The 57,671-nt window shown below is 59.4% G+C and carries 48 protein-coding genes and 1 other RNA gene (2 of these 49 only partly in view); 19 read left to right on the top strand and 30 right to left on the bottom strand.

Features of this window, described 5'->3' with window-relative positions:
* From hypF to hypA, 5 genes are all read left to right on the top strand, one after another.
* Window positions 1-1,037: the 3' end of a carbamoyltransferase HypF gene (gene hypF / locus I6L46_RS05640; RefSeq protein WP_216977597.1), read on the top strand. Its footprint begins 1,402 nt before the window's first position; 1,037 of the gene's 2,439 nt are visible here — the last part of the coding sequence; its start codon lies beyond the left edge, outside the window; the stop codon is at window positions 1,035-1,037.
* 5 nt (window positions 1,038-1,042) lie between these two features.
* Window positions 1,043-1,294: a HypC/HybG/HupF family hydrogenase formation chaperone gene (locus I6L46_RS05635; RefSeq protein ID WP_019839252.1), complete on the top strand. Its 252-nt coding sequence runs from the start codon at window positions 1,043-1,045 to the stop codon at window positions 1,292-1,294.
* Window positions 1,288-2,400 carry a hydrogenase formation protein HypD gene (hypD, locus tag I6L46_RS05630; RefSeq protein ID WP_216977596.1) on the top strand — a complete coding sequence of 371 codons (1,113 nt, stop codon included), beginning with the start codon at window positions 1,288-1,290 and terminating at the stop codon, window positions 2,398-2,400. Before I6L46_RS05635 ends, hypD begins: the two co-directional genes overlap by 7 nt.
* Window positions 2,397-3,401 carry a hydrogenase expression/formation protein HypE gene (gene hypE / locus I6L46_RS05625; protein WP_216977595.1) on the top strand — a complete coding sequence of 335 codons (1,005 nt, stop codon included), beginning with the start codon at window positions 2,397-2,399 and terminating at the stop codon, window positions 3,399-3,401. The genes hypD and hypE overlap by 4 nt, the downstream gene beginning before the upstream one ends.
* Window positions 3,402-3,470: 69 nt before the next feature.
* The gene (gene hypA, locus I6L46_RS05620) at window positions 3,471-3,812 is read left to right on the top strand and encodes a hydrogenase maturation nickel metallochaperone HypA (protein ID WP_024944968.1); all 342 of its coding nucleotides are present in this window, start codon (window positions 3,471-3,473) and stop codon (window positions 3,810-3,812) included.
* On the opposite strand, the gene I6L46_RS20705 is transcribed toward hypA, so the two are convergent.
* The gene (locus tag I6L46_RS20705; RefSeq protein ID WP_254203131.1) at window positions 3,790-4,146 is read right to left on the bottom strand and encodes a hypothetical protein; all 357 of its coding nucleotides are present in this window, start codon (window positions 4,144-4,146) and stop codon (window positions 3,790-3,792) included. The genes hypA and I6L46_RS20705 overlap by 23 nt on opposite strands.
* On the opposite strand from I6L46_RS20705, the gene hypB reads away from it, so the two are divergent.
* The gene (gene hypB / locus I6L46_RS05615) at window positions 4,033-4,911 is read left to right on the top strand and encodes a hydrogenase nickel incorporation protein HypB (protein ID WP_216978015.1); all 879 of its coding nucleotides are present in this window, start codon (window positions 4,033-4,035) and stop codon (window positions 4,909-4,911) included. The two genes, I6L46_RS20705 and hypB, sit on opposite strands and share 114 nt — an antisense overlap.
* Before the next feature lie 332 nt (window positions 4,912-5,243).
* Here the strand turns inward: hypB and I6L46_RS05610 are convergent, their stop codons facing one another.
* The 12 genes from I6L46_RS05610 to I6L46_RS05555 form a co-directional block, all read right to left on the bottom strand.
* Entirely contained in the window at window positions 5,244-5,885 is a 642-nt protein-coding gene (locus tag I6L46_RS05610; protein WP_216977594.1) for an ATP-binding cassette domain-containing protein, read from the bottom strand.
* Window positions 5,885-6,673: an ATP-binding cassette domain-containing protein gene (locus I6L46_RS05605; protein WP_216977593.1), complete on the bottom strand. Its 789-nt coding sequence runs from the start codon at window positions 6,671-6,673 to the stop codon at window positions 5,885-5,887. The genes I6L46_RS05610 and I6L46_RS05605 overlap by 1 nt, the downstream gene beginning before the upstream one ends.
* Window positions 6,667-7,482, bottom strand: coding sequence for an ABC transporter permease (locus I6L46_RS05600; RefSeq protein WP_216977592.1), 816 nt, complete (start codon window positions 7,480-7,482; stop codon window positions 6,667-6,669). The genes I6L46_RS05605 and I6L46_RS05600 overlap by 7 nt, the downstream gene beginning before the upstream one ends.
* The gene (locus tag I6L46_RS05595) at window positions 7,472-8,449 is read right to left on the bottom strand and encodes an ABC transporter permease (protein WP_216977591.1); all 978 of its coding nucleotides are present in this window, start codon (window positions 8,447-8,449) and stop codon (window positions 7,472-7,474) included. Before I6L46_RS05595 ends, I6L46_RS05600 begins: the two co-directional genes overlap by 11 nt.
* An 11-nt stretch (window positions 8,450-8,460) precedes the next feature.
* On the bottom strand, window positions 8,461-10,071 hold the full coding sequence (locus tag I6L46_RS05590) for an ABC transporter substrate-binding protein (RefSeq protein ID WP_216977590.1): 1,611 nt from the start codon (window positions 10,069-10,071) through the stop codon (window positions 8,461-8,463).
* 140 nt (window positions 10,072-10,211) lie between these two features.
* Window positions 10,212-10,754, bottom strand: coding sequence for a hydrogenase-2 assembly chaperone (gene hybE / locus I6L46_RS05585; protein ID WP_216977589.1), 543 nt, complete (start codon window positions 10,752-10,754; stop codon window positions 10,212-10,214).
* Window positions 10,736-11,266 carry a HyaD/HybD family hydrogenase maturation endopeptidase gene (locus I6L46_RS05580; RefSeq protein ID WP_216977588.1) on the bottom strand — a complete coding sequence of 177 codons (531 nt, stop codon included), beginning with the start codon at window positions 11,264-11,266 and terminating at the stop codon, window positions 10,736-10,738. Before I6L46_RS05580 ends, hybE begins: the two co-directional genes overlap by 19 nt.
* The gene (gene hybC, locus I6L46_RS05575) at window positions 11,266-12,969 is read right to left on the bottom strand and encodes a hydrogenase 2 large subunit (protein ID WP_216977587.1); all 1,704 of its coding nucleotides are present in this window, start codon (window positions 12,967-12,969) and stop codon (window positions 11,266-11,268) included. The genes I6L46_RS05580 and hybC overlap by 1 nt, the downstream gene beginning before the upstream one ends.
* Window positions 12,966-14,153 carry a Ni/Fe-hydrogenase cytochrome b subunit gene (gene hybB / locus I6L46_RS05570; protein WP_005351459.1) on the bottom strand — a complete coding sequence of 396 codons (1,188 nt, stop codon included), beginning with the start codon at window positions 14,151-14,153 and terminating at the stop codon, window positions 12,966-12,968. Before hybB ends, hybC begins: the two co-directional genes overlap by 4 nt.
* Entirely contained in the window at window positions 14,146-15,192 is a 1,047-nt protein-coding gene (gene hybA, locus I6L46_RS05565) for a hydrogenase 2 operon protein HybA (RefSeq protein WP_216977586.1), read from the bottom strand. The genes hybB and hybA overlap by 8 nt, the downstream gene beginning before the upstream one ends.
* A gap of 2 nt (window positions 15,193-15,194) precedes the next feature.
* The gene (gene hybO / locus I6L46_RS05560) at window positions 15,195-16,328 is read right to left on the bottom strand and encodes a hydrogenase 2 small subunit (RefSeq protein ID WP_047435203.1); all 1,134 of its coding nucleotides are present in this window, start codon (window positions 16,326-16,328) and stop codon (window positions 15,195-15,197) included.
* Between the two features lie 953 nt (window positions 16,329-17,281).
* Window positions 17,282-21,316, bottom strand: coding sequence for an ATP-binding protein (locus I6L46_RS05555; RefSeq protein WP_216977585.1), 4,035 nt, complete (start codon window positions 21,314-21,316; stop codon window positions 17,282-17,284).
* A gap of 547 nt (window positions 21,317-21,863) precedes the next feature.
* On the opposite strand from I6L46_RS05555, the gene I6L46_RS05550 reads away from it, so the two are divergent.
* From I6L46_RS05550 to I6L46_RS05540, 3 genes are all read left to right on the top strand, one after another.
* Complete coding sequence (locus I6L46_RS05550; protein WP_216977584.1) at window positions 21,864-23,480, top strand: response regulator; 1,617 nt, start codon at window positions 21,864-21,866, stop codon at window positions 23,478-23,480.
* Window positions 23,481-23,719: 239 nt separating this feature from the next.
* On the top strand, window positions 23,720-26,632 hold the full coding sequence (locus I6L46_RS05545) for an HD domain-containing phosphohydrolase (RefSeq protein WP_216977583.1): 2,913 nt from the start codon (window positions 23,720-23,722) through the stop codon (window positions 26,630-26,632).
* A gap of 302 nt (window positions 26,633-26,934) precedes the next feature.
* The gene (locus I6L46_RS05540; protein ID WP_216977582.1) at window positions 26,935-27,981 is read left to right on the top strand and encodes a diguanylate cyclase; all 1,047 of its coding nucleotides are present in this window, start codon (window positions 26,935-26,937) and stop codon (window positions 27,979-27,981) included.
* A gap of 44 nt (window positions 27,982-28,025) precedes the next feature.
* Here the strand turns inward: I6L46_RS05540 and I6L46_RS05535 are convergent, their stop codons facing one another.
* The 4 genes from I6L46_RS05535 to I6L46_RS05520 are packed head-to-tail and all read right to left on the bottom strand — an operon-like array spanning window position 28,026 to window position 33,156.
* On the bottom strand, window positions 28,026-29,162 hold the full coding sequence (locus I6L46_RS05535; protein WP_216977581.1) for a glycosyltransferase family 4 protein: 1,137 nt from the start codon (window positions 29,160-29,162) through the stop codon (window positions 28,026-28,028).
* Window positions 29,163-29,174: 12 nt separating this feature from the next.
* Window positions 29,175-30,446 (bottom strand): glycosyltransferase family 4 protein, encoded by a 1,272-nt coding sequence (locus I6L46_RS05530; protein ID WP_216977580.1) that lies wholly within the window; start codon window positions 30,444-30,446, stop codon window positions 29,175-29,177.
* The gene (locus tag I6L46_RS05525; RefSeq protein ID WP_216977579.1) at window positions 30,443-31,849 is read right to left on the bottom strand and encodes an O-antigen ligase family protein; all 1,407 of its coding nucleotides are present in this window, start codon (window positions 31,847-31,849) and stop codon (window positions 30,443-30,445) included. The genes I6L46_RS05530 and I6L46_RS05525 overlap by 4 nt, the downstream gene beginning before the upstream one ends.
* Window positions 31,837-33,156 carry a lipopolysaccharide biosynthesis protein gene (locus tag I6L46_RS05520; RefSeq protein WP_043819779.1) on the bottom strand — a complete coding sequence of 440 codons (1,320 nt, stop codon included), beginning with the start codon at window positions 33,154-33,156 and terminating at the stop codon, window positions 31,837-31,839. The genes I6L46_RS05525 and I6L46_RS05520 overlap by 13 nt, the downstream gene beginning before the upstream one ends.
* A gap of 299 nt (window positions 33,157-33,455) precedes the next feature.
* Here I6L46_RS05520 and I6L46_RS05515 point away from each other — a divergent pair, with 299 nt between their 5' ends.
* The 4 genes from I6L46_RS05515 to I6L46_RS05500 are packed head-to-tail and all read left to right on the top strand — an operon-like array spanning window position 33,456 to window position 38,426.
* On the top strand, window positions 33,456-34,211 hold the full coding sequence (locus I6L46_RS05515) for an acyltransferase (protein WP_201941985.1): 756 nt from the start codon (window positions 33,456-33,458) through the stop codon (window positions 34,209-34,211).
* A complete protein-coding gene (locus tag I6L46_RS05510) occupies window positions 34,208-35,407 on the top strand; it encodes a glycosyltransferase (RefSeq protein ID WP_216977578.1) in 1,200 nt (399 codons plus the stop codon). Before I6L46_RS05515 ends, I6L46_RS05510 begins: the two co-directional genes overlap by 4 nt.
* Window positions 35,404-37,938, top strand: coding sequence for a hypothetical protein (locus tag I6L46_RS05505; RefSeq protein WP_216977577.1), 2,535 nt, complete (start codon window positions 35,404-35,406; stop codon window positions 37,936-37,938). Before I6L46_RS05510 ends, I6L46_RS05505 begins: the two co-directional genes overlap by 4 nt.
* A gap of 11 nt (window positions 37,939-37,949) precedes the next feature.
* Complete coding sequence (locus I6L46_RS05500; protein ID WP_216977576.1) at window positions 37,950-38,426, top strand: hypothetical protein; 477 nt, start codon at window positions 37,950-37,952, stop codon at window positions 38,424-38,426.
* Here I6L46_RS05500 and I6L46_RS05495 read toward each other — a convergent pair.
* A complete protein-coding gene (locus I6L46_RS05495) occupies window positions 38,404-38,850 on the bottom strand; it encodes a hypothetical protein (RefSeq protein ID WP_111900041.1) in 447 nt (148 codons plus the stop codon). The genes I6L46_RS05500 and I6L46_RS05495 overlap by 23 nt on opposite strands.
* Window positions 38,837-39,604 (bottom strand): hypothetical protein, encoded by a 768-nt coding sequence (locus I6L46_RS05490; RefSeq protein WP_005351432.1) that lies wholly within the window; start codon window positions 39,602-39,604, stop codon window positions 38,837-38,839. Before I6L46_RS05490 ends, I6L46_RS05495 begins: the two co-directional genes overlap by 14 nt.
* A 158-nt stretch (window positions 39,605-39,762) precedes the next feature.
* Here I6L46_RS05490 and I6L46_RS05485 point away from each other — a divergent pair, with 158 nt between their 5' ends.
* Window positions 39,763-40,608, top strand: a complete 846-nt coding sequence (locus I6L46_RS05485) for a DUF1194 domain-containing protein (RefSeq protein WP_111900042.1) — start codon at window positions 39,763-39,765, stop codon at window positions 40,606-40,608.
* Between the two features lie 169 nt (window positions 40,609-40,777).
* Here I6L46_RS05485 and I6L46_RS05480 read toward each other — a convergent pair whose 3' ends face one another.
* The 3 genes from I6L46_RS05480 to I6L46_RS05470 all read right to left on the bottom strand — a co-directional run bounded on the left by I6L46_RS05480 (window position 40,778) and on the right by I6L46_RS05470 (window position 44,436).
* Window positions 40,778-41,401, bottom strand: coding sequence for a hypothetical protein (locus I6L46_RS05480; RefSeq protein WP_162632510.1), 624 nt, complete (start codon window positions 41,399-41,401; stop codon window positions 40,778-40,780).
* Between the two features lie 413 nt (window positions 41,402-41,814).
* Window positions 41,815-42,672 (bottom strand): DUF6236 family protein, encoded by an 858-nt coding sequence (locus I6L46_RS05475; protein WP_216977575.1) that lies wholly within the window; start codon window positions 42,670-42,672, stop codon window positions 41,815-41,817.
* A gap of 348 nt (window positions 42,673-43,020) precedes the next feature.
* Entirely contained in the window at window positions 43,021-44,436 is a 1,416-nt protein-coding gene (locus I6L46_RS05470) for a GNVR domain-containing protein (RefSeq protein WP_139435338.1), read from the bottom strand.
* Between the two features lie 157 nt (window positions 44,437-44,593).
* On the opposite strand from I6L46_RS05470, the gene I6L46_RS05465 reads away from it, so the two are divergent.
* Genes I6L46_RS05465 through I6L46_RS05455 form a run of 3 tightly spaced genes read left to right on the top strand, consistent with a single transcriptional unit; the run spans window position 44,594 to window position 47,566 of the window.
* Window positions 44,594-45,709, top strand: coding sequence for a glycosyltransferase (locus tag I6L46_RS05465; protein WP_216977574.1), 1,116 nt, complete (start codon window positions 44,594-44,596; stop codon window positions 45,707-45,709).
* A gap of 31 nt (window positions 45,710-45,740) precedes the next feature.
* Complete coding sequence (locus I6L46_RS05460) at window positions 45,741-46,934, top strand: glycosyltransferase family 2 protein (RefSeq protein WP_216977573.1); 1,194 nt, start codon at window positions 45,741-45,743, stop codon at window positions 46,932-46,934.
* A complete protein-coding gene (locus I6L46_RS05455; protein ID WP_088869117.1) occupies window positions 46,931-47,566 on the top strand; it encodes a sugar transferase in 636 nt (211 codons plus the stop codon). The genes I6L46_RS05460 and I6L46_RS05455 overlap by 4 nt, the downstream gene beginning before the upstream one ends.
* 292 nt (window positions 47,567-47,858) lie before the next feature.
* On the opposite strand, the gene I6L46_RS05450 is transcribed toward I6L46_RS05455, so the two are convergent.
* From I6L46_RS05450 to I6L46_RS05425, 6 genes are all read right to left on the bottom strand, one after another.
* Window positions 47,859-48,860: a glycosyltransferase family 4 protein gene (locus tag I6L46_RS05450; RefSeq protein WP_088869118.1), complete on the bottom strand. Its 1,002-nt coding sequence runs from the start codon at window positions 48,858-48,860 to the stop codon at window positions 47,859-47,861.
* Window positions 48,861-48,940: 80 nt separating this feature from the next.
* Entirely contained in the window at window positions 48,941-50,431 is a 1,491-nt protein-coding gene (locus I6L46_RS05445; RefSeq protein WP_216977572.1) for a SpoIIE family protein phosphatase, read from the bottom strand.
* A gap of 23 nt (window positions 50,432-50,454) precedes the next feature.
* The gene (locus tag I6L46_RS05440) at window positions 50,455-51,123 is read right to left on the bottom strand and encodes a tyrosine-protein kinase family protein (RefSeq protein WP_042083492.1); all 669 of its coding nucleotides are present in this window, start codon (window positions 51,121-51,123) and stop codon (window positions 50,455-50,457) included.
* Window position 51,124: 1 nt separating this feature from the next.
* Window positions 51,125-53,230 carry an SLBB domain-containing protein gene (locus I6L46_RS05435; protein WP_005360128.1) on the bottom strand — a complete coding sequence of 702 codons (2,106 nt, stop codon included), beginning with the start codon at window positions 53,228-53,230 and terminating at the stop codon, window positions 51,125-51,127.
* A gap of 18 nt (window positions 53,231-53,248) precedes the next feature.
* Window positions 53,249-53,665 carry a hypothetical protein gene (locus I6L46_RS05430; RefSeq protein ID WP_005351415.1) on the bottom strand — a complete coding sequence of 139 codons (417 nt, stop codon included), beginning with the start codon at window positions 53,663-53,665 and terminating at the stop codon, window positions 53,249-53,251.
* Window positions 53,662-54,012 carry an STAS domain-containing protein gene (locus I6L46_RS05425; protein ID WP_005333409.1) on the bottom strand — a complete coding sequence of 117 codons (351 nt, stop codon included), beginning with the start codon at window positions 54,010-54,012 and terminating at the stop codon, window positions 53,662-53,664. Before I6L46_RS05425 ends, I6L46_RS05430 begins: the two co-directional genes overlap by 4 nt.
* 339 nt (window positions 54,013-54,351) lie before the next feature.
* Between I6L46_RS05425 and I6L46_RS05420 the strand changes: the two genes are divergently transcribed.
* Window positions 54,352-54,843, top strand: coding sequence for a molybdopterin-dependent oxidoreductase (locus tag I6L46_RS05420; RefSeq protein WP_216977571.1), 492 nt, complete (start codon window positions 54,352-54,354; stop codon window positions 54,841-54,843).
* 8 nt (window positions 54,844-54,851) lie between these two features.
* Window positions 54,852-56,678, top strand: coding sequence for an ATP-binding protein (locus tag I6L46_RS05415; RefSeq protein WP_216977570.1), 1,827 nt, complete (start codon window positions 54,852-54,854; stop codon window positions 56,676-56,678).
* A gap of 330 nt (window positions 56,679-57,008) precedes the next feature.
* Here I6L46_RS05415 and ffs read toward each other — a convergent pair.
* Window positions 57,009-57,105: signal recognition particle sRNA small type (gene ffs / locus I6L46_RS05410), an RNA gene on the bottom strand.
* A 102-nt stretch (window positions 57,106-57,207) separates the two neighbouring features.
* Window positions 57,208-57,671 carry the 3' portion of a sulfite exporter TauE/SafE family protein gene (locus I6L46_RS05405; protein ID WP_064336211.1) on the bottom strand. It continues 325 nt past the right edge of the window, so the window shows 464 of its 789 coding nt (coding positions 326-789); its start codon lies beyond the right edge, outside the window; it ends in the stop codon at window positions 57,208-57,210.

Below are 57,671 nucleotides of genomic sequence, written 5' to 3'. Positions count from 1 at the left end.
CGATGCAGGAGCACTTCGAGCAGACCCTGGCCACCTTTCGCGATCTCTACGATCTCAAACCCGAAGTGCTGGTCTCGGATCGCCACCCGGGCTACCTCAGCCACCAGTGGGCCAAACGCTATTGCCAGGATCAGGGTGCAACCCATCTCGAGGTGCAGCACCATCACGCCCACCTGCTGGGGGTGATGGCCGAGCACAACATCACAGGCCCGGAGCTGGGTGTTGCCTTCGATGGCACCGGCCTTGGCGATGACGGCACCCTCTGGGGCGGCGAGCTGCTGATCGCAGACGTTCAGGGATTTGAGCGGGTTGCCCACCTTGCCCCCTTCAAGCTGATCGGCGGCGAAGCGGCCATCCGCGAGCCGGTACGCCAGCTGCTGGGGCTGCTGTTTGAATCGTACAGCCCTGAGCAGATCAGCGCCCTCGATATTCCGTTGATCAAGCAACTGCCCGCTGAACGGATCAGCAACCTGCACCAGCTCTGGCGCCTTGGCCGCAACGCCCCTTACACCAGCTCCATCGGTCGGCTGTTCGATGCGGTGGCGGCGCTCTTGGGAGTGATCGACACCCCCGATTACGAGGGCGAAGCGGGGCTATTGCTGGAGGCGGCTGCCTCGCGGCTAGCCCCCGATGAACAGCCCTTCCCCCTCGCCTTTGATCTCAGCCAATCAGCGGAAGGGCCGCTGCAGATCGAGTGGGCCGAGCTCATCAATACCCTTGTCAGCGAGCGGCGCAAAGACACCGCCACCGCCAGCCTGGCCGCCGGTTTTATCCGCGCCATCAGCAATCTGGTCATCGCCCTGGCCGAACGCTTCCCCGGCTATCCGGTAGCGCTGGGGGGCGGCGTCTTTCAAAACCGGGTGCTGATGGACCAGCTTGTTCCCGCTCTCGAAGCCGCTGGCCGGCAGGTATTGACCAGCGAAACCCTGCCACTCAATGACGGTGGCATCGCCGCCGGTCAGCTCTGGTTTGCCATCCACCATCTTGCCACGCACCAGCCTGTCACCACCGGCTGTGCCACCTTGTCGGAGTCCTGAAATCCATGTGTCTATCCATCCCCTCTCAGGTGGTGCAGCTGCACCCCGAAGATAACTGCGTCACCGTCGATACCTTGGGGGTGCAGCGGCGCGTCAGCTGCATGCTGCTCGAAGAGCCTCTCAACATTGGCGACTATGTGCTGCTCCACATCGGCTTTGTGATGAGCAAGATTGACGAAGCGGAGGCGCAGGCCAGCCTCGAGAGCTTCCGCCAGATGGTGGCCCTGATGCCCAAACAGGATATCTTGCCATGCTGACCTTGAATGACCTGTTTCAGGGCTTTCGCCAGCCCGAGGTGATCCGTGCCCTCGCCGCCCAAATTACAGAACTGGCCAAATTACTCCCCGAACCGCTGCGGGTGATGGAGGTGTGTGGCGGCCATACCCACACCATCATGAAGTACGGCCTGCACCAGCTGCTGCCCGCCTGCATCGAGTTTGTCCACGGCCCCGGCTGCCCGGTCTGCATCATGCCAAAAGAGCGCATCGATCAGGCCATCGAGCTGGCCCGCCAGCCCAATGTCATTCTGGTCACCCTGGGGGACATGATCCGGGTGCCGGGCTCCAAAGGCACGCTGGCCCAGCAGCGCGCCAAGGGGAGCGATATCCGCCCGGTCTATGACCCCCTCGATGCCCTGCGTATCGCCAAAGAAAACCCGGAAAAAACCGTGGTCTTCTTCGCCATCGGCTTCGAGACCTCTACCCCCATGACCGCCGCCTTGCTGGCTGCCGCTGAAGAGCAAGGGGTCGAGAACCTGCTGTTTCATATCAACCATGTGCTGGTGCCCCCCGCCATTCATGCGGTGATGGCCGACGGCGTTGCCAAGGTGAACGCCTTTATCGGCCCCTCCCACGTCAGCGTCATCACCGGCGCCGATATCTACCTGCCCATCGTCGATCGCTATCAGGTGCCGGTGGTGGTGAGCGGCTTCGAGCCGGTAGATGTGATGGAGGCGCTCTTGATGATGGTGCGCCAGAAGGTGGAGGGTCGCTACGCGCTGGAGGTGCAGTACAGCCGCGCCGTCACTGCCAGCGGCAATAAAGCCGCCCAGCGGCTGGTCGAGCGCTTTTTCGAGACCCGCGAGCATTTTCGCTGGCGAGGTCTGGGGGATATCAACGCCTCCGCCCTGCGCCTGCGGGATGCCTTTGCCAAGCGTGATGCAGAGCGTCACTTCGCGCTCAATCAGACTCCCATCGATGACCACAAGGCGTGCCAGTGCGCCGATATCCTGCGCGGCCTGGCCAAGCCGAACCAATGCAAAGTCTTTGGCCGGGGCTGCACCCCGACCCAGCCCATGGGCAGCTGCATGGTCAGCTCCGAAGGGGCCTGCAATGCCTACTACCGATATATGGGGATCCAATGAGAGAAATTCAGTTAAGCCACGGCGGCGGCGGCGTGGAGATGAACCAGCTGATCAATCAGCTCTTCTTTCGCCATTTTGACAACGAGATCCTGCTGCGCGGTGAAGATGCCGCCCTGCTGCCGGTAAACGGCCCCGTCGCCTTCACCACCGACAGCTTTACCGTCTCGCCGCTCTTCTTCGAGGGGGGGGATATCGGCAAGCTGGCCATCGCCGGTACGGTCAACGATCTGGCCATGATGGGGGCCAAACCCGAGTATCTGAGCTGCAGCTTTATCATCGAGGAGGGCTTCCCCTACGCCGATCTTGCCCGCATCGTCAAGTCGATGGCCGCGGAGCTTGCCAAGAGCGGCGCCCGTATCGTCTGCGGCGACACCAAGGTGGTGCCCAAGGGGGCGGCCGACAAGATCTTTATCAACACCAGCGGGGTCGGCACCTTTCCGCGGCCTGAGCAGAGCCGGGGCATCTCGGTACGCAACCTCAAAGCCGGTGACGCCATTCTTGTGTCGCGGGATATCGGCAGCCACGGCGCCTGCATCCTGATGGCCCGTGACGCCCTGCAACTGGGCTCCGATCTCAAGAGCGACTGCACCACCCTCTGGCCGCAGGTAGAAGCGCTGCTAAAAGCGGGGATTACCCCTCACGCCCTGCGCGATGCCACCCGCGGTGGCCTTGCCGCCGTGCTCAACGAGTGGAGCAGCGCCTCCGGCGTTGCCATCGAGCTGGAGGAGTCCGCCATTCCGGTGTGCGATCCGGTGCGCGGCCTGTGCGAGCTCTACGGTTTCGAGCCCCATGATCTCGCCAACGAGGGAACCATGGTGCTGGCCCTGCCTGCCGAACAGGCGCAGGACGCGCTGGGCATCTTGCGGCAATTCAACCTCGCGGCAAGCCAGATCGGCGTGGTGCAGGCGAGCGATCGCCACAAGGTGATCCTCAACAACCCCTGGGGCAGCCGCCGCTATCTGGAGCTGCCGCAAGGGGAGCTGCTGCCGCGGATCTGTTGAGCAGCCATGCCGTTCCGTCAATTACAGGGAGGAGTCACTGCTCCTCCCCATATCGGTTAAGGAGCCACCATGCACGAAATGTCTCTGGCCATGGCTGCCATAGATCTGGCGGCCGAGCAGGCCACCCAGCGGGGGTTTACCAAGGTGACCGCCCTCTGGCTCGAGGTTGGCAGCTTCTCCTGCGTCGACCCGGACACGATTGCCTTCTGTTTCGAGGCGGCCGCCAAGGGCACTGCCGTCGAAGGGGCCCAGCTTCACTTTCAGCACCAGGCGGCAGAGGCCTGGTGTTACGACTGCAACCAGACGGTCACCCTCACCGAGCGCGGGCAGGCCTGTCCCGAGTGTGGCGGATACAAATTACGAGTCGCGCAGGGTGATAGCCTGCGCATCACCGACATCGAGGTAAGTTGATATGTGTAGCGTATGCGGATGCGGCCAGGCGCGGATCGCCGGCCATGAGCACGATCATGAACATCACCATGAACATGGTCATGAGCACGACCATCATCATGCTCATGATGCCCATCACCATCATGACCACGAGCAGGGTGCGCCGCGCACCCTGATCATTCACCACCACTATCACCATCAGGGGGATGTCCATCACCACTACCACGGGGTGCGGGCTCCCATAAGCTATGAGGGGCATGATCACCCCCATGAGCACCTCCATGATCACCCCCACGACCATCATCATGATCATGTCCACTCTCATGACCACGGCCATTCCCACGCGCATCCCCATGATCACAGCCATGACCATGACCATGACCATGACCATGACCATGACCATGACCATGACCATCAGCAGGGTGATCTGCACTACGGCAAAGGGGAAGCGGGATTGTCGGTTCCGGGCATGGGGCAGCGTCAGCTGATCGCCATCGAGATGGACGTGCTGGCCAAGAACAATGCGCTGGCGGCCCACAACCGCGAGCACTTCACTGCCGCAGACCAGCTGGTGCTCAATCTGGTATCTAGCCCGGGTTCAGGCAAAACCACCTTGCTGTGCGAAACCCTGCGCCTGCTGGCCGACAAACGTCCCTGCGCCGTGATCGAAGGGGATCAACAGACCAGTGCCGATGCGGATCGCATCCGTGCTACTGGCGTCCCTGCCGTGCAGATCAACACCGGCAAGGGCTGCCATCTGGATGCCAAAATGGTTCACGACGCCTGCCACCAGCTGCCCGCCCATCAAGGGGGCATCCTCTTTATCGAGAACGTGGGCAATCTGGTCTGCCCCGCCAGCTTCGATCTCGGCGAGAAGTACAAGGTGGCGATCCTCTCCGTCACCGAGGGGGAAGAGAAGCCCCTCAAGTACCCGGACATGTTTGCCGCCGCCCAGCTAATGGTGATCAACAAGATCGATCTGCTGCCCTACGTCAGCTTTGACGTGGCCCGCTGCATCGAGAACGCCAAACGGGTGAATCCCTATATTCAGGTGATCCAGGTCAGCGCCACCACGGGTGAAGGGATGGATGCCTGGCTTAACTGGCTGGCCAGTGCCTGAACCAGAACCGGTTAAATGCTGTTACCAACGCCGTATAGCAAGAGAGGGAGGCTGATGCCTCCCTCTCTTTATCTGCGCGCTTTGCCAACGGTTCTCTCTGTACAGAATGGCCAGCGTTTCATACTCGCGCCCCCTCACCCTGGCCCTCTGCCCAGGGAGAGGGAACCGGTTTGTGGATGCTCGCGAGATGCTCGAAGTACGCACAGCCCCCCAGAAAGTCTGTGGGCATAACAACCCGTCCTGTTTCCTAAACCCTGAGCGTGGTGAGATGGCACCTTCAACTCCCTTCTCCCCTTGCGGGAGAAGGGTTGGGGATGAGGGGAAACCAATCCTCAGGCCGCATTTTCAGCCAATACACCAGTCACGGGCTGCATCTCACCAAAGCGCAGCACCCGATGGCAGATCTGGCGCAATAATGCCTGCTGGTGACTGAATATCACCATACCAAGCCCGCGCTGCTCACACTCAACCATCAGCTCCCGCCAAAGATGACGCTGAATTTGCGGATCCAGCTGGGCGGTAACCTCGTCGGCAATCAGCAGACGAGTGCGGGGATCGAGGGCGCGCAGCAGCGCAATGCGGGCCAACTCGCCACCGGAGAGCTGGCCGGGTTTACGACCGAGCCATTCAGGCTTGACCATAAAGCGGGCCAGCATGGCCTCATCGGGGCGCCATACATCCCAGAGCGCCTGCCCGGTGGTGCGATAGGGATTGAAAGTGAGTTCCGGGTACTGGGGCACCAGCTGGATGGGGTTATAGCCTTTTACCCGTTCAGGCACCGGCTGCCCATCCAGCAGGAGCTGCCCGCCGGCCCCAACCGGTTGCCAACCCGCCAATACCCGCCCCAACGTGGTCTTGCCATAACCGCTGGGGGCGGAGATACCGAGCCGCTCTCCCGCTTTCACCGTCAGCGACAATCCCAGCCAGAGGGGGCGTTCCGCCTGGGCGATGGTGAGATTTCGTACTTCCAACATCAGGAGACCTCCGGCACAGAGAAGAGCGCGTTGAACTCTGGCAGCGCCTGCCAGTGGGCGCGGAGCATCTCGCTCCCCTGCCCCTGGCGCAGATGGTGGCTGCTCAAGGTATCGCTCACTTGGCCCTGATGGAGCGCCACGATACGATCGGCAAACCGGGCCGCCAGCGCCAGATCGTGGGTTACCCAGAGGATGCCGCTGCCCTGATTGGCCAATTCACGCAATTGGCTGAGCAGCAGACAGGCCAGCCCTTCGTCGAGCCAGGCGGTGATCTCGTCCGCCAGAATGTAGCGGGCGCCGCCGAGTGCCGCGGTGCAGGCCAGAATGCGCTTGGCCATGCCGCCGGAGAGCTGGCGCGGGAATCTGTCCAAGGTGGTCGCGGGCAGCTGGTAGCGCAACAGTTGCTCGCCGAGCCGCTCGCGAGAACCGCTCTGGCCGCAGAGGCGTGCCGCACGTCCCAGCTGACGCTCCACCGTCAGCAACGGATTGAGGGCGCTTACCCCCTGTGGCACATAGCAGAGGGTGTGGCCGCGCAAACGGGCCCGGCTGGCATCACACAGGGGCACGCCATCGAGGGAGATGCTGCCGCGCATCCGCAGATTGTCCGGCAGCAATGTCAGAGCGCTTTGCAACAGCAGGCTCTTGCCCTCGCCGCTCCCCCCCACCAGCGCCACTATCTCCCCCGGCGCCACTTGCAGGCTGATATCGGTCAGCAAAGGCTGCCAGCTGCGCCGCCCCAGCCAGGAGTAGTGGGCCGCCTCTATGGTCACCTGATCAAAACTCAGCATGGTTCACTCCTGTGCCACAACAGCTGTTGCAGAGCGCGGGTTGCCTGATCAAACAGCAATACCAGCAGCAGCAACACCAGCCCCGGGAAGAGGGCCAGCCACCAGCCGCCACCGGCCAGATAACGCAGCGCATCGGCCAGCAGCAGACCCAGCGAGGCCTCGTGGGCCGCCAGGCCAAAGCCGAGAAAGCTCAAAGCCGCACTGTGCAGCACCGCATGGGGAAACATCAGCAGGGTGCCGATAAACCACTGGGGCAACAGCCCCGGCAGCAGGTGGGTACGCCAGCGACGCAGCGCCCCCATCCCCTGACAGCGGGCCAGCACCACATAGTCGCTGCAGGCGATCCGCCGCGCCTCGGCGCAGAGAATGAGCGCCAGCTTGGGCCAGTGGGTGAACGCCACCGCCAGGATCACCCCGCGCATGCCCCCCCCCACGGTAAAGCAGATGAGGATCAGCAGCAGCATATGGGGCAACGCCAGCATGGCGTCGATCACCATTCGCACCGCCGCATCACATCTGGGGTGAATGAGCGACACGCTTGCCGCAACCATGGCCAGCAGGCCACTGCAGAGCGCCGTGCTGATACCCAGCTCCAGACTGGTGAAGGTGCCCTGAAAGGCCCGCAACCAGAGATCCCGTCCCATCTGATCGGTGCCGAACCAGTGGGTCAGCGAGGGGGGCTGCTGGCGCGCCAGCAGATCCATCGGCACATCCTGATGAGAGAGGCTCCAGCCGTAAGTGGCCAGCAGCGCCAATCCGAGCAGGGCAAAAACCAGCCGCAGTATGGAGGGAAGCGGATTAAACAGCATGCTCGCCCTCCCAACCCCGATTGATACGGGCCAGCAGCAAACTGGCCACCGTGTTGCCAATAAAGACCAGCAGGGTGCAGAAGAGCACGATTCCCATCAGCAGGGGAATATCCCCCCTGAGCCCCGCATCAACGGTGGCCTGGCCGAGCCCCGGGTAAGAGAAGACCTTCTCGGCCAAGAGCGATCCGCCAATCAGTTCACCAAGGGAAGCAAACTGCAGGCAGAGCGCCGGGGTCAGGGCATGGCGCAGCACATGAAAACGCAGCATGGGCCAGCCGCCATCCCCCTGAGCACGGGCGTAGCGGATAAAGTCGCTCTCCAGCACCTCGGCCACCCGCCCCCGGGTATGCAGGGCGATATTGCCCACCCCGAGCAGGGCAAGCGTGGTCACCGGCAGCAACAGATGGCGTGCTCGCATAGCCCAATCAGCCTCATCGGCCGCAAGCCCCGGCGTCCAGGCGCAGCAGACTGGCAACAGCGGCCAGTGCACCGCAAACAGGGCGAGCAGCAAGAGGCCGACCCAGAAGGTGGGCAAGGAGGCGAGCAGGTAGGCAAAACGGCAAATAAGGCGATCGGGCCAGCGGTTGAGATAGCGACCGGCGCAGAGGCCCAGCAAAATCCCGAAAAAGCCGGAGAGCAGCCAGGCACCCGCCAGCAGCAGGAAGGAGGCAGCAAAGCGCTGGCCTATGACCTCACCTACAGGCGCGTTGTAGAGCATGGAGTAGCCAAGATCTCCTTGCAGCACCTGACTAAACCAGTGCCAGTAGCGCAGCCAGAGCGGCTGATCCAGCCCCCAGCGGGCGGCGATGCGGGCGTACTGCTCCGGCGGCACATGGAGCAGATCGTTGCCGATATAAGCCTTGATGGGGTCGATGGGGGAGTAACTCAGCAGCACAAAGGTGGCGACCGAGACCAGACATAACAGCCCTGCCAGACGCAGCAGGGCTTTGAGTGTGGCAGTCATCATGGTGGACGAACTTAGCGGCACGTCCACCGCCAATCCTGCAGGTTGTTGAGGAGAGACCAGCTACCGTGGATTTCCGGCGCCCCCTTGCCAAGGTCGATGCAGTGGTTGGCTAGATAGGTATGCTGCACATTGAGCAGCCAGGCCCAGGCGGCATCTCCCTGCACTCCAGCGCCCGTTTTGCCATCCCACTCCACCTGTTGCCAGAACGGCACCGCCGCCTGCCAGTTCGGGGCATCCAGCGCCTGCTTGAGGTGGCCATCCACCACAGGGTTGCTGTAGTAGCCCGGGTTGTAGAACTCCACGCCACCGGAGCCGCTCTGGTAGTGGTGATAGAGCTCCATGGGATCCAGACTCCCCCACCCCATCAGCACCGGGTTGGCGTGCATCTCCCGCTCCACCTGCTCCCAGCTGCCGGACTTGAGGCTCACCTCGAGACCGATGGGTTTGAGCATGGCCCGCACCGCTTCCGCCAGATCCCGGCGGGTGCTGTCACCGCTGGTGTACCAGAGGGTAAAGGCGGCGCGCAGGTTGCTCTTGCGGCGAATGCCGTCACTGCCCATCTTCCAGCCCGCCTCATCGAGCAGGGCGTTGGCGTGAGCCGCATCCCCATCCTTGAAGGCAGTGGCTTTGTTTAGCCAGGGCAAGCCTTCCACCGCGCTGTAGGCGGGGATGGCATGTCCTTCCAGCAACTGATCGGCCAGCAGCTTGCGGTCGATGGCGTAGTTGATGGCGCGGCGCACCGCCACATCCGAGGTCACGTCGTTGCCGATGGGATAACCCTTGGCATCCTTGCCGCCCGCTGGCGGAATGGGGAAGACGATGCCGCGGTTCTCCACGCTCGGCCGCACCCACAGCTTGAGGGAAGCAGGCACGGTTGGCGCAAGCGACGGGGCGATGCGCACCACATCAAGCTGGCTACTCTGGGCGGCAGCATAGGCGCTCTCTTCATCGATAAAGACAAACACCAGCCGTTTGAAGTCATTGTTGCCGCCGGCGTAATAGGGGTTCGCCTCCACCACCAGTTGCTGACCGGGCAGGAAGCTCACCAGCCGGTAAGGGCCGGCACCGACCGGCTTTTGGGCATACGCTTTTGCGTCGTAATCCTTCTTCGACACTATCCCCAAGGATCCCAGCACGTTGACGAAGGTGCTCTGAGGGGCACTAAGAGTGATGGCAACCTCGGTGGGCGAGCGCACCTTGGCCGAGACAAAGTTGCCCATGTCGATCTTGCCGCCGCCCTTGGCCGCGCTGTTGTAGGTAAAGGCCACATCTTCAGCGGTGAGCGGCGCGCCGTTGGAGAATTTCAGGTCAGGCTTGAGGGTAATGATCCACCCCTTGCCATCCTTGCTCGGGGTCACCGCTTGGGTGAGCACATTCTGCCAGCTGAGATCTGCGTTCTGCTTGAGCAGCGGGCTGTGCAGCAGCATGTAGCTGCCGTGGCTCCAGCCAAGCAGAGGGTCAAACCCTTCGGTGGGTTCAGCTCCGATGGCGAGCTTGAGCTCGGCAGGCACAGGTTGGGCAGCGGCCAGCGCCGCGTGAGAGGCAGAGCCCAGCAGCAGGGCCAACAGGGCGGTAGCGCTGGATCTGGCGTAATGGCGAAGGGAATTGCGTGGAACAGTCATGGGGATCCTTCTTGTTTTGTACCACTCACGGATCATCACTCAAAAAAGAGGTGGAATGCGTGATTTAACATGGGAGTGAGGGGCCAAAATGGCCCCCTATTCTAAACTTGATTTCGCGTGAAACCTAGCGACTATGCCGGTTAACCGCGCCGGGCACCGAATAGCCGTCTGCGCCCCAGATCCACGCCGCCAGCCCCTTGCTGCACCGGCAAGGAGAGCAGCATCTTGAGGGTGCTGCTCACCAGCGCTCGCCCCTCCCCGGCCCCGAGATGGGGATCGAGCGGCGACATCAGAGAGCAGGCTAGCAACTGTCCCGTCTCGGGCAGTTCACCCACCATAAAGGTCATGTTGCCGCAAGGGAGCTGCAGGGCGAGCCGATCGCTGTTGCTGCGTACCGGCCAAAGCTGATCCGGCCCCGGCAGCACCACCACGCTCAACATCCAAGGGGTGAGCACGCAGCCGAGCCACTGTCCTTCAAACAGCACGCACTCCGCCACAATGGGCATGGTGGCGTGATAGAAGGGCAACGCCTGCATCTCTTCGCGAGCGATCCGCTCGTACTGGGCTACCAGCAGAGGCGAGGGATTGCTGGCAAAACCGGCAAACTCCTGCGCTGTCTCCGGTACTATCTCCAGCACTCTCTCCAGCACTCTATCAACCTCGCTTAAATGGGACTGCGCCATAGGCCCTCCCGTGCTTGTTCAGCTTTCTCCTGCTCAGAGAGCGGGATTGCAGGGGCACCGACACTGGCCAGCAGGGTCAAAATCCGATCCGTCGCCTCCCCCATAGCGGCCGCAACCACGGGGGTGAGGCCGATGCGCGGTTCGAGGGATTCGGGTTCGACCCCGATCAGGGTGAGCCGCTTGGGCGACTCCCCCGTCATATGCAACGCCGAGAGCACATCCGCCAGCCCCAGCTGATGGGGGGAGATCTTGCGGCCAAACAGGGTCGGGATCTCCTCATCTTTCAGGGTCACCACTGTGCCCGGCGGATTACCGCTGCGCACCGCATCCACCAGAATGATGTGATCGCGACTGGCCATCGCCTCCAGCAGCTCCATACCGGCGGTACCGCCATCGAGCAGCTCGATGCCGGGGGCGAAACGGTAGTTGCGCCCCAGCCCCTCAACGATGCGCACGCCGACGGCCTCATCACTCAAGAGCAGGTTGCCCACGCCCAGGATCAGGGTGTTCATCACAGCACCTTCACTTGGGTCGTTTCGCCATTTTGGGTATCCACCACATGCACAGCGCAGGACATGCAGGGGTCGAACGAGTGGATGGTGCGCACCACTTCCAGCGGCTTGGCCGGATCGGCTACCGGGGTGCCCACCAGCGATTGCTCGTAGGGGCCGGGTTCATCGTTGAAGTTGCGCGGGCCAGAGTTCCAGGTCGACGGCACCACCGCCTGATAGTTCTCGATCTTGCCGCCCTTGATGACGATCCAGTGGGAAAGCATGCCGCGCGGCGCCTCTTCAAAACCCACCCCGCGAAACTCCTTGTCCGCCGGGATCTCGGCCTTGATGTAGGCGGTGGTGTCCCCCTTGCCGATGTTGTCCACCAGCGCCTTCCACTGGTGCGCCAGAGTATCTTTCAGCACGCAGCAGCGCACCGCTCGACCGATGATGCGACCCATGGTGGAGTGCAGCTGTTCGGTCTTGATGGCAGAGCCGGTGAGCGCCTTGTAGATGCCGTTCAGCTGATCGAAATGCGCCACCGTCTCCGGGTGTTTGGCGGCCAGCTTGACCAAGAGGTCTGCGAGCGGCCCCACCTCCACCACCTTGCCGTAGAAGGTGGGGGATTTGACCCAGGAGTATTTGCCATCATCCTGCCAGCCGGTGTAGTTGGGCTCGGTCTTGCCCTCCCACGGCTTGAGAGGCTCGTCATCCTTGTACCAGGCGTGCTTGTTGCTCTCGGCGATGCCCTCCATCAGCCAGCTATCCTGATGACTCTCGATGGGGCGATAACCCGCCAGATTGCCATTCTCGATATAGCCGCCCGGCATCAGGAAGCTGCCACCGTTGGCATCGGTGGGGAGCTCCGGCACGCTCAGGTAGTGCTTGGCCCCCTGCCCCAGACTCAGCCACTCGGGGTAGTGAGCAGCGATGATGGCGGCATCCACCTTGTAGACCTGCTCGATAAACTCGCCAAGCCGGTCGATAAAGCTCTTCACATAGAGCAGTCGCTCGAGATTGAGCACGCTAGGTGCATCCAGATTGATGGGGTTGGCCACGCCGCCCACCGCCAGATTCTGGATGTGCGGGCTCTTGCCACCGAGGATGGCGACAATGCGGTTGGCATCGCGCTGGCACTCCAGTGCCTGCAGGTAGTGGGCCACGGCGATGAGGTTTACCTCCGGGCTCAGCTTCATCTCCTTGTGACCCCAGTAGCCGTTGGCAAAGATGCCGAGCTGACCGCTCGCCACCAGCGCGCGGATTTTGTCCTGCACCTTGGTCAGTTCATCGGCACTGTTGAGGGACCAGGTTGATACCCCCTTGAGCATGTCCGCCGCTTTTTGCGGATTGGCCTCAAGGGCCGCGGTGATGTCCACCCAGTCCAGCGCGGAGAGCTGATAGAAGTGGACGATGTGATCGTGGATGTTGTGGGCCGCGATGATGAGGTTGCGGATGAACTGGGCGTTGATCGGCACCTTGGCACCGATGGCGTTCTCCACCGCCCGCACCGAGGCGATGGCGTGAATGGAGGTACATACCCCGCAGATGCGCTGCACTATCATCCAGGCATCGCGCGGGTCGTTGCCCTTGACGATCTCCTCCATCCCGCGCCACATGGTGCCGGACGACCAGGCTTTGGTCACTTTACCGCCTTCGATTTCGCAGTCGATACGCAGGTGCCCCTCAATGCGGGTGATGGGGTCTATGGTGATACGTTGGCTCATACGTTGGCTTTCCCTCGGGCCTGATAATCTTGGTGAACACGTTCAAGTGATGGCAGTACCGGCAGCAGCCGGATCAACAGCAAATAGGCACACACCTCGATGGCAACAAAGCCCAGGGAGATCAGCACCTCCTCCGCAGAGGGGAAGTAGTGGTAGCCATTGCCGGGGTTGAAGGCGAGCAGGGAGTAATCCAGCCGCCAGAGGGCGGCGCCCAGCAGCATGCTGAGGGCCCCCAGGAACAACATGCGCGAATCCCGGCGGCTCTTGTCCCAGTGGAACACCAGCAGCGGGAAGATCATCAGCGCAATCTCGCTCCAGAACATGATGGAGAAGCGATTGAACTCGGAGAGATACTCCGACTTGTCGTGGATGACGATCTCGGCAAAGCGCAGCGCCACAAACAGGATCAGGAAGATGTCGATCACCTGGGTCAGCTTGTAGAAGAGCGACTTCTCATTGGGGCCCCGCCCCGCCAGTCCCGCCTGCACCAGAGAGCCCTCAAATACCACGATGGAGAAGCCCATGATGAAGGCGGTCAGCAGCGAAAAGACCGGCAGCAACTCGTAGCTTTGCCAGAGCGGATGGATCTTCTCCCCCGCGACGATCATCAAGGATCCCATGGAGGATTGGTGCATGGTGGGCAGCAGAGCCCCCAGCGCCAGCACGAAGAACATGATCTTGTTGAGGCGAATGAGCGACGCCTTCCAGCCAAACTTCTCCAGCAGCACGGGCGCAAACTCCAGCGCCATCACCCCGATATAGATGGTCATGCAGACCGCCGTCTCGAACAGCACCGAGGAGGTATTGAAGTGACCGGGCAGGTAGAAGTACGGCAGGTTCCAGTAACGGCCCACGTCGATAGTGATGGAGAGACCACCGAGCGAATAGCCAAACAGGCTCGCCAACAGGGCCGGTCGCACCAGCGGGTGATACTCGCCCCGGTTGAACACATAGACAGCCCAGGCCAGCGCCCAGCCGCCACAGGCGAAACCGGTACCGATCAAGAGATCGAACGAGATCCAGAGCCCCCAGGGGTAGCCGCCATTCAGATCGGTGACCGAGCCCAGCCCGAAGACGAGGCGTTTCAAGATCAACATGCCGCACAGCACGGCAAAGGGGGCCAGCACCAGCACAGGCCAGCTGACCAGCTTGCCGCCGAGGGGATGTGCCTTGTGATTACTCATGATCCTTGCCTCCCTTTGTAGTGCCCTGATCCTTGATCTGCGCACTTCCCTGATCATGGCCATCATCGTGATGATGCTCGTGACCATTCTTGGTGTTGCGGCGAATGAGCACCGAGAGGCCGGTCAGCACCACCATGGGCAGCACCATCCCCTTGTAGAGGGTGTGCTGGATATGCTCGGAGCGAGCACCGGAGGAGAGCTCCGGCAAGTCGGGCATGTCGAGCTTGGTATAGGGCACCCCGGCCAGCACCAGCACCTGGGTGCCGCCCCCCTCCTTCTCGCCATAGACGTAAGGCTGGTAGTTGGGCACTTCGTGCAGGTAGGGGTCGTTGGCAGAGAGGGTCTGGCGCGGATAGGCATATTCGCTGCCCGGAGTCGCCAGCAGACGACGCTTGGCCTCGGCCATCAGCTGCTCGCGGGTGCCGAAGATCACGGCGCCGGTAGGGCACACCTCGACACAGCCGGGCAACTTGCCCTGATCGATCCGCTCAAGCCCCTTCTGGTTGCAGAGCTCGCACTTGTGGATCGCCCCCAGCGGATTGTCGTAGTCATATTTGGGCACATCGAACGGGCAGCCCACCATGCAGTAACGACAGCCGGTGCAGACGCTCGGGTCGTAGTGAACGATGCCGGTCTTGGGATCTTTTTTAAGAGCCTGCACCGGACAGACAGAGACGCAGTTGGGATCGACACAGTGCATGCACTGCTTCTTGATGTAGGCATAGCCATCCACCAGCTGATCCTTGTGCTCGCCAGTGCCGCTCTTCCACACCTGAATGATGTTGTTGGTGTAGGGGCTCAGCTTGTCGTTGTTGGACCAGGTTTGCGCCCCGGCTGGATTGGCCGGATTGCCGTTAAGGCGCTGGCACTCCGCCACACAGGCCTGACAGCCGACGCAGAGGGTGGAGTCGTAGAGCATGCCGAGTGCGCCGGGAATGGGCGGCTTGTTCTTGGCCGCCGCCAGTGCGGTGCCGGGTACGGCTGTGCCCGCCGCCAGCGCACCGACGGAGGCGAATTTGAGGAAGTTGCGTCTATTCACGGTTACTCCTCCCGTGATGGGTGCTGCCCGGCTTCGTGGCGCTTCTGCTGGCGACCGAGTTCACGCACCGTCATCAGACTCACCCCCACCAACACCCCGAGGGCGCCACCGATCAGGCCAGTCGCGGTGGGCGAGGTATAGCCCCCCTCCTGAATTTTCACATCGGGTTTATCCACCCGCGGAGTCGGGTTCTCGACCTTGGCGAGCTGGAAGATCCCCTTGCTAAAACCGACCCCTTGCTCGTTGCAGCCATAACAGGGGTGACCGATGCCGACCGGCCAGATGCCGCCGCCCACATCGCAGAACTCCAGAGTCGAGCAGTTGCCGTAGGTCTCCGGCCCCTTGCAGCCCAGATGGTAGAGGCACCAGCCCTGACGGTGGCCCTCGTCGCCAAACTCCTTGGCAAAACGCCCTGCATCGAAGTGCGGACGGCGCTCGCAGTTCTCGTGGATCAGCCGCTCATAGGCAAACAGCGGACGCTTCTTGCTATCCAGTGCCGGCAGCTTGCCGTAGGTGATGTAGTAGGCAACCGTGGTGAGGAAGTTGTGGGGATTGGGCGGGCATCCCGGAATATTGATGATGGGGGTGCCGATATTGCCGAGGGCCTCTTCCAGACTGACGGCACCGGTCGGGTTGCCGCCGCTGGCAGGCACACCGCCCCAGGCGGCGCAGGAGCCGATGGCGATGACCGCAGCCGCGTCACTGGCAGCACGGCGAATATGGTCGACGATGGGCTCACCGGCCACCATGCAGTAGACGCCACCATCTTTGAGCGGAATGGAGCCATCCACCACCAGCACATACTTGCCTTTATAGCGCTTGATGGCGTTGTGCTTGTTCTCTTCAGCCTGATGGCCAAAGGCCGCCGAGAGCACCTCGTGGTACTCCAGCGAAATGGTGTTGAGGATCAAGTTCTCGATGGTGGGGTGCGTGGCGCGCAGCAGCGATTCGGTACAACCGGTGCACTCCTGCGCCCCAATCCAGATCACCGGCGGCCGTTCGGGGCTGGTGAGCGCAGTGGCCATCTTGGCGACGGCATGCTGACTTAATCCCAGGGTTGCGGCCATCCCGGCACACAATTTCATAAAATCACGGCGATTAATCCCATGAGCCGATAAAAAATTATCCTCGACCATTCTTCTTATTCCCGTAGTGAGCACTTGTTTGATAAATGCTTAATAGCGGAAATGCTAAGGACTCACCCACCCTGCAGTATTGATCTCTATCAATTTCGACCGGCTTACCCCTATTTTCATAGCGAGCCACATCACAAATGAAATTAATTACCCCCAAAGAGATATTTAGCATCCCCGTAAATTTTATGAACTTAATTGGATATTAAATAATTAATCACTGCATATCCTCTCTTTCACTGTGAGCCAAATTAACATGATTGAAATCTTGGCTATACCGCTCATTTAACAATACTGATGCCCATCAATAAATGATCCATTGAATATATCTTTACTCATCTCATTGCATATTTCATACAGTCATCTACGGGTAACCTCCTGACTTGCCTCCCCACACCAGAAGGGTCTCATGGCCAGCTACCACCGGTAGCAAACACGGCCTGCAAGGCACGATTTACCTACTGTCGCTTGATATCTGCTTGCATCTTGCCTGCGCTGCAGGGAGATGATTGCTCCTGCTAGCCCACACAGTACAACCCCGCTTGGCCTCCCTGCCGTTTAACACGGCTTAGTGAAAAGATGCTGCCGAGGTATGCATATCAATACGCTCCCCCCACTCTTTATTGTCTTGGATGCTGGTGAGTAAAATATTGTGCTCACGGATATGTTTACGCATCATCGTGAATCTGCATTCAAATTAATGGTAAGAGAAAAGGCAAGGTGGAAGGCTGCCCGCAACATAGTGATCATATTTAACTCGCGATGCATTCGCTCATCCGGTTACAGATGTTACCGCCCACCTTCACACCATTTACCTTCACGTCACCCTGCGTAATTAACCATAGCGTAAATATCCATATCTATCGATATAGATGATAATTGTTCTTGTTCAATGGCAACCCTAAAAAATGAGTTGAGATGACGATGAACATGACAAGCGATAAGGGTGTTAACCATCACCCAAGCAGTGGTGCCAGCAACTGCAGCGCCTTATCGAACTCGAACTCGTTGACCGCCCGGCTCACCTCTTGAAATGCAGCACGCAGCGGCAATGCACTGCCAGCCAGATCAGCCTCAATCTGCTGACAAAGCGCCAACGCCTGGGCATCGCTCTGTGCCAGCAAGGCCCCCAACTGCTGGAGTTGCGCCGCCAGCATCCCGGCATCGATGCCTCGGGAAGCGCCCATCTTCACAGGGGACACTGCCAGCGCGGCTTCCAGCCCAGACAGCAGGGGCTTCAGCTCGGCCATCAGGGATGGCAAGCGGGTTGCGACCCCTGCATCATCCCCCTCTTCACAGGCTTGCTCGAGCAGCGCCGCCTGATCCGCCACACCGGTCGCCCCTATGGTGCTGGCACTTCCCTTGAGGGTGTGAGCCAGACGCCGGGCCGTGACCTTGTCATCCGACACCCACGCCGATTGAAAACTGGCTTCAAACCCCTGCTGCCCGTTACAGAAGCGCTGCAACATATTACGGTAGAGTGCACTGTCGCCCCCCATCACGGCCATGCCCCGCTGCACGTCAAGGCCGGGCATTTCTTGCCAAGGGGCCACATCGTCCGTCACCTGCAACTTACTGGCGGCAGCCAGTGGTCTGGCAGGCTTGATCCAGTGCGAGAGGGTCGCCAGTAACAGCGGCATATTCAAGGGTTTGGCGATGTGGTCATTCATGCCTGCCGCCAGCGCCTTCTCTTTATCTCCAGCCATGGTGCTGGCAGTCATGGCGATAATGGGGATGCTGGCCAGCGCCGGATCGGCGCGGATCAACCGGGTCGCGGTATACCCGTCCATCACCGGCATCTGGCAATCCATCAGGATGCCGTCAAACCCGCGGTCTTGCGCCAGCAGAGCGAGCGCCTGCGCCCCATCACAGGCACAGACCAGCGTGATCTGCTCCTTGCCCAGCAGGGCCAACGCCACCTCCCGGTTCATGTCGTTATCATCCACCAGCAGCAGACGAGCACCCGCCAGTCCATGACCGGGCAGCGCCACCTGATGATGGGGGCTTGCACCCGATAACACCTCTCGCCCCACGGCCTCGCCCCACGGCGCCTGACACAGTGCCTGACAAAGTGCCTGCGGGGTAAACGGATGGGCAAGCACATCACACGGCAACAACCCCGGCGCTGCGGCATGGCTGGCAAGCTGTGCGGGATCGCCCGAGGTGATCAGCAAGATCGCAGGCGGTGTTGCCAGTGTGGCAACCTCCTGCAGCACCTCTGACAACCAGCTCTCCCCCTCCAGCCAGCCCAGCACAACTCGATCACAGGGCTTGCACGCCGCGATGCCTTGATGCAGCAGTGACAGCACTGCGGCGGGCTCGTCCGCGCAGACAAGCTCAACAGGCAGCGCCGCCAGCTGGTGGAGAATGGCCGCTCGCGAAGCAGGACACGACTCCAGCAACAGCAGACGCTGCGGCGCCAGCGGCATGGCCACACGTTGCTCTTTCTCCTTACCCTGATCCGCCAGGGTGGCGAGACAGATACGGAAGTGGAACTCGCTGCCCTGCCCCGGGGCGCTCTCCACCCGGATCTCACCGTCCATCAGTTGCACCAGATTGTGCGTGATGGCCAAACCAAGACCGGTGCCACCATATTTGCGGGTGGTCGAGCTGTCAGCCTGTTCAAAGGAGTGGAAGAGACGCTGGCACTGCTCGGCTGTCATGCCGATACCGCTATCCTGCACACTGCCCTGCAGCCAGATCTTGCCATCTCGCTCGTTACTGCGTGCCAGCCGGACAATCACCTCTCCCTGCTCGGTGAACTTGATGGCATTGCTGGTCAGGTTGAGCAGGATCTGGCCAAGCCGCAGGGGATCGCCGCACAAACGGTCAGGCAGATCAGCGGCCAGATCGAACAGCAGCGCCAGCCCCTTTTCCCGCGCCCGAAACGCCGTAAGATCCGCCAGCCACTCGAACACCTCGTTGAGCTGGAAATCCACCTTCTCCAGTTGCAGCTTGCCTGCCTCCATCTTGGAGAAGTCAAGGATGTCGTTGAGGATCCCAAGCAGGTTGTTCGCCGCTCTGTCTATCTTGCTCACATAGTTGTGCTGCTCGGGGGAGAGGTTGGTTTGCAGCACCAGATGGGCCATGCCGATGATGGCATTCATTGGCGTGCGGATCTCATGGCTCATGTTGGCCAAAAATTCGCTCTTGGTTCGGGTGGCATCTTCGGCGATCTGCCGGGCTTCGAGCATGGCGGCCTCCGCCTGCTTGCGGTCGCTGAAATCGAAGATGATCCCGTCCAGATAGATGGCCTTACCCTCGGCATCATAGGTGGCGAGTCCGATAGAGTAGACCCAGCGGAGCTGACCCCAGCGATCGAAGATGCGGTACTCGTTGATATATTGCCGATGTTCGGCAATAGCCTCGATGGTGTTGCGGTTGCTCAGTTCGAGGTCATCGGGATGGATCAAGTCTCCAAAATCGCGGCTGTTGCCTACGCCGACAAAATCGCTGGCGGGATAGCCGGTTAATTTTTCCGCCTCGTCGCTGACGAACAACATGGTCCAGGGATGATGAGGCAAGCAGCGATAGACCATACCCGGTACGTTGCGCACCATGGACTGGATCCGCTGCTCGCTCTCGTGCAGCCGCTGGCGATCTGCCGCAATCCGATCATGGGCCTCCCGCATGGCCTGCTCGGCGGCACGGATCGGGGTGATATCAACCAGGCTGCCGACCGCGCCGCTACGCTCGCTCTCGGCAAGTTCGATCCCCGAGAGAAAATAGAGCATGTCCAGAGGACAACCATCCGGTGAGAGCAGACGCACCTCATGCTGCGTTCTGGCCTGACTGCCCGCCACCCTCTGCAAGGTGTTGCCCTCATCCACCGCATCCAGCCCGGCCAGTTGCGGCAACTCAGCCAGCCGCTTGCCCTCGACCGGGCGGGCGCCACCAAATGCGCTGGTAAAGGCACGATTTACCCCCAGCAGGCGACCCTGATTGTCGGTATAGAAGAGAGGATGTGGCAGGGTATCGATCAACGCCTGCTGGAAGGCTAACTGCTCGTTGCGCTCGCGAATGCTGCGGCGACGCAACATCCGCCCCTGCCAGAGCAGGGCAGAGATCAGACAGATCAACAGGGCGGTCCCGAACAAGGCTACTCGCCGCCATCCTGAGACGGCCTGCTCCACATTGCCCAACAGCAGCAGCGTCCACTGCCCTTTGGCATCGTACCACTCGATGGGCATGCGGCTCACCAGATAGCTATCTTTTCCGATCCTGACCTCACTGCCATCGAGTGCAGGCAGGATCACCGGCTGGCGGTCCGGTGCAAAATAGTGTCCATAGAGTCGAGAAGCAAAGAGCTGCTGTTGCCTGACGGCAGAGTTCGGTCCCACCACCGCCATTTGCCAATCGCTCTTGTTGCTGGCCATCACCACCCCATCGGGCGAGACCAACAAACCGATGGTATCGCCCCACCCGGCCAGAAAGGTATCGAGCAGCGTCATCTCGTAGCGCGCAACCACTACACCGGTAATGTCACTTCCTTGCGCCCGATCGTGAGAGACTGGCGCCGCCACATAGATCATCCGCTTGCCGGTATTGAGGCTAACCCCGGCATCTACCGTTTCCAGCCCCTTGAGCCCTTGCCTGAAGTAGGAGCGAAACGACACATCCTGCCCGACGACATGGCGGCCAAGCGCATCCCAATCACGGACAATCACCCCTGCTTTATTGGTAACAAAGGCATGATTGGCCTTCACCCCCTGCGCCAACACCTGCAGAGCTTCGCTCGGGCTCAGCTCCCCCCGCTCGAGCAGTGACGCTTGCTGGATCTCGCGGTTGAGGCGGCCAGCCAGTTGCACCGCCCCCATCCCCTTGCTTGAGAGGGTCAGTTGCTGCAGATTGTCGCCCTCGCGCTGAATGCGGGTATCCAGCGACTGGCGATACTCCTGCCGCTCCAGCTCCAGATAGAAGGCATCGACCAGCGTGGCCAACATCAGGGAGAGCAACAGCACGGCAGTAATGTGCCAGAGACGCGATTTCATGGTTGACAGCATGCTCCATCGTTCTGCCTGACCATCATCAGCACCACCTCACAGGACAAAACGTGCAATAAAAGGCACTCACCGAGCAGCGCATTCATCAACTTGTGGCAGCCACTCTTATCACCAACCAGCAGCACCATAGGATGAGCCGCGCTCGGGGCAAGATGTTCCATATCTCGTGATTCTCCCTGCCAAGATGGAGGATGGCGACCCCTGCCAACCTCTCTCACACCATAACGGATCCCCCGACAGGCAGCCATGACAACCCGGTTGAAATGTGCGCACAACCCGACAGGAGCCAGCAACTCACAAGGGATAAATCGGATACAAGAAAAAAGTGGATATGGGGTAATGGCGGTTGTACACCATCAGAAGATGGGTCAGCACCAACGGTATGATGATATCGGATTGCTATCTTTATCACGTTGGGTGATGAGCCAGCTTGCAGATTTATATTTCCAGCGCAAGGTAGCAGAGGTATCGGTTGACCAGGGTCATGCACCCTATATTATCATGCTCAAAATGAGCTGGCAGGATACAGCGACAGATGGGCACATCAGATAGCCATATGGACATAGCAAAAATAATTTCCGGGCCCACGCTGGTACTGGAAAAAGATAATGTGCACAGCGATGCGCTATGCAATCAGTTACGAGCCATTGGCATAAGCCAGATTACGGTGGTGGAGAGTGTCGAGGCGCTTGAATGTTGCGTGGCTGATGGCCCTGCCGCCATGATCATCTGCAATATCGATCTCGATTCGGCAAACTTGCTCACGCTGCTGAAAAATATTCGCAGTAGGGCACCTCATCACACACTGCCATTTTTGACCCTGACCTCAGGGACAGATCGCCCATTGCTCGAACAATTTGTCCAGGCGAAAGTCTCTGACATTATCTTGACCCCGCTCAAGCCCGATACCCTTAAAACCAGGATCACTCGGCTGCTGTTGGCAACCAGCCAGTCGCAGCCCCCACTTTCACAATTTGAATTCGGTCGTTTGCACCATTTTTCCAACAGCGATCTGGTCGCCAGCAATCAGGATAGTCCAACCATTCTGGTGGTTGACGATGTTCCAGATAATTTGATGCTGATCACCTCGGTATTTCGCAAAGAGTTTCATCTCAAGTTGGTCAAGGATGGCGAAAAAGCGATCAGGATCTGCCAATCGGATAATCCACCCGATCTGGTGCTGCTCGATATCATGATGCCCAACCTGAACGGATTCGATGTCGCCAGAATTTTGCGTGAACATCCCCACTCAGAGCACATCCCCATCGTCTTTATGACAGCACTGGATGATATCTATTCCCGTAAACGGGCGATGAAACTGGGGGCCGTCGATTTTATCACCAAGCCGATCGACATCGAGATGCTGCGTTTTCGCATTGCCAATCTGATGCGGCTGGTGCATGCCAGAAGAGATCTGCAAAAAGAGTTCGATCAGATGCTTGAGCTCAATGCGCTCAAAGAGAGCCTCGAGTTCAATATCCGCTATGAAATTCGGGAGCCCCTGCTCAACGCGCTACACCTGCTGGAAGAGCTGGCGGCCGACTCATCGCTCAACATGCTCCAAAAAACCCAGCTATCCATCACCAGAAAATCTGTAGGCGATGCGCTGGCATTGACCCGGCTGGCCAGCGAGATTTACCAGATTGAAACCGGCACCTTTGTTTTGAAAGCGGGTAAAGTCCAGCTATTTAATATTTTCAACCGGCTTTCGGTGCAATTCAAAAATCTCTATGCCGATAAAAAGCTCGATATCAAGCTGACCAAACCCCAAAATTACCTCTATGACGAGCTATTCATCGCAGGTGACGAATTTCTCTGTTATTCCGCGTTTCAAATATTGACACGGCTCGCTTGTGAGCATGCGGCGCCCTCCTCCTGCGTGGAAATTGTCTGTCTGAAATACCCCGACAGCATTATTTTAAATATTGATAGCTCGACCTTGCTGGATATCAACAATGTCCTCTCTCTGTTCGACAGATTCCCATCCTCTAATAACAACAAAGAAGCACACAGTCACAATGGCTATCATGGCAAAATCATGCTGGAAGCCCATGGCGCCACCGTTACTGTGTCGCTGGATGAAGAAACCAGGCTGCTGAATATCTCGGCGCACTTCCCGCAAAAAGAGGGTTTCAATCCGTATCCAGAGTGAAAAGAATCACGATCACAGAATTCTGCGGTAACATCGCCGTGGATCATTTTTGGCTACTGCGATGGGTGAATAAAAAAAAGGATTTATCACCCCTTTCGATTTATCGTCATCTGGTGGTTTACGCAACGGGGTCTCTTTAATGCAAGCAGCAAGGGCGAACACCATGAAGCTACCTATTATCCTGTTGGGTTATCTCATTTATACCCCACTCAACAAACCCATCCATTTAAGGAGATAACATGAGTCTCATTCGCCGCGTTATCCCCTTGTATGTTCATATTGCCCATCTGTTTCTGGGTTTATTGCTGGTGTTTGCCTTGATCACTCTTGGTCACCAATATCGGCAAACCAAAACCATGCTGATGAAAGAGGCGGAAGACAGATTCACCCTGATTGGCCAAATCACCACTCAGGCTTTAGAAGGGCTGTTCAGCACCTCAGCTTTAAGCGTCAATCTGCTCGCCCAACAGCGCCTGACCGAAGCCAAGACCCTGTCAGAGCGAATGGCCAGCCTTCCCTACATGACAACCCTGCTCAAAGGACAACCTTCTGCCAACGCGGTGTATGCCGGTTACAACAACGGCGATCTATTCTGGCTCATGCGCTGGCCTGCCGACACCGAGGTACAACACCTAACGCCGCCCGCCAATACCCGCTGGATCGTGAAGAGCATCCGGCATCAAGAGGCAACCACTCTTACGGAGACCTTCGCGCTGGCCGACAATCTCACCATCATTGAACGGCAAGAGGAATCAGGACAATTTTTTGATCCAATAGAGCATCCATGGTTTATTCAGGCCAAGCAGAGTGGACAGTTAGTGCAATCCCCTCTCTATATCTCGCACGATACTCAGGAGATGTACCTGAGTTTTGCCGAACCAATGCAAAATGGGGCTGGCGTCATAGGGATGAGCCTGAACCTCCGAGCTATCGAGCGCCTGCTCAAATCTGCCAAGATAACCCCCAATATGCGTCTAGCCATCGTCAATGAGCAGGGCGAGCTAATGACAAGTCATAAAGGTGGGATGGTGATTCATGAAAATGGCGCTTATCGACTTGCAAGAGTGACCGAAGCCGACCTGCCTATGATCCAACACTTGATGAATGCCAGTCAGAATCAGAAGGCAGATAGTCTTTCCTTTAAATCAGAGGGCAATGATTGGCAAGGAATGCGTATCACGTTACCGGAAGCCGATGGGTCAAAATTAACCCTCTGGATTGCAGCACCTGTCGATGAGTTGCTGGCCACCGCCTTCACCATTCGCAATCAGACCTTCCTTCTGTCGGGCATCTTCCTGATCTTTGCCCTGTTCGCGGCCATCAAGCTGGCCAGAACCGCCGCCAGGCCCCTTGATGACCTGACTCAAGAAGCAGGAAAAATCGCCCACTTCGACTTCAACGATCCGATCCGAGTCAACTCCTATATTGCTGAAATCATCGATCTCTCCCAGGCCATGGGCGACATGAAATCGACCATCCAGCGCTTTTTGCAGCTTTCCACCTCCCTCTCCAGCGAGACCAGTTTCCCCCGCTTGCTGGTGCGGCTGCTCACCGAAATGCAGCAACTGACCGGTGCAACAGGCTGCATGCTCTACCTCTCCGATAGCGGCAACAAGACGCTGGATCTGGCAGGGTTGTGCTGGAATGGCGAGGTGCAGGAGCAAACGCCGATCCACAGTATCGGAACCCTCAATCAGCCAAAACATCCACTGTTCCAGAGCTTGCAAGGAGTAGAACTGGAACCCGTTGCGTTGGTCACCAGCGAATTGCAGATCCTGTTTCCCTACATCGAGGAGAGCGACACACCACTGACCTTCTGGCCGATTGCCCTGAAAAACCGTGATGGCCAACTGCTCGGCACCCTGGTGTTTCTGATCGATGAACGGAAGAAGTCACTGACCCCGCAGCGGATGGCATTTGTCAACGCGCTCTCTTCCACCGCCGCCGTGGCACTCACCACCCAGCGACTGCTGGAGGAGCAGCGCAATCTGCTGGAAGCCTTTATCCAGCTCATCGCAGGGGCCATCGATGCCAAGAGCCCCTATACCGGTGGCCACTGTCAACGAGTCCCCGAACTGACCAAGATGCTGGCAGAAGCGGCATGTGAGGCCAAGGAGGGCCCCTTCCAACACTTCTCGCTCGATGAAAAACAGTGGGAAGCAATACATATCGCGGCTTGGCTGCACGATTGCGGCAAAGTCACCACACCGGAGTTTGTGGTCGACAAGGCCACCAAGCTGGAAACCCTGTGCGATCGCATTCACGAGGTCAGGATGCGTTTTGAAGTGCTGAAACGGGATGCCGAGATTGCCTACTGGCAGGCACGTCTCCATGGGGATGATGAGGCCACGTTACAGGCCACGCTGCAACAGCAGTGGCAACAGCTGGATGAGGAGTTTGCCTTTATCGCCCGTTGCAACGAAGGGGGCGAATTTATGGCCACAGAGGATATTGCAAGGCTGCAGCAGATCGCGGGCCGCACCTGGCAGCGCACTCTCTCCGATCGGATTGGCATCTCTCAGGATGAGCTGGCGCGCAAACAGCGGGCCGCGGAGTCACCGCTGCCGGTCACCGAACCCTTGTTGGCCGATCGCCCAGATCACCTCTTCACCCGCAGCAACCGCGACCGCCTTGCCCCTGACAACCCTTGGGGATTTCAGGTCAACACCCCTGAATACCTCTATAACCGCGGCGAGCTCTACAACCTCGCCATCCGCCGGGGCACCCTCACAGATGAGGAGCGCTACAAGATCAACGAGCACATGATCCAGACCATCATCATGCTCGAAAAACTCCCCTTCCCCGCCAACCTGAAACAGGTGCCGGAAATCGCAGGGGGACACCATGAGAAGATGGATGGCACTGGTTATCCCAAGCGGCTGAAACGGGACGAGATGAGCATCCCTGCCCGGATGATGGCCATCGCCGATATCTTCGAGGCGCTGACCGCCGGCGATCGCCCCTACAAGAAAGCCAAATCTCTTTCGGAGGCCATCCGCATCATGGGATTCATGCAACAGGATCACCATATCGACCCCGAGCTGTTTGCGCTCTTTCTCCGCTCTGGCGTCTACCTGCGCTATGCCAAGCGTTACATGAGCCCGGAGCTCATTGACGAGGTGGATATCAGCCCCTATCTCGCCAGCCATTGATCGCCGCGAGGTACTCTGGGTTACCTGATGCCTGCAGTCTGGGGATCTGCATGCAGACCCGCCGTCTTGTTACCGGTGGTCACCCCGATGCGTAATAGAGATGAGGAGGATATGCACCGGACAGCCATGCTAATCCTCTCCATGGTACCTTGTTCTGACTGACCTTACGGACACTTGCCAATAACGGTAATCGAACAAAAAAACGAGAAAAATCAAAATAGATAGCCAATTAAAATGACATAATTGACTATAGTTCAATCGAACGTTTGAAAAACGTGACTACTTCACATGGAACCAGTGCAATGACCACTGAACGGGAACTGTTGATCCGCTCACTGTTTGATGAGTACATCGAGCTGTATTCATCACGGGATGATCGGCTCACCACGCGGTTTAGCGACAATTTCAGCGGTTTTGCCGGCAGCAGTGATGTTCTGGTTACCGATAAAGATGAGTGGATCCGGATAACCCGCCGCGATTTTGCCCAGATCCCGGGCAGGATCCGCCTGGAAATACTCGATGTAACCCTGCAAGATCTGGCCGCTGATGTGGTGGCTGTCACCGCCTTCTTCCATATCCATCTACCGAAATCAGAACCTATCCTCTCCCGCAGAACCGCCAGGTTGGTGCTGATTTTTCGACACGAAGCCATGGCGTGGAAAATTGCTCACAGCAGTATCTCCATCCCTTACAGTGCTGCTCGGGAAAGCGAAATTTACCCGATGACCAGTCTGGAGGAGCGCCAACATGAGCTGGAGCTCATTATCGAGCTCAGAACCAAGGAGCTGGCGGAAGCGAACCGGAAACTGGAAGCGCTCAGCAATACCGACGGGCTCACCAACATCGGCAACCGTCGTCTGTTCGACAACTCATTGAACCAGGCCTGGGAGCGCTGTATTCAGACAGAGATGCCGATTGCGCTCATCATGCTCGACATCGATCATTTCAAGCAGTTCAATGACCTCTATGGCCACGTTGCCGGTGACGAGTGCCTTCGATTGCTGGCCCATACCCTGGCGCAATCCGGGCGCCGCTCGGGGGAGTTGGTGGCCCGCTACGGGGGAGAGGAATTTGTCATCCTGTTGCCACATGTCGAGCGTCAATCCGCCTATGAAATTGCCCAACATATCCAGCGACTGATTTTTGCACTCGCGCAGCCACACGCACAAAATGCCACCGGTCTGGTGACCGTTAGCATGGGTGTTGCCTGCCTCAGACCATCGAGTCGCTGGCAGCCATCTGAACTGGTCAAACTGGCTGATGCTGCGCTCTACACCGCCAAATCATCCGGCCGTAACTGTATCAGAGTGGCGGAGTCACCCAGCCTCCCGCAACCAGTCTGCCCATAAGTCCCTCATGCGTGACCATCCTACCCGTGGGGAACCACTGCACGCTAACCATGCACGGCAAGGCTCAACGCATCCCATCGCAACATACCTTCCCACTGATCCAGTGTGCTTTGATAGGTATCCGCCGCGTTGTAATGGGCCATGGCATGCAGGCGGGCATGATGGCCAAGTCGCTTGATCACGTCGGGCATGGCATTGAGGCTGGCCAGCACCCGCGCCAGCTCGCCGGGATCGTTTGGCTGATATTTGCGGCAATTCACGTCATCGGTGAGGTGTCGGTCCCACCAGGCGCCATCGGCCGGGATCACCACGCATAATCCTGCCGCCATGGCCTCCAGAATGGAGAGGCCAAACGGTTCCTGGTGACTGGTGGAGACAAAAATGCCGCATTGAGATCGGATCTCGTCAAGATTGGCGGGGTTGGCATACCAGTGCGTGTCTGGCAACTGTGGCTGAGGCTGGCTGCAGGGTTGCAGCGTGCCCTTGGGCTGCAGATAGCACACCATCAGCTCGGGGCGAGCATCAGGGATCAGTTGATGGGCGGCCAGCATGGTCTCCAGTCCCTTCCAGCGCAGCAACGAAGCCGCCCACAAAATACGGGGCCCCCCCAAGGTCGCTTTGGGCCAATCAATCTCGCTCAAACCATTGGTAAATGGCTGCCAGTGTGACGGGAACTCGGTCTCGCCAAGCCGGGCCAGCAGCGCCGCCAGGGAGCTGCGGGTCGATTCGAGATAAAACACAAAACTCGCCCGTTGCAAGGCTCTGGCAGAGAGCCCCGAGCACCCCACTGGACCATGGATCAGCTGAACCACCCGGCACCGCAACCAGCGGGCCGCCCAGTAACAGCAGAGATCCACCCCTGGCCCGGACGCAGCTACCAGGCACTTCACCTGCCCCAGACGCAACACCAGCCAGAGGATCAGCAGGGTTTGCCACCCCTGTTTGAGCAGATAGCCGATGCCGGACTCCCGCCCCTTCAATATGTGGGGCAGCCAAAGAGGATGATGCTGACAACGTCGCCAGGAGTCGGGATCCTGGGTCAACACATGGCATGTGAGCCCGGGCATCCGTTTGGCCAACTCATCGAGCAGCACTTCGGTCGCAACCTTGGAGCCCCCGCGAAACGGGATGGGATCCACAACGATGATCTTTCCGAACACCGGCTCAGTTTGCATGCTCATCTTGCTGCTCCCTTACTCTGGCACCTTGCGGCGGCCAAACCCCAGTTGCACTTTTTGCGCCACTCTTGCCATCCCACTCGCCAACATATTGCGACCTCTGGCAAGGAGTCGTTGCCCCGCCCAATGAATGAGTGGTCGGAAGGGGGTGGGGGCCGTGGCGTGCCAACGACCAGCCAGCGCGGCGTCCCACACCGCAGTGACCCCGTCAACGTAACGCGCCACCGTGAACAACTGTGCGGCACGCAACTGAGCGGCCCGCCCCATTTCACATCGGCGCTGCGGATTGCTCAATTGCCGCCAGTGATCAGCCATCTCGGCCCAATCCCCCGGGGTTGCCAGCAAACCGGTCACCCCCTCCTCCACTACTTCAGGGATGCCGCCCACCCGATAGGCACTAACCGGGAGCCCCAACATGCCCGCCTCCGCCAACGTCAGACCAAACACCTCCTCACGGGCTCCGGAGACAAGCAGATCCACCCCGCCCCGCAAGATAGCCCCGCTGTCCGGCCGCTCGCCGAGAAAGTGGACACGCTCAGCCACCCCGAGCTCGACAGCCAACGCCATCAATGCTTCCCGCTCCGGGCCGCTGCCAATGATCAGCAACTGAGCCTCTTCCCCCGATGCCATCAGGGCAGCCAGCGAGCGGATCAGCAGATCAATCCCCTTGCGTTTGATCAATGAGCCGACGGTTGCGATGATCATATCCCCCGGGGGCAAGCCCAGCATGCCGACGACCGGCCAGTGAGCACCACCATTCAGGCGAGCGGCATCGACCCCGTTGGGTACCCGGATCAACCGATCGGCCGCGCAGCCATCCTGGCGCCAACCGGTCAACACCGGCTCGCTCACCCCGATCAGCACGCTTGCCTGATGAACCCGTAGGCTGAATCTGTCTCTTGGCTGGTAACGGGCATGGAGGTGGCACACCAGCGGTACCTGCAACACTCGACAGACCCCAACCAGCCACTGACAAGGGGCCGCGCTGTTTGCATGCACCAGCCCAATCTGCCGCTCGGTGATGAGCTCTCTGGCTCGCCGGGAGAGGCGCCGATGGGCCGCAAGATCAAAACGTGGCGCCTGCCATCCCAGCAGCAGGCTGAACGGCTCGACCATGGTTTCTACCCCGAGGGTGGTCGCCTCTGCCGCCAGAGCCGGGCTATTGCACCAGAGCAGGGGCGTAAACCGGCTGCGATCGAGGTGGGCCAGCAGATCCAGCAGGCAGCGTTCGCTACCGCGGATCCAGTCCTCTCCGTAGTGAACCAGCAAAACAGGGGTTGCGTTCATCCTCTTGCTCCCTTTGGTGGCACTGCCGGCAACCGGGTTGCCTCCTGATGCTCCTCAGCGGTGGCCTTCACCTCTGTGACCGCCTGCTGCACGTACTTGATGGCGGCGACGGCCAGCGCCAACTCCAGATAGATGGGCCAGGTAAACCCCTGGGTCAGGAAGGATCCCGAAATCACAAACCCCACCATGCTGGCCATCACCCCCTGCATCGCCGTGATCACTGCAGGAGGCATGCCAGCAAGCTGGCAACGCCAGCAACTGCGCAGGGTCACCGTCACCATGCCGATAAACAGCGCCAGCCCGACAAAACCGGTTTCAGCCAGCACCCCGAACCAGGTGGAGTGCACCGCATGATTGAGTCCATCCCAATGGGGGCTGTAGAAGAAGTAGTTGTAATAGAAATTGGACAAGCCCACCCCCACCAGCGGATGGCCCAACGCCATGCCCCAGGCCGCTTGCCAGGCGTAGATCCGCCCCATGGCCGAGGCATCGACCCCGCTCTCGGCTGCGCCGCCAGATGCCCGGTCGCTGATCCCGGCGGCGGCAAACAGCACCACCAGCGCGACCATCCCCATCGAGATCAACAGGGTTTTCGACTTCACCCGCTGCCAGGCAAACAGGCCACCAACGGCGCAGATACCCAGCAGACCACCGCGGCTCTGGGTGGCGATAATGGCGGCGGCGGTCAGCGCAAAGCCAAGCCCCCCCAGCAAACGCCCCCCCACCCCATTGCCCTGATTGAGCAGCAAGCTCAATGAAAAGCCGGCAGGAAAGAGCAGCACCAGCGCCAGATCGTTGGGATCCCCCAGCACCGAGCCCAGCTCGCGCCCTATGGTCACCCGGGTCCCCTCCACCAGCCCGATCCCGCTCGCCTTGTTGTAGAGGGCCACCAGCGCCACCAGACAGCCCGCTACCACGAAGGTACGCACCGCCAGCGCAAAATCCCCCGGAGTGCGCACCAGCCAAGCGGTGGCCAGGGTCATCAGATAGATCTTGCTGTAGCTGCCGGTCCAGGTGGCGATCGCCTCGCCCCGGTTGCTGGCAAACAGCACACCGATGGAGACCATCACAAAGAAGGCCGTCAGCCAGCTCAGCGCTGGACTCCAGTAGGGCTTGATCCGACCGGTCAGCAAAATGTGCCAGACCAGCGCACCGATGGCGGCCAGCGAGAAGAGCAGCGGGATCTTGAGGGGATAGAGCTGGGGGAACACCTCATGCAGCCGAAAGAAGGAGAAAGTGACAAACCCCAGCACCATCAAGAAGTGCCAGCGCAGGGCAAACCAGATGGCGGGAATGGCAAGGCCGAGCACCGGCAGCAGCAAGGGATGGGGCAGCCGCCACCAGAACAGTGCCAGCACCAGACAGATGGCGCTTGCCCAGATGGCTGGCGTTAGACGAGCCATGATCCTGCCCACCATTGGCCGAGCCAGACCATCGCCAGCGCCCCGAGCGAACTGGCCCAGAGGGTCGAGAGGCGATACGGCAGCGGCAGCAACCGCTGGCTCACCAGATAAAAGGCCAGCGCCCGCACCAGATAGACCAGCAGCAGGGTCCAGATCACCCCGGCGACCCCGAAGGGGGGGATGGCGAGCAGAAAGCCTGCTACCCCAAGGGCGCTGCAGCCCAGATTGATCACCATCTGGGCATTGCTCTTCTCGCCGCTAAAGCAGCCGACATTGAGCAAGTCCGAAACATTGCGCACCGCCATACCCAGCACCAGCAGCGGAATATAGGCGATCGCCCCGTGATAGCTCTCCGGGGTCAGCCAGCGAATAAGCAAGGGGGCGGTAAGCCCGACAATCCCCGCGGTGACAAACCCCAGCACCGACCCCATCACGCTGTAGTGGGCATTGAGTCGCAGTCCATCCGGCTCGCGCAGCAGCATGAAACGGCGGGGATACCACCAGAGGGCAAAGGGTTGCAGCAACAACCCCACCGCCAGCGCCAGCTTTCCCGCCACCGCGTAGTAAGCGAGCAGCGCCTCCCCCACCACATCGGCCAGCAACCAGCGATCCAGTCCGCTCAGGGCAAAGCCTGCCAGCCCGCTCACCACCAGGGGCAATCCATAGCGCAGCAGCGGTCGATAGTGCTGCCAGTCAAAGCGGATCCCGCTATCTCGCCACTGCCAGAGGCTCAGCAGCAGCGCCAGTGCAACACAGGTCAGGGTGCCGGAGGCCAGCACCCCGCTCACGCCCCAACCGAGCCAGAGCCACCAGCCGGTCAGCACCGACTGGATCACCGCCTTGCCTGCGGTCGCCACGAAAAAGAGCCGCGCCTGATTGCGCATCCGCAGCCATGCCAGTGGCACGCCGATCACCCCTTCAAACGGCAGGGCGCAAAGCACCCAGCGCACATCCGCAAGGCGGGTTTCCACCGGCAGCCAGGCTTGCACCACAGGTGCCAGCAGCCAGAGCAGCACCAGACTGGCCAGAGCGATCAGCCAGACCAGACCAAACATGCGGGCTACCACCTGCTGGCGCTCCTGCTCATCTTTCGCCAGTCCGGCAAAGCGGTAGAGGGCATCCACCAGCCCGAAGCCCAAAATAAGGGAACCCAGATTGATGAGGGTCAGCAGCACCTCCAGCTGGCCGTATTCACGAGGCAGCAGCTGATGGGTCAACACCGGCAACATCAGCAGGGAGATCCCTTTCATCAGGAGCAAGCCGCCGGCGTAATAGAGCATGGCAATCTGGTTCACACCAAGTTTCATAGGGCCTCCCAGCCACCCGAAGCATCCTGCTCCAGGTCAGCTACCGCTAATGCAAAGCCCACGCCACTCACACCTGCCCTGAAGCGATAGCCCCTCTGTGCGGCTTAACCGGCCTGAACAGGCCCAGAATGAGACTGGCATTTGCGTTTTGCACAACGCTGGCTGCAAATTGCACCGACCGGCGCAATCTGCCCCACCTCTTAGCCCCATTTGGCCCGATCCCGCTGGGGTCGTCCTGTTGGCCCGATCCCTGCTTTCTGCATAGCGAGCAACGGACTGCACCAGAGGGAGAGGTCGCCATGAACACCATCAACCTGCACCGGATGAAAAGCTGGGCCAAACAGGGGGAGACGCCACTGGCTCGCCGGGTATGGCGACTGGCCAAAAGTGCCCGCCACTGGTCATTCCCCGTGATCCCCCCCCTGCATCGGCTGCTTTATCGGCTCTATCTGCTGGGCAGCAACGCGCTGGCGACCCTGACCCGCACCCTCTGGTGGACCCCCTTGTTTCAATCTCGCCTGACGGCCCCGGCACCGCGCCTCTATCTCTATGGCGGCATCCCCTATATCAGCGGTCCGGTCACCATCGAAATTGGTGCCGACTGCCGCCTCAGCGCCGCCATGACCATCAGCGGCCGGGCATCGAGCCAGACACCAAGGCTGGTCATTGGCCGCAATGTCGGGATTGGCTGGCAAACCACCCTGGCGGTGGGCAGCAAGATAGTGCTGGGGGATAACGTCAGAATTGCAGGGCGTGCCTTTCTGGCGGGCTACCCGGGGCACCCGGTAAATGCCCGCGATCGCGCCCGGGGCCTGCCGGATCGCGATGAACAGGTGGGGGCCATTGTGCTGGAGCAGGATGTCTGGCTTGGCACCGGGGTGATGGTGATGGCCGGCGTCACCATAGGCGCCGGCACCATTGTCGCCGCAGGCAGCGTCGTCACTCGGGATCTGCCCGCAGGTGTGCTGGCAGCGGGTGTACCGGCCACAGTACTGCGCACCTTGCAACCACAGGATCACAGCGACCCCGCACATGCTTCGGAGACCTTTGCATGAAACCACACTCACTGCCGCAACTGGTGGTGCTGGGCGAGGATTGGGGCCAGCACCCCTCCAGCACCCAACACCTGATCAAGCGTCTGTTGCCCGATTATCAAGTGCTCTGGGTCAACTCCATCGGCATGCGTTGCCCCCGCTTTACCCTTCATGATCTCACCCGCATCGTCCGCAAACTGGGGGCCGTGCTGCGCGGCGCGCGCCATGATGGCGGCCAGTCGGTTGCGCCAGTCGACGCCAGCAGCCCCCGGGTACTGCCGCCGCTCGCCTTGCCGCTGCCGGGCAGTCGGCTGGCGGGCAAGATCAATGGCCACTGGCTGGCGGCGCAGATCCGGCGCCAGTTGCCCGAGCTGGATCGCCCCCTGCTCTGGATCTCCCTGCCCAGCGCCGTCGATCTGATTGGCAAGCTCGAAGAGCGGGCGGTGATCTACTACTGCGGCGATGACTTCTCGGCGCTGGCTGGGGTGGATCATCAGGCCATAGCTCACTGCGAAGCCCGACTGGTGGAAAAAGCCGATCTCATTCTGGCCGCCAGCCCCGCGTTGGCCAGCCGCTTTCCCCCCCATAAAACCCGGCTCCTCAGCCACGGGGTGGATCTCGAGCTGTTTATGCCCCCCAGAGAACGCCCGGCGGATCTCCCCTCCGGCCGCCCCATTGCCGGTTTTTACGGCAGCCTGAGCGACTGGATTGATATTCCCCTGCTGGCAGAGACGGCTGCCGCCCTGCCCCACTGGGATCTGGTGCTGATTGGCCCGGTCCAGACCGATATCTCCCCCCTCAAGGGGCTCCCCAATATCCATTTGCTGGGGCCCCGTCCCCACCACACGCTGGCGGCCTATGCCCAGCACTGGCAGGTGAGTCTGCTGCCCTTTGTCGACAACGCCCAGATCCGTGCCTGCAATCCATTGAAATTGCGCGAATATCTGGCCGCAGGGAGGCCCATCGTCAGCACCGATTTTCCGGCTCTCGATGGCTATCGGGATCAGATCCAGCTCCCCCACGATGGGGAGAGCCTGGCCCAGGCCATCAACCGGGCCGCCTTTGATCAACCCAATCCGGGCTGGTTTCAGGAGAGTGGCTGGGAGGGGCTCACCCGCAGCGAAGGGCGCCACACTCGCCAGCAGCAGGTGGCCCTGCAAAGCTGGGATCACAAGGCTGCCGAGCTGAATAACTGGTTGAAGGGGCTGGCCGGATGAGCAGAGGGCTTTGGCTGGTTATCCTGCTCTGCGCCAATGCAGCAATGGCCACTACCCGGCTGGAGGGGCAGACCCCGCTGCCCCTAACCAGTAACCAGACACCCCAGCGGCTCGATCTGAGCACCCAGAACTGGCCAATAGGGAGCGATGATGAACTGGTGATCGAGGGCCATAACCCCAGCGCCCACCCGCAAACCCTGATCCTGCGTATCGACGATGAGGCCTCGGTCAACTACCGTAGCCGGGTCAATCTGGAGCGGATTGTCGCCCCCGGCCCCTTTACCCAGCGCTTTGCCTTGAGTGAGTGGCGCACCAGCCAGCCCAGAGCACTGGCGTTGGACAAACTCACCAAGCTCTATCTCTTTATGGCCGATAACGCCCCCTCAATGACCATTCACCGCTGGTACTGGGAACCCGGTCTGACCCTGCCTGCGGGCACCATTGCGCTGGATCTGGGGGCGGCGGCTGCGCCCCGCTTTACCGGCTTTGAGCCCCTGAGCCCGGGGGATCCCCGGCTGATTGGCCACCCCACCCCCATCTTGCGTCCCTCCGGCGATGCCCTTGTGCGCGATGGGCTGCGCAATCTCGACGGGGTGCGGCTGGACCTGGCCAAAGGACGCTACCAGCTCACCCTCTGGCTGGATGACCCAGGTGAATGGGAGTACCTGCCCCACCCCTTCGAGCGCAGCGTGCTGGTCAATGGCGAGCCCATCTGGGCCGAGCAGTGGCAACCGCAGGAGTGGCTAACGCAGCGCTATCTGGCGGGGCAATCTCGCGAGGCACTGCCAAATCCGGATCCCTGGCAGCTGTTCGGGGCACGACAGGGCGGCCCGGTTCATGTCACCCTGAACCACCCCGGCGGCCCGCTCACTATCACATTGGTGGGTCACTCACCGGATGCCAAATACCTGGCGGGGCTGCTGCTTGCCCCCTATCCGGCCAGCACCCGCAAAGAGGCTCTCCCGAATAGTGGAAAAGATCTCGCCGTATTGGCCGACGCTACCGCAAGCGTGCTGACCAAGCAGCGCCAGCTGTTTTTGGAAAAGTGGACTCTGGCCCCCTATTCCCCAGCCCCAGCTTCGCAGCAACTGAGCCTCACGCCGATTACGGATGCCGCCCCAACCCTGCAGATCGCCCCGCTATCTGCGGCCGATGCGTTGCAGCAGGCTTCACAACCGGTGCTGGCCGCCCGTGGCAGCCAGCTGTTGCTGGAGTTTGCCATCCACGCCGCCACCGACGATCCGGCACCCTTGCTGGTGATCCAGCCCCCCGAGCAGGCAGGATCACCGCTGACGCTGACCCCCTATTACGGCAAGTGGCATCTGGTTCGCCCGCAGGCGAGCGGCACCCTGCTGGCCCCCTCGGATCAGGAGCTGGTCGAGGGGATCGCCGGGCTCACCCTGCTTGCAGGCGTACCTCGGCGTCTGGTACTGCAGATCACCGTCCCTCGCGATGCGCCTGCCGGTCACTATCTGGGCAATATTCAGCTGCTGAGCCAGCAGCAACTGGTGCAGCTGCCACTGACTATCGAGGTGCTGCCGCTGACTCTGCCCGCGGCCAGCAAGCCGGTCGGCATCTATGTCGAAGCGCCCCCCTATCTGAATTGGCTGAGCCCCAATCCCGAGGCGTTAAAAGAGCAGATCGCCGCGGCCAGTCGCTGCGATCTGGCGCGGCTCGCCAAACTCGGGATCAGCGGCCTCTCGCCCGCCCTGCCACAGGATGAAGCGGGGATGCGGGAGATCATGGGAGAGGCGGCCGGGCTCGGCTTTGTGCCGCCCCTGCTGGCCTATACCCCGCTCAAACGCTGGGGGGGAGACCCTGCCAGCCAGCTTGATCAGTGGCAGGCCCGGCAACAGGGGCTGACCGCCAGCGGCTTGCCCCCGCTGGCATGGAGCCTGTTTGATGAGCCCGATCTTGCCACCCTGCCCGCCATCACCACCCTGGCGCGGGAGATGAAACGGCGGGATCCGGCGGTGATCCGTGCGGGTCACTTCAATCATCCGGGTCAGGTTGGTCTGCTGGCAGAGGTGGAGATTGCCCTGATCAACGCAGGCTTTGGCGCCGACAAGAGCGATGTGGCGCGAGTGCGCCAGCACAAGGTCACCCCCTGGTTTTACAATCTGGGCACCCCGAGAGCCGCCGGGTTTTACCTGTGGCAAAGCGGCGCCGAAGGCTATTTGCAGTGGCATGGCCGCATGCCGACCGCCCTGCCTTATGACCCCACCGACGGGCGGGAGAGCGACTTTATGCTGCTCGGCCCGCAAGCCTGCGAGGCGCACCGCCTCTCCCACGATCTGCTGGTGTTGCAGCAAGCCATCGAGGATCTGCGCTGGCTCGCCTGGCTGGAGCAGGAGGCCCGCTATCAAGTAGAGGCCGCCCTGCTGCTGGAGCGTCTGCGGGATCAGCTGCCGACCCGTTGGCAGGTGGCAGAGCAACTGCCCTCTGCCGCCTGGATCCAGTGGCGCCGCGAGATTGAACAACTGGCCAAGGGATTGAAAACATTGCAAACTGGTGCCAACTCATCCTCCTGAAGTGACTGCGTATGGCCAACCAGACTCCCCGCTCCACAGCAAAAGACAGCGCCCTGCGCTGCCTGTTGCCTCTGATGCTGCCGCTGCTGATCCTCACCGGTTGCGCCCGTCAGGAGCCGGTCAATGAGACCCTGCCGATCCTCAACCAGTTGCGGGAACAGCAAATGGCCGAACAGCCCCAGCTGCAACTGCAGTACCAGCAAGCGGAGACACAACTGCCAGCGGATCAGGAGCAGCTGCTGCATCAGTTTTTAGGACGCAAGGATCCGGCCCGGATTGCGCTGGTAAGCGGCCCCGGGCTGCAAACCGACATGCTGGAGAGTGCGCGAATGGCAAGCGTGCGACTGACTGCCCTCACCCGCTTGCTGGGAGCTCGCGCCATTGAGCTGGAGCCCCGCTATGACCCCATGCTGGCCCCCAATACCTTGCTGATCCGCATTCTGCCAAACGGTGAATCGGAGGCGGTCACCCCAGCGGCGGCGCAATAAGGCCGAGGCAAGAGGTTGGCAAAGCCACCCGATAGAGGGGATAAGGGGCCAGCCCCCACAACTTGCGCCAACCCTGGGTAAGACGGTACGAGAGCAGCGGCGGGCTCTGGTGCAGCTCGCCTAAAAACATCACCCCCTGACTCATCCCTTCACCCGCCAGCGTCACTGACATCGCCTCGCTATCCGGCGCCACCAGCATGGCCTGCAGCAGGCCGTCACAGCGGGGATGGGCCAGCTGATAGCTGACATAGGTGCCGCCCAATACCGGCGTGGCCACCCGCAAGCGCCAGCCCAACTGGACCAGCTCCATCAGCATGGGTTTGGCCCCCTCATTGATCGCCCGGTTCTGATAACGCCAGCCCATGGCGGCAGCACTGAGCAGCGCCACCAGCAACAGCAGCAGATATCCCCTAGATAGATGCATCACGGCGCCCCCGGATAAAGAGGATGGTCATCACCAGTAACATGATGGCCCACTGGTAGAGCTGGGCCAGCGAGCCGGTATGCAGCCAGCCATACCAGCGCAGATCCAGGCTCATCAGCACCAACCGCAGCTGATTGGCCCCGATATAGAGCAGGCAAACCAGCAGCAGCATGGGCCACTGCCGGTAGAGGGGGCGCTCCGGTGCCAGCCAGCAGCAGGAGACCAGCCAGGAGAGCACCACCAGATAGAGTTGAGAAAACGAGGAGCACCCCTTGAGCACGATCAGCGCATGGCCCCCCAACCGCTCGATGCGATTGCCATCAAGGCGAGTCTCCCAACCCAGCAGCTGCAACCACTGGCCCACACCCCAGGCATCGAGCGCCAGCACAGGGCCGGAGAGCAGGGCAAACACCTGCTGCCCCCACAACACCGCCACGGTAAAGGCGAGCACAATCTGCAACACCGCCCGCTCATCGCCACTCTGATGACGGCGCCACAGCGAGGCCACCAGCAACAGACAGGCCAGCGCCTTGCAACTGGCGCTGGGGATCAGGATCAGCAGGATAAAGAGGGCGAGCGCCAGTGGATGCGGGCGCCAGCTCGGTGCAACCCGCGATGCAATTTGCCACCAGATAGCAATCAGCAACACCACCAGCAGGTTGAAGTGGCCCATATTGAGCCACACCATGCCCCACTGATTGGCCAAACCAAGTAGCAGCCAGTTGGGTGCCCACTGCCAGGGACGGATCTCCATCGCAACTCCTGCCGGTTATCAGCGCTTTTGACCGCTGTCGCAAGTTCCATGCCTGCCCGGTCTCACCCGGATCAAGCCAAGTCAAAGGATTCGCCAAAGCTGGCACGCTTTATTCATTCCACCCTGCTGGCACTAGCGCCAAGGAGAAGGAGTGGGCAATGAAACTCAAACCGTTGGCAGGGCTGCTGGGGATGTTGTTGGTAACCTCCCCCGCATACGCCTTGACCGAAGTCGATACCGAACTGCAACTGCTGATGGATGTGTCGGGCAGCGTCAGTTCATCGGAATTCAATCTGCAATTACAGGGGTATGTGGACGCCTTTTACAGTCAGGATGTACAAAGCGCCATCCTCGACACCAGTGGCGGCAAACTCGGGTCCATCGCCGTACAGATGATCATGTGGAGCAGCAGCAACCAGCAGAGCGTGATGACTGACTGGTTCCACCTCTACGACATGACCTCCATCAACAACTTCGCCGCCACCCTGGATGCCCTGGTGCGCCCCTATGCGGGGATGACGGCCCCCGGTTCGGCGATGGCCTTTGGTGTCCAGCAGTTTGATACCAACAACTTCACCGCCGCCCGCCAGGTGATGGATGTGTCGGGTGACGGGATCCAGAACAACGGGCTGGATACCTCTACCGTGCGGGATCAACTGCTCGCCTCCGGCATCGATACCATCAACGGCATCACCATAGGTCAGGACTACGCCGATGGGGTGCTGCAAGAGTGGTATGTGGAGAACGTGGCGGGCGGTCAGGATGCATTTGTTATCAATGCCACCACCTTCGCCGACTTTGGCAATGCGCTGGAGCTCAAACTGGCAGCCGAAATTGAGGGGGGCATTATTCCGGAAGGTGCACTGGCCGCCCCCATCGAGGAGATCCCGCTGGCCGCCCAGCTGCTGCTCGGTGTGCCGCTACTGCTGGCCTGGCGCTATCAGCGCCGTAACCAGGGACGCCTGCTGCAAGCCAACTGGCAACAAACACCTGCCATCGGCTAGTTAATCACCCCGTGTGTTGCGATTAGGGAGCTATGGCTCCCTGATTTTTATCTGTAAACAAGGATGAGTGGCTGAGCATATACAGCAGTTGTGCTCATGATTGGGCTGAGGCAGGCTACTCGACTAAAACATGGGGCTGGCGGATCTTTACGACACTTCTTATTGAAATTTACAACTTGGTATCAGGTAGACAATCAGCAAACTCTCTTTGAATACGTGGTATTTTACCTACCTGCTCACCACCACCATGCAATATAATTAACAGCATGCCCACCATTAACGACACCCCGTTGGATATTCTGACCATCTGCTCAAGTAAAGGAAGTGGATAACCCTTACTGTGGCGGTGGATTGCATGAAGTCCACCGTGGATGAACGAACTAAGAGGTTTCCAAGAATACTCTTTGAATTCTCTCAACATATCCAACGGTTCTTGAGGGGACTTTCCTTGTAGTTTTTCTAACATTTCGCTGAGCATAGGAAGCTTATTTGCCTTATTTGCCGTCTCCTGCGTCAGCTCGCTGGTTAACTTTAAAACATCTGTATCGGTTGCAGCGTAGAGCAGCCACATTGCCCGAACCAGTGCCTCATATTGAAGACGAACAAGCCCCGTAGCCGAGGTTAGATTACCTGCTGATATAAGTATTTTGGCACTTTCAGCATGCTCGAAAGCAATACTACACATGACTCTGCTCACCATGATTCTTTGTGAGTCATCGAAGGGAGGCAGTACTAAAAACTCCAGTAAGTTTCTTTCAAGTTCAGCAGAGCGTGACAACAGATAATTTATCAATATAGTCTCTCCTCATTACGATTTTTTAAGGGCAGTAGGTTAGATTAGAGAAGCGTAATCGGACGTTCGCGGCCTTTCTGTAATATGTTTCTTTAACTCGCCAAAACCCTTCCATCTTGCCACTTCTCCGCCCCAAAACTCACTCTCGAACTGGCGTCGGTCGTGACGTGCTTGCCACATTGATGGGGAGTATCACCGCGAGCGTCCGATTACGCCTACCGGCTAATCGGACGCTCGCGCCTTTTTACAATATTTCTCTTTAACTCACCCAAACCCTCCCAAATTGCCACTTCGCCCCACCCAAAAAACTGACTCTCGAACTGGCACCGGTCGTGACGTTATTGCCGCATTGATATGGAATTTCACCTCGATCGTCCGATTTCGCTGCGCTAATCGAACCTACGAGCTGTTTGTTATAAAAGCTCCCGTCGCATTGATGATAAATAGGCAAAATGCTTGAAATTATCTGGCACTGATTTTCCAACACTGAGTTCTTTATACACAAATTTAATAGCACAAGCGCCTAATGCAGCCACATTTAACGTTTGTACATATGGTTGGTAGTTTTCTGGTAAGTAGTCTTTTGCTAAAACACCTGCATTAGCAACACCAAACCAAGGGTCAGTGGCCACTGCAGTTAGAGACCGCTTTACTCTCTCAAACTTTGTTTCTTTCATAACACGATTAAAATCATTTAGATCGCGATGAAGTTTATTCAGAACCTTAATCTTACGTTTTGGTATATCTTGGGCGGTAAGCACTGAATCAACGACTAAGTCCATTGAATCCCTTAATGCCAATAGTTCATCATTGCGACGCTTTTTAAACTCATAAACCTCGGGCAAAGGCACGTCACCAGTTGGTACTTGAATGGCATTATATAACTCAAACTCTAAGCAACCTTGAGTTTTCGTATACTGCTGTGGAATCAACAAATGATCGGTAGGCTGTGCAATACTCCATTCTTGCTCTGCATTTTTATTATTTTCTTCATATGCAGCCATTTGTGTCGCCAAAAATAGGAGTCCATTTTGGTCACCACGAAGCTCTCTAAAATGAACTGATGTTGACTTTGCAACACCTTCTTGGATTAGAAAATCCAAGTCATCTCCTGCTCCATAGTGAATCATATTGTTCGTCGGATAATCAATTTTATCCCAAAAAAGCAAATATTTTCTTAAATTAGTTGGTTCGACAGGACCATTAATTTGCAATCCATGGCCACCATTTAAGATATTGTAATTAGGTGTAATTACTATTCCTCTTTCCACCATATCTCCTAATTTTTATGACAGTATTAAAATGGAAGGCTGCATTAATATACTGGTAGCGTTTACATCTAACCCCGCAGAAAATAATTCTTTATTAACAGACACATGCATGTGTGAGTTTTATCAATAGTTCCACTTGTACCACCAGTGCAAACCAACAGTCAAGAAACGAAATTATAAAACGCTACCAGACCTCATATTTATAAACACATTTGAACGGTGCTCGACACCAATCATCTCAAATGATGTAGCTGCCCCAGCAGCTGACAAAGTCTTATAAAAAAGGCCTTATCACAAGGCCTTTTCAGATATATTCAGGTTCCTGCTGGCAGCCCGCTTTTACGGCAATCACCCCGGTTCTGGTGACAAGGGCAACACCTGCCCATCCAGCGCATGATCACTATTGGATGGATAGTCCGGCACCGGCTCGCAGTAGGGAATGCGGCTTAGCACCGGCGCCTTGACCAGGGCGGCCAGCTGATCGGAGCGGCGCAGGCTGGCATCCGCCAGTTCGGCCACCAGCGCCAGACCGCAGCCCAGCCCCAACCCGCCAACAATGCCCGCCAGCAAAAACAGCCAGAGCGGGTAGTTGCTCGGCTTGCTGGGGGCAAAGGGTTTGTCGATCACCTTGATCCGCTCCCCCTGCTCGAAGTTGCCCAGATCGCCAGTCACCTTGGCCTTCTCATAGCGCAGCAGCAAATCCTGATAGAGGGTGCGTTTGACCGCCAGATCCCGCTCCAGCTCGGCGAGCTGGCGTTCGGTATCGCCCTGGGAGTCGACCACCTTGTCCAGCCCATCCAGCTGACTCTTCAGGCCGGCGGTGTTTTGCTCCGCCTCCGTCAGCTGCGTCTGGGCCAGCTGCCACTCGGGCCCGCGCGCCATATCCGGCTGAGATTTGAGCTGCTCGAACTCCTGCTGCAACTGGTCAATCTGATAGCGCAGGCTCTGAACCTTGCTGTGCTCGTCGCTGTAGCGGGCCCGCAGCAACACAAGCTCGGTACGCATCAGTTGCAGCTTCTCATCCAGCTGGCGGGCCAGCTGGCTCTCCTGCCCCAGTGATAGCTGATCGACCCGGGCCTTGGCCTGCTGCAGGGTGATCAGGCTCTCGGCATAACGCTCCTGCAAGCCATAGAGACGGGCGACGTTGGTACTCTGCTGCTGGGGCAAGGCGCTGGCATGCTCCCGTTTAAAATCGGCGAGCAGCTGCTCGGCCTCTTGCAGTTCGCTGCGGCGGCTGTCGAGCTGGCTTTGCAGGAAACGTTCGGACGACTCCGCCGACTGGCGCCCCTTACTGAGCAGGTTGAAGAAAAAGCGCCGAGAAATGGCTTCGAGCAAACCGGCGCTGTTGGCCGCCGAATCCGCCTTGACCTTTATCTCGATCACCTCATCGCCGATCAGCCGCAGCGAGACGGCACTCGAGAGCCAGTCCATGATGGCATCGCGCTGAGCTGGGGGGGTCTCGTCATTGACCAGGCCACGATCCCGCGCTACCCCGTCCAGCACATAACGGCTGCGCAGCAGGGCTTCGAGCACCGCAAAGCGATCCTTGAGACTCTCCTGAGTGATCAGATCCTTGAGGGTCGGGGTCTGGTTGGCATCTTGCGGCACCATAAAGGTGGTGCGGCTCTCATACTCCTTGGGGGTGAGCAGGCCGACCGTCACGCCCACCAGCGGCATCACCAGTACCGGGATCACCAGCAGATAGCGGCGCCGCCAGGCGGCAAAGAGAATGATGTAGAGGTTGTAATAGAACTGGACAGGCATGGCATCACTCCCTGAGAAAAGCCCTTCCCCCGCACGATGCAAAGGCAGTGCCACCAGAGGTGCTGATCGCCTCTGTGGGCAGATCGCAAGAGTGGTACAAGATTCGCATTCTCCCGCTATCCGGGGTGTTACCCCTTCCCTTGCCGGAGCGCGAACCATGTTGTCATCAACCCCGTCGCACAGACCCCATCCCCGCAGAAGCTCCATCGTTCAAATCGTGCAGCACCTGCAGCCGGGCGGGCTGGAGACCATGGTGCTCAACCTCACTCAGGCGAGCCCTGCCGAGCAGCCGGTGCATATCATCTCCCTCGAAGGGCGCAAAGGGGATGTGCTAAGGGCATGGCCCGCCTTGCATCCCTTCGCAGGCAATATTCACTGTCTGGAAAAGCCCGCGGGCTGGTCGCTGGCGACCCTCTGGCGGCTCACCCGACTGCTGCGCCAACTCAAGCCCGTCGCGGTACATACCCACCATCTGGGGCCCATGCTCTATGGCGGCCTGGCCAGTCGGCTGGCCCGGGTGCCCACCCTGGTACACACAGAGCACGATGCCTGGTATCTCGATGATCCCCATCAGCGCACGCTGGCCCTGTGGGGGCTGCGCGCCTTCAAGCCGATTCTGGTGGCCGATGCCACGCCGGTGGCCAACCAGCTGCTGGCCAAGCTGGGCCAGCTGTCGCCAACCGTGATCCCCAACGGCATCGATGAGCAGCGCTTTGCCCCGGACGCCGCCGCCCTCGCCCGTCAGGAGATGGGGCTGCCACAAGGGGTCAAGTTGATTGGCTGTGCCGCCCGCCTTGAGTCGGTCAAGGGGCATAACTTGCTGCTGGAGGCGATCCGAGCCCTGCCAGAAGAGGTGCATCTTGCGTTGGCAGGGGTCGGCAGTTTGCAAAATGCGTTGCAACAACAGTGTCAGCAACTGGGGATCACCCATCGGGTCCATTTTCTGGGGCTGGTCGAAAACATGCCGCGCTTCTATCAGGGGCTGGATCTCTTCTGCCTTCCCTCGCTGGCGGAGGGGATGCCGCTTTGCGTGCTGGAAGCACAAGCGTGCGGGGTGCCGGTGGTGATGAGCGACGTGGGGGCGGCCAGAGAGATCGTCTGCCAGGCCAGCGGCCATATCCTGTCGGAGCGGGATCCCGGCCGCCTTGCCCAGCTTCTGGCACAAGGGTTGCTGCAGTGCCATAGCCTGCGTGCCGTCACCCGTGAGTTTGTGTGCCAGCAAAGCAGCTTGAGCCGGATGGCTCAGGCCTATCAGCAGCTTTACAGCCGCTGATCAAGCGACCCGATGACCAGAGGAGCATCCCATGGAATGGATCATGATCGTGTTCTGGCTGTGCGCTGTACTGGTGGTCTACCACCATGTCGGCTATCCCCTGCTGCTCAAATTCGGTGGTCGGCAGGCGCGCAAGGTCGCCAATCCGCCCCGCCCTCTGGATCGGGGATTCAAAGCAGAGGCCGCCGATGAGGCGCTGCCGACCATCACTTTGCTGATGCCGGTCTACAACGAGGCGGCGACCATCGCGGCCAAGCTGCAAAACCTCGCCAGCCTCGATTACCCCGCCGACAAGCTGTGGGTGCATGTGCATTTCGACGGCTGCAGCGACAACAGCTACCCCATTGCGCTCAGCCAGCTCGGTGATCCCGCCCTGCAGCAGTTGCAGATCAGGCTGTTTGATCACCCCCGCAATCGCGGCAAGGTCGCCGTGCTCAACGAGGCCATGACCCGGGTGCACAGCGATCTGGTAGCCCTCACCGATGTCTCGGCCCTGCTGCCCATCGACAGCCTGCTGCTGGCGGTCGCCCATTTTGCCGATCCCAAGGTAGGGGTGGTCGGGGAAGCGTACCGCTTCTGGCAACCGGGCTCCCAGGGCGAGGAGAGTTACTGGCACTATCAAAGCCAGATCAAGCTCTGCGAGTCGGCCCTTGGCGGCATGCTGGGGGCCCACGGGGCCTTTTACATGATGCGCCGGGAGTGCCTCACCCCGCTGGCCGCCGATACCATCAACGACGATTTCATCCTGCCGATGCAGGCCATCGCCAAAGGGTATCGGGCTGTCTATGACAATCGCTGCGCCGCACTGGAGCTGGAAATTTCCGATGCCGCGCTGGAGGCGACACGGCGCAAGCGGATCGGCGCTGGCAACACCCAGCAGTTGTTGCGGTTGCTGCCCCTGCTGCACCCCAAATTCGGCTGGGTTGCCTTCAACTTTGCCAGTGGCAAGGGGCTGCGGGTGTTGATGCCGCTCTGCCTGACCCTGCTGTGGCTCTGCGCCATCCCGCTGGCCACCCAATCCCTGCTGTTTCAGCTGTTGCTGGGGCTGCAACTGCTGGGGTATCTGCTGGTCATCCTGATCCAGCTGACCCCTGTGCACCCCTGGCCCAATCTGTTTCGCAAGATCCACTATCTGGTGATCGGACACTGGTACAACGGCATGGGCACCCTGCGCTACTGCCTACGCGCCCCCATACGTTTCATGTCACAGGAGAAAGCCGTATGACACACCCCATTCCAAGATTGACCCTGGTGGTCAAACGCAGCATGGATCTGCTCGGTGCCACTCTTGGCCTGCTGCTGACGCTGCCGCTGTGGCCACTGATCATGCTGGCCATCCGGCTCGATAGCCCGGGTCCGGTGTTCTTTCGTCAGCTGCGGATCGGGCGCAGCCACGCCACCCATACCGAGCTCTTTTTCATGATCAAGTTTCGCACCATGCGCGCCGACGCCGAGGCGGCCACCGGGCCGATCTGGTGTGGCAAGGGGGACAGCCGGATCACCCGCAGCGGCGACTTTCTGCGCAAAACCCGGCTCGATGAGCTGCCGCAGTTTATCAATGTGCTCAAGGGGGAGATGTCGCTGATAGGCCCCCGCCCGGAGCGACCCGGTATCGCCAACCGGCTGGAAGATGCGGTGCCGTACTTTATCGAACGCACCTATGAAGTGGCCCCCGGCATTACCGGTCTGGCACAGGTCAATCAGGGTTACGACGAGTCGCTGGATGATGTGCGCAGCAAGCTGGCGTTCGATCTGGCCTACTCGGTTGCCCTGCTCCACCCCTGGCGCTGGCTGGTGCAGGATGTGCATATCATCGGCAAGACGATCGCCATCATGGTTGGCAAAAAGGGGCGCTAATCCCGCTGTGCCAACCTCAACCACACCCCAACCCCATCAGGCCATTGCCACTGCAATGGCCTTTTTTTATGGCGCATCCTTGTGGCACATCAACGTTGATCACCGAAAAGTCAGCGATCTGATCGCCATTATCTGGCCCCATCCATCCAAAGGCCTGATGCCAGTTTGCCCCACCGCAGAAACCCGAGCGTTGCGTGATCACAGAAGCAATCCGCCCCCTGCAACCCCTAACACCGGCACATAAAAAAACGAGTGGCCAGCGGCCACTCGTTTTGACAGGTTTCTCCGTGATTCAGGCGCCGTAGACGGCCAGAATATCGGTCACTCTGTTGCTCACGCTGTACCCGCGGGCTATGGTGTTGCGGGCCGCCTGACTCATTTTGCTGCGCACCACCCCATCGCTGCGCAGCCAGTAGTTGACCAGCTCCGCCATATCCCGCACATGGCCGGGCTCCACCAGCCAGCCATTGGATTTATGGTCGATCAGATTGACCAGCCCCCCCACCGCAAAGGTACAGACAGGTATGCCGTGAGCCATCGCCTCCAGGGCCACCAGCGGCAACCCTTCAAAGCGGGAGGTGATGCAGAGCAGGTCGATGTTGTGCCACTCATTGGCCATGTTCTGGAAACCATGAAGCTGGACGCGATCACCATACTGCTGCAACAAGGCACTTTTCATGGGGCCATCCCCGTAGAGATGAAACGCCCCATCCGGGCAGAAGGCGGCCAGCTGGCAAAACGCCTCCGGCCCCTTTTCCGGCGAGAGGCGGCCGACAAAGGCAATCCGGTTGCCAGATACCGTAGCCGGCGTCGCAGGCATGGGGACAAAGTTGCTGATCACCGTGCTTGGCACAGGCAATTTGCGAGCGATGGGCTCGCTCACTGCAATACACTTCGCAAAACGCGCTGTAGTGCGATCCAGCCAGCTGTAAAACTTCAGCAACCCCTCCCCGTCATCTCCACTGTGAAAAGTCGAGACCACCGATTTGCCAGTGAACCAGGCCGTCAGCCGCCCCAGCACCCCGGCCTTGTAGCCGTGGGTATGGATCAGCACAGAAGCAGGCTGGCGGGCCAGACGGCGCATAAAATCGCGGCTGTTGTGGCACACCTCGTAGGGCAAGCCCTGTTGTTTGAGCAGGGTCGTAAAGGGGGTCATACCGTGGTTGCTCACCAGCACTATGGTGGGGCGAAATCCCCTGGCCAGCAGATCGTTGGCGAGATGGATAATGTGAACTTCAATTCCACCGACCTGACGCGCATCGATAGCCAGCCAGATCTGCTGCATGGGTAACATAAGGCCCTCCTCCCGTGGCTCCATGCCACCTGAAATGAGGCGCTGCATAGAGCGGGCCAGTCAGGCAAAGAGGGGCAGGATCAGGCGCCGGGACAGGCGACCAGCAAGAGGGTCATGTCATCGAGGGCGGCATCATTGATGCGTTCATCAAACCAGCGGGCAATGCGATGAGCCAGTTGCTCAAGACCGGGCCCCGAAGTCAGGCAGATCTCTTTTAGCTGCGACTCCCAGCACTGGCGCTCTGCGGCATCACGGCTATCGAGCAGGCCGTCGGTCCAGAACAGCAGGATCTCGCCGGGCTTGAGCTGACGCTCATTGGTCACGAAGTGGGGATCCGGGCGCAAACCGGGCAAGGGGCCGGTCACACCGACCTGACGGATGGTGCCGGGCCCGACCAGCCAGGGCGCCGGGTGACCCGCGCTGGCCCACTGCACCCGCCCCTCGTTGCCGAGCTCAATACAGAGGGTGGTGAGCAGGGTAGCCCCGAGGAGCGGATCACTGTGAACCGCATTGGACAAGATGGTCAGCAAGCGGGCGGGGGCGCGCTCCAGATCGTGCGCCGTCAGCAAACCGCGCAGATAACCGGCATAGGCATGGGCGAAGAACTTGGCTTCCGCATCGTGGCCCATCACATCTCCGAGCCACAGCACCCGATCCTTGACCAGCAGAAAGTCACCGCCCCCCACGGTGGCCGCACGGGTTTGCAACGCCAGCTGGTATCCCCCTATGGAGGTGGCGGGCAATAACGGGCGCAGCGCCGAGGTCATGCGCTGATCCAGCTGCTCGCCCCATTGCGACTTGAGCTGCTCCGAGCGTTGCAGCACCCGCGAAACCGCCAGCAACAGGTCCTGCTTGGTGATGGGTTTGACCAGAAAGTCATCGATCCCCAGCGCCCCCGCCCGACTCTGGGTCCACTGATCCTGATGACCGGTCAGGAAGATAAAGGGCACCCCCTTCATCTTGGGATCCTTCATCAATTGCTGGCGCAGCCCAAAGCCATCGATCCCCTCCATCTCGATATCGGAGAGCACCAGCGCGGGAGGTTGCTTTCCAAGCGCCAGCAGGGCGGCATGGGAGTCGGCATAACTTTCAACCCGGTAGTGCTCATGAAGGTAGGCGGTGAGCAAGGCACGCATCACCTTGTCATCGTCGATCACCGCGATCACCGGCAGTTGGTTGACCGGGCCCTGCTGGCGAAGGGTCACACGATTGCGCTCACCGTCGCGAGAGAAGTGCACCTCTGCAAACAGCTGGTGCACCAGCGCCAGCCCGTATCCCCCCTCCTGCAGCTCATCGGGTAACGGCGCACTGGCAAGACTGGGTTGCGGGCCGCCATCATCCTCCAGTATCAGACTCAAACCCGTTTCATCCTCTTTCAGCGTGAGCCAGAGCCGGGTCGCGGGAGGAGCTGTGTGTTTGACGCTATTGGTGGCCAGCTCACTGAAACAGAGCAGCCAGTTGGCTTGATCCTTTGGGGAGACCTGAAACAGGGAGAGCCCCTGTGCCAGCCGGTTGCGCAGTTCGCGCACCGACTGCAGGGTTGCCGGAGCAGATCGCAACCAGTCATCCATATCGGGCCTCCATCAGCGGGCGATCAGATCCGGAAATTGAGCAAGGCACTGCGCCGACACCAGCGCTTGAGCCATTCGGTCACCCGGTTACTGGGCAGTCGGTTGAGTTCGCGCAGGATCTCGCTGGCCAGCCCCGGGTTGAGCTTGTCGTTATAGACAGCGCCAATCAGATTGGCCTCGGCACGGGTCAGTTTATCCACCGCACTTTGTACCACGGTCGTCGGCGTAACCCCCGCCAGCACCACCAGCAGCGCCCCTTCACAGGCACCACACACCTGATCGGCCGGAATATTGCCCCGATTGAGGGCGGTGAGCGGCGAGGTATCGAAGATCACCACATCGTAATGCTCCAGCCAGCGAACCAGCAGCTGACGCAAGGTATCCTTGTTGCGAAAAGCCATCAGATCCTTGCCCGGCGCCGGGAGCAGAGACAAGGAACGGCCAGTGGCCACCGGCTCGGGCACATCATTGGGCCCCCATGCAACCGCAGGGGCACGGCCGGGGTGATAGAGGTTGAGATCCACCAGCAGGGTACGTAGCCCATCCGCCTCCGAGCGCCTTGCCAGCGCATCGCAGATGGAGCTCACCCCCTCTCCCCCTTCCGACGAGGTGACCGCCAGCGAGCGGATCCCCCGGGCGACCGTCGCCGCGTAGAGGGATTCGAGCTCCAGATATTGAATGGGGATGCTCATATCAAAGCGTCCCGACCAGGGCCACCACCGAGATCGTGGTCAGGATGTCGCGCATGCCATCCATGAAAATGGCCCAGTTGCTGCTCTTGCTGTCAGGGATAAATACGGTGTCCCCTGCGCGCAGCACCGGCAACTGGCTAAAGTCGGGCTCTTTGGCAAAGCCGTCGAGATCGAAGCTGCGGGCCTGATCCCCCTGACCACTGGTGGCCATGTTGATCACCACAATCTTCTTGATATAGGCGCTGCTGGTCGGGCCACCCGCCTCGGCCAGCAGATCCAGCAGGGTCATGGAGGAGTCAAAGCGGTAGCGACCCGGGCGGGCGATCGCTCCCAGCACCCGAATGGTGTTCTCCTTCGGCTCATCGAGCCAGGGGCGATTCTTCTCCGGCAGGTAGATGGAGTCACCGGGCAGCACCTTGGGCAGCAAGGTTTCATCGCCGGTTTCAAAGTAGAGGGCAAGATCGAGCTTGCTGACCCGCGCCGTGCTGCCACTGCGATGGGCGATGCGCACATTGCGCAGATCCGCCGCCGCAGTCGGACCATCGGCGGCCGACAGGATGTCGATAAAGCCCATCTGCTCATTGAAGGCATAGCGACCGGGGGCCCCGACCTGACCGAAGATATAGATGGAACTGTCCGGTGACTGGCGCACCCATTGGGACTTGTTGTCACTGGGATCGGTGGGCAGCTCGGGGATCATGATGGTGAATCCGGCCCGGATCTTCGGCAGGCTGGCCAGCGCCCCCCCCTGATGGAGAAACTTGTCCAGATCAAACAGGGTTGGCGTGGCCTGCCCCCCTTCGGCGGTCAGGATCTGCACCTTGGCGATATCGGCCCGCTCGTTGGGGCCACCAGCGTGGGCGATCAGATCCAGCAGCGACATCTCGTCAGACCATTCATAGCGGCCCGGGATCCGCACCGCCCCCATCACCATCACCGCCCGTCCGGGCGCCACTTTTAACCAGGATTTCTCGTTAATGTCGGTCTTCTCCGGCACAAAGATGGCATCACCGGGTTTGACTTGGGGCAGCGCCTTTTGCATCCCTTCGGTATAGGCCTGCAAGTCGATGGGTTCGATCGTGCCATCGGTGCGGAGCAAACGGATCTGGCGACTCTCGGCATAGCGGGTCGGGCCACCGGCATTGGCCAGAATATCGAGGAAGGAGTCCCCTTCCCGCCCCTCATAGGCGCCGGGTTTGAACACCTCGCCCATGATGTAGATGGTGCGTGCCCCCCGTTTTATCTGCTCTTCATCCTTGGGCACGAAGATGGTGGCGCCCGGCGCCAGATTGGGCAGCAGCTTGTTGTTGCCGGAGTCGAGATAGGCTTTGAGATCGAACAGTTCGGGGGCATCACCATTGATCACCCGGATCCGCTCCACCCCGGCAAAACGGGTTACCCCACCTGCCCGCATCAGCAGATCCACGATGGAGTTGCCACTCTTGAAACTGAAGGCGCCGGGGCTGTTGACCTCGCCAAACACCTTGATCGCCTTGCCGGTATCGCCATCCCCGCCTGCCGCCAGGGTTGCCGCATCAAAATCTATTTGCACGTTGCCGATCAGCGGAGAGGCGGGTACGAACACCACATCGAGGGATTGCAATGGCGGCAACACGCTGGCATCGCCGGTATCGAGATAACGCTTGTAGTCGAAGCTAGATACCGTGCTGCCGCGCCGCACCTGCATGTTGTTGAGCTGGGCACCGGGCACCAACCCGCCAGCGGCATCGAGGGCCATCTGCACGTTGCCATCGGGCGCCAGATCATAACTGCCGGGTTTTTTGACATAGCCCATCACGCTGATCAGCAGCCGCTTCTCCAGCAAGGTGACGGTCAATTGAGAGAGGTTGTTGTAAACAGGTTTGAGGGCGGTGCGGATCAGCTCATCCGCCTGTTGCAGGGTCTTCCCCCCCACCACGACGTTTCCAACTTCAGGCAGTGCAATCTCCCCCTGCTTGTTGATCTGGAAAGGCTGATCAAAAGCAGGCTCACCGGGTTGCACTATGGCCAACCGATCACCGGGAGCCAACAAGGTGGAGGCCAGTAACGGGCAGGTGAACAACAGCAAGAGAACACAGATCAATCCTTCGAGAGCGCCCCGTTTCATAGACATCCTTTTCGTCTGTTACGTCTGCCCCCATTGGCGTAAGGGGAGCCCTGACCAATCAGCACGACAGCCATCCGCTGTTGTCTGTTGCAGCCGCAAACGTACTTGTTGTAGTGATTGTGCCAACACGGTCTGACGCCAGGCTACATCCGACCAGAGCCGTCCGTGCATATCCCGTTCGATATCAATACGTTGAGATTGTAGTCGTTTCAACTCGGCAGGCATACACCCCTGCAGACTCGCTTGCTTTAATTCCGTCAGCTGCAAGTCGAGTTCCTTCTGACGCTCATCATAACGAGACCAGACCCGCCGTTCATCCTCATTGACCGGAATACGGGTGGGTCTTGCCTCTGCCATGCCGCCATACCCCTCCGGCGGCCACTGCGCACAACCCGACAGCAGAATAGACGAGAGCAGGATACCAAAGCGTTTCATGATGCAGCGGCCATCATGCCACGGGAACGCATATAGGCCTTGATGCTCTCATGGCAGGGGATCACCCGGTCGATATGCAGCATCTCCAGCAGGTCATGAGGTTGACCGGGTCCACAGACAAGGGCCATCTGATGCCCGTTCATAATCAATCTTTTATAGAGAAATACCAAGGCTCCGATCCCCGATGAGTCGATAAAATGAACATCGCTGATATCGGCCAGGATATCTCCCGGGTGGGTCGAGAGGGTTTCAAACAACGGGCGGAGCTCACTGACGGCCATCGCGTCAAACTCGTTTTCCAGTACCACTACCTGGATATCATTAAGGGTGTAAGTCATGCTTTCCATCGCTAGCTCCTTGTCGATTCTCAGACTATTTGCTGTCACGGCATTCAGCACGCTGCAAATGTTATGCCGGGCAGTGCCACGGCACTTGTTCTCCAAATGATACTCTTTGTGCCTTATTCACCGACACCCACTCCTCGTTTTGATTGCCAAATTGCAATTAACCTCCCCCGCACGTTGCAAACTGCAATTCACCTTGGCCGAGATCGCCAGATAACAGGCTAAATGGCTGATAATTCAAGCCCATTAGACTGGGCCCGATTATTGCTTGCCTTTGGACACACCTCACAAGCCACCGTTGGCTCGGCCCCCCATGCCGCCATTTTCCAGGAAGGAGAGATCATGAAAACAGGCCTTTACATCGCACCACTGTTGGCAGCCCTTTGCGGCACCGCATACGCAGCCCCCTCCCCTGACAGCGCCGTGTTGAAGGTTGAAGGCGCCATCAGCAGCCCCACTCATCAGGCTCTGGCCCTGTGGGACAGTGCCATGCTGGATCAACTGCCGGTACACGAAATCAAAACCCATACCCCCTGGTATGACGAAGCCAAGACTTTTCGCGGCCCGCTGCTGCAAGATGTATTGGCCAAGGTCGGGGCAACCGGCAAACAGCTCACCATTACCGCGCTCAATGACTACTCGGTACAGGTGCCGACAAGCGATGCCCAGCAGTATCGGGTCATCCTCGCCCGCACGATCAATGGCAAGCCACTGTCGGTGCGTGACAAAGGGCCGCTGTTCCTTGTCTATCCGTTCGATCAATATCCCGAACTGCAAAACAAGCTCTATTACGGTCGGGCTATCTGGCAGATCAGTGCGATAAAAGTGGAGTAGATCCCATCATGCGTTCCATGGCGGCCAGTCAACGTTTCTTGTTTGTGGTGCTTTGTGTGTTGCTCCTAGCCTTTGCCGGTATTGGTACCATCCAGTACCGACAATTTCAGGATCTGCAGCGCAGTACCAGTCAGGGCGAAGACAACGTGATGTGGAACTATTTCCAGCTCTATAACGAAGCGCTGCGTTTTCAAAGCTCGCTGCTCCATGAGTCGCAACCGACCTTCCAGCTCAGATACGATATTCTGGTCAGCCGCATGGATCTGGTGTTGGAGAGCAAGGATCGCAGCCTGCTTCAGCAAACAGAGATCTACCAGCAGGCAAGCAAAGCCATTCGATCCTACATCTCTCTGGCGGATATCTGGCTCGGCCCGGAAGCCACCAAGCCGCTGGACAATCTTGCCCATCAGGAGCTGCGCCAACAGCTTGCCTCCCTGCTTCCCCTGCTCCATCAACTGACTCTGGAGGTGAACCAGCAGGCGACCCTGTTTGATGTGGCACGCCGCGACAGCGTGAGGGAGCAGATCATCACGACGACTCTCATCGCGACCCTGCAATTTGCGCTGCTCTTTGTGCTCGCCCTGCTGATCTGGCGGCAAATGAATATCTCGTTTCTGCAGCACAAACTGATGCAGCAGCTCAATGACAAACTGCTGCGGGCAAATCAAGCGGCAGAGGCAGGCACAAGAGCCAAAAGCAGCTTTTTGGCCAACATGAGCCATGAAATTCGCACCCCCATGAATGGCATTCTCGGCATGCTCTCACTGCTGGCCGACCGGGATATGGACCCGAGGGAGCGAGACTATCTGGAGACGGCGCGCGAATCGGCAAACCATCTGCTCGGTCTGCTCAACGACATTCTGGATGTATCCAAGCTGGAAGAGGGCAAGATCGAGCTGCAACTGGCCCCCCATCACTTGCCCCAGCTGCTGGAGGATATCCGGGCCCTGATGCAGAGCAACTGCGATGCAAAAGGGATCAAGCTGACCCTGGCTGTTGCCCCCGATACGCCGGAGTGGTTGATGATCGACCCGCTGAGGGTGCGCCAGATCCTCTTCAACCTGGTGAGCAATGCCATCAAGTTCACCCATCAGGGGGAAGTAAAGATCCATGTTGATAGCACCCTGTTGGAGCAGGATCGCCACTCGATACGCATCTCGATCCAGGACACCGGGATCGGCATGAGCAAAAGTCAGCTAAAGAACCTGTTTCAACGTTTCGCCCAGGCGGATGTCTCGATCACCCGCCAATATGGCGGATCTGGCCTGGGACTTGAAATATCCCGTAACCTCGCACGTCTGATGGGCGGCGATATCTCGGTAGAGAGCAGCGAGGGACATGGCAGTACTTTTACCTACATCTGGCCCGCCAGAGCCACGATCCCCTCGATTGTTTGCCTGCCGTCCAAGCCGCTGGATCAGGAGAGCTATCGCATCTTGCTGGTTGATGACAATGCCACCAACCGCAAGGTGATCGGCGCCATGCTCGACTCCGTGGGCCATCAGGTCACACTGGCCGTTCAGGGAGAAGAGGCGCTGGAGAAACTGGGTCACACCGAATTTGATCTGGTGTTGATGGATGTCCAGATGCCAGTGATGGATGGTCTGGTGGCCACCACCCGGATCCGCACCTCCCAAATGCCTTGGGCAGATATTCCCATCATCGCCCTGACGGCGGATGCGATGCCGGAATCCAAGCAATACTATCTTTCCCATGGCATGAACGGGTATATCACCAAGCCCATCAATAAAGAGACGCTGCTAAGCGAGATAAACAGACATATTTCCCATGGTCGGCTTAAATACAACGCAGCCATGCGTGTCACCAAGCAATAAAACCGCGGATTCCGGACTACTGATTGCTCATGTGGGGCAACATTGACCTCTGCAGGCAACTGAATGGGCTTGGGTCTGGAATGCACACAGGCAAGCAGCTTCGCAACAGCTGCACGGGCCGTCGGCTTGTCTCGGGTATGCAGGGATTTTTTGATCTCTTTACGACGACCACATGGGAGCACTGTCACCTTGCGGTAGTACCAGATACCTTGAGGACTGAGCCAGAGATTCACAGAGAAGACTCCTGATTCATCCACACACAGTGGATTACCAAGAGGTCTGAAGGGGGCTATTAGCTGTAACTTATTGAATTGCAGAAAAAAGTGGTGGCCCTACCAGCCACATCCCGGCACTCGAGTCCCCCGCCTTGGCTGCTACCTTCCGGTCCTGACCAGGTCGACGGGTTATCAATGCGAGAGGACCAATAGGACCACCGGCGAGGAGAATAGGCAAACTGGGCGTTCAATGCAACGGCTTTCTACCCTCCAACAGATCGTTTGCCTTATTTTTCAACAAACTGGCCAAGGGTTCAGCTAAACAGCATAAATTTCGCCCCCACCAGCAGCATCAGCAGAGCAAATGCCTGCTTGAGGCGTCTTGGTGACAGGCGGTGTGCCAGCTTGGCACCAAGGCGGGCAAACTGGGTACTGGTCAGCACAATGCCGAGCAGCGCGGGCAGATAGATGTAGCCCACACTCCACTCGGGCAGATCGGCATGACCCCAACCCGCATAGAGGTAGCTGAGGCTCCCCGCTAGCGCGATGGGCATGCTGCAAGCTGCAGAGGCCGCTACCGCATTGCGCATTGGCACCGAGTTCCAGCTCAGATAAGGGACGGTCAGCGAGCCACCGCCAATACCAAACAGCGCTGACATCCAGCCAATGATGGTACCGGCGATACCTGTGCCGAGCGCCCCCGGCATATGGCGCTCCGCTTTGGGTTTAAGGTTGAGCCCCATCTGTAGCGCCATGCTCCAGGCGAAACAACCGATGA

The organism is Aeromonas sp. FDAARGOS 1416, from assembly GCF_019048085.1.
In the GTDB taxonomy this organism is placed as follows: Bacteria; Pseudomonadota; Gammaproteobacteria; order Enterobacterales; family Aeromonadaceae; genus Aeromonas; species Aeromonas veronii.
The sequence above is the reverse complement of the archived record's forward strand: the minus strand, read 5'-3'. Positions and strand labels throughout refer to the sequence as shown.

Excerpts from the sequence above, each read along its gene's own strand:
- I6L46_RS05635 (WP_019839252.1), top strand. The coding sequence starts at position 1,043 with ATGTGTCTATCCATCCCCTCTCAGGTGGTGCAGCTGCACCCCGAAGAT.
- hypD (WP_216977596.1), top strand. The coding sequence starts at position 1,288 with ATGCTGACCTTGAATGACCTGTTTCAGGGCTTTCGCCAGCCCGAGGTG.
- hypE (WP_216977595.1), top strand. The coding sequence starts at position 2,397 with ATGAGAGAAATTCAGTTAAGCCACGGCGGCGGCGGCGTGGAGATGAAC.
- hypA (WP_024944968.1), top strand. The coding sequence starts at position 3,471 with ATGCACGAAATGTCTCTGGCCATGGCTGCCATAGATCTGGCGGCCGAG.
- I6L46_RS20705 (WP_254203131.1), bottom strand. The coding sequence starts at position 4,146 with ATGGGGATGCGCGTGGGAATGGCCGTGGTCATGAGAGTGGACATGATC.
- I6L46_RS05610 (WP_216977594.1), bottom strand. The coding sequence starts at position 5,885 with ATGTTGGAAGTACGAAATCTCACCATCGCCCAGGCGGAACGCCCCCTC.
- I6L46_RS05605 (WP_216977593.1), bottom strand. The coding sequence starts at position 6,673 with ATGCTGAGTTTTGATCAGGTGACCATAGAGGCGGCCCACTACTCCTGG.
- I6L46_RS05600 (WP_216977592.1), bottom strand. The coding sequence starts at position 7,482 with ATGCTGTTTAATCCGCTTCCCTCCATACTGCGGCTGGTTTTTGCCCTG.
- I6L46_RS05595 (WP_216977591.1), bottom strand. The coding sequence starts at position 8,449 with ATGATGACTGCCACACTCAAAGCCCTGCTGCGTCTGGCAGGGCTGTTA.
- I6L46_RS05590 (WP_216977590.1), bottom strand. The coding sequence starts at position 10,071 with ATGACTGTTCCACGCAATTCCCTTCGCCATTACGCCAGATCCAGCGCT.
- hybE (WP_216977589.1), bottom strand. The coding sequence starts at position 10,754 with ATGGCGCAGTCCCATTTAAGCGAGGTTGATAGAGTGCTGGAGAGAGTG.
- I6L46_RS05580 (WP_216977588.1), bottom strand. The coding sequence starts at position 11,266 with ATGAACACCCTGATCCTGGGCGTGGGCAACCTGCTCTTGAGTGATGAG.
- hybC (WP_216977587.1), bottom strand. The coding sequence starts at position 12,969 with ATGAGCCAACGTATCACCATAGACCCCATCACCCGCATTGAGGGGCAC.
- hybB (WP_005351459.1), bottom strand. The coding sequence starts at position 14,153 with ATGAGTAATCACAAGGCACATCCCCTCGGCGGCAAGCTGGTCAGCTGG.
- hybO (WP_047435203.1), bottom strand. The coding sequence starts at position 16,328 with ATGGTCGAGGATAATTTTTTATCGGCTCATGGGATTAATCGCCGTGAT.
- I6L46_RS05555 (WP_216977585.1), bottom strand. The coding sequence starts at position 21,316 with ATGAAATCGCGTCTCTGGCACATTACTGCCGTGCTGTTGCTCTCCCTG.
- I6L46_RS05550 (WP_216977584.1), top strand. The coding sequence starts at position 21,864 with ATGGGCACATCAGATAGCCATATGGACATAGCAAAAATAATTTCCGGG.
- I6L46_RS05545 (WP_216977583.1), top strand. The coding sequence starts at position 23,720 with ATGAGTCTCATTCGCCGCGTTATCCCCTTGTATGTTCATATTGCCCAT.
- I6L46_RS05540 (WP_216977582.1), top strand. The coding sequence starts at position 26,935 with ATGACCACTGAACGGGAACTGTTGATCCGCTCACTGTTTGATGAGTAC.
- I6L46_RS05535 (WP_216977581.1), bottom strand. The coding sequence starts at position 29,162 with ATGAGCATGCAAACTGAGCCGGTGTTCGGAAAGATCATCGTTGTGGAT.
- I6L46_RS05530 (WP_216977580.1), bottom strand. The coding sequence starts at position 30,446 with ATGAACGCAACCCCTGTTTTGCTGGTTCACTACGGAGAGGACTGGATC.
- I6L46_RS05525 (WP_216977579.1), bottom strand. The coding sequence starts at position 31,849 with ATGGCTCGTCTAACGCCAGCCATCTGGGCAAGCGCCATCTGTCTGGTG.
- I6L46_RS05520 (WP_043819779.1), bottom strand. The coding sequence starts at position 33,156 with ATGAAACTTGGTGTGAACCAGATTGCCATGCTCTATTACGCCGGCGGC.
- I6L46_RS05515 (WP_201941985.1), top strand. The coding sequence starts at position 33,456 with ATGAACACCATCAACCTGCACCGGATGAAAAGCTGGGCCAAACAGGGG.
- I6L46_RS05510 (WP_216977578.1), top strand. The coding sequence starts at position 34,208 with ATGAAACCACACTCACTGCCGCAACTGGTGGTGCTGGGCGAGGATTGG.
- I6L46_RS05505 (WP_216977577.1), top strand. The coding sequence starts at position 35,404 with ATGAGCAGAGGGCTTTGGCTGGTTATCCTGCTCTGCGCCAATGCAGCA.
- I6L46_RS05500 (WP_216977576.1), top strand. The coding sequence starts at position 37,950 with ATGGCCAACCAGACTCCCCGCTCCACAGCAAAAGACAGCGCCCTGCGC.
- I6L46_RS05495 (WP_111900041.1), bottom strand. The coding sequence starts at position 38,850 with ATGCATCTATCTAGGGGATATCTGCTGCTGTTGCTGGTGGCGCTGCTC.
- I6L46_RS05490 (WP_005351432.1), bottom strand. The coding sequence starts at position 39,604 with ATGGAGATCCGTCCCTGGCAGTGGGCACCCAACTGGCTGCTACTTGGT.
- I6L46_RS05485 (WP_111900042.1), top strand. The coding sequence starts at position 39,763 with ATGAAACTCAAACCGTTGGCAGGGCTGCTGGGGATGTTGTTGGTAACC.
- I6L46_RS05470 (WP_139435338.1), bottom strand. The coding sequence starts at position 44,436 with ATGCCTGTCCAGTTCTATTACAACCTCTACATCATTCTCTTTGCCGCC.
- I6L46_RS05465 (WP_216977574.1), top strand. The coding sequence starts at position 44,594 with ATGTTGTCATCAACCCCGTCGCACAGACCCCATCCCCGCAGAAGCTCC.
- I6L46_RS05460 (WP_216977573.1), top strand. The coding sequence starts at position 45,741 with ATGGAATGGATCATGATCGTGTTCTGGCTGTGCGCTGTACTGGTGGTC.
- I6L46_RS05455 (WP_088869117.1), top strand. The coding sequence starts at position 46,931 with ATGACACACCCCATTCCAAGATTGACCCTGGTGGTCAAACGCAGCATG.
- I6L46_RS05450 (WP_088869118.1), bottom strand. The coding sequence starts at position 48,860 with ATGTTACCCATGCAGCAGATCTGGCTGGCTATCGATGCGCGTCAGGTC.
- I6L46_RS05445 (WP_216977572.1), bottom strand. The coding sequence starts at position 50,431 with ATGGATGACTGGTTGCGATCTGCTCCGGCAACCCTGCAGTCGGTGCGC.
- I6L46_RS05440 (WP_042083492.1), bottom strand. The coding sequence starts at position 51,123 with ATGAGCATCCCCATTCAATATCTGGAGCTCGAATCCCTCTACGCGGCG.
- I6L46_RS05435 (WP_005360128.1), bottom strand. The coding sequence starts at position 53,230 with ATGAAACGGGGCGCTCTCGAAGGATTGATCTGTGTTCTCTTGCTGTTG.
- I6L46_RS05430 (WP_005351415.1), bottom strand. The coding sequence starts at position 53,665 with ATGAAACGCTTTGGTATCCTGCTCTCGTCTATTCTGCTGTCGGGTTGT.
- I6L46_RS05425 (WP_005333409.1), bottom strand. The coding sequence starts at position 54,012 with ATGGAAAGCATGACTTACACCCTTAATGATATCCAGGTAGTGGTACTG.
- I6L46_RS05420 (WP_216977571.1), top strand. The coding sequence starts at position 54,352 with ATGAAAACAGGCCTTTACATCGCACCACTGTTGGCAGCCCTTTGCGGC.
- I6L46_RS05415 (WP_216977570.1), top strand. The coding sequence starts at position 54,852 with ATGCGTTCCATGGCGGCCAGTCAACGTTTCTTGTTTGTGGTGCTTTGT.